60 protein-coding genes, 1 tRNA gene and 2 pseudogenes (1 of these 63 cut by a window edge) are annotated in these 54,967 nt (G+C 67.0%); 28 read left to right on the plus strand and 35 right to left on the minus strand.

All coding sequences use genetic code 11. From position 1 onward, the window contains the following. The first annotated feature begins 190 nt into the window (after positions 1–190). Both CXY82_RS04680 and CXY82_RS04685 read left to right on the plus strand, forming a co-directional pair. On the plus strand, positions 191–376 hold the full coding sequence (locus tag CXY82_RS04680; protein ID WP_158252125.1) for a DUF308 domain-containing protein: 186 nt from the start codon (positions 191–193) through the stop codon (positions 374–376). Beyond that, complete coding sequence (locus CXY82_RS04685) at positions 373–714, plus strand: DUF308 domain-containing protein (protein ID WP_158252126.1); 342 nt, start codon at positions 373–375, stop codon at positions 712–714. The genes CXY82_RS04680 and CXY82_RS04685 overlap by 4 nt, the downstream gene beginning before the upstream one ends. Positions 715–772: 58 nt before the next feature. Here CXY82_RS04685 and CXY82_RS04690 read toward each other — a convergent pair whose 3' ends face one another. Next, the gene (locus CXY82_RS04690) at positions 773–1,564 is read right to left on the minus strand and encodes an SDR family oxidoreductase (RefSeq protein ID WP_233199204.1); all 792 of its coding nucleotides are present in this window, start codon (positions 1,562–1,564) and stop codon (positions 773–775) included. A 116-nt stretch (positions 1,565–1,680) separates the two neighbouring features. Between CXY82_RS04690 and CXY82_RS04695 the strand changes: the two genes are divergently transcribed. The 4 genes and pseudogenes from CXY82_RS04695 to CXY82_RS04710 all read left to right on the plus strand — a co-directional run bounded on the left by CXY82_RS04695 (position 1,681) and on the right by CXY82_RS04710 (position 4,435). Beyond that, the gene (locus CXY82_RS04695; protein ID WP_199180882.1) at positions 1,681–2,151 is read left to right on the plus strand and encodes an NfeD family protein; all 471 of its coding nucleotides are present in this window, start codon (positions 1,681–1,683) and stop codon (positions 2,149–2,151) included. Positions 2,152–2,171: 20 nt separating this feature from the next. Further along, positions 2,172–3,167, plus strand: coding sequence for an SPFH domain-containing protein (locus CXY82_RS04700; RefSeq protein ID WP_370443682.1), 996 nt, complete (start codon positions 2,172–2,174; stop codon positions 3,165–3,167). Positions 3,168–3,283: 116 nt separating this feature from the next. Further along, a pseudogene (locus CXY82_RS18515) lies at positions 3,284–3,979 on the plus strand (glycerophosphodiester phosphodiesterase family protein); the annotation flags it as partial. A gap of 90 nt (positions 3,980–4,069) precedes the next feature. Continuing rightward, a complete protein-coding gene (locus CXY82_RS04710) occupies positions 4,070–4,435 on the plus strand; it encodes an RNA polymerase-binding protein RbpA (protein WP_104169902.1) in 366 nt (121 codons plus the stop codon). A gap of 34 nt (positions 4,436–4,469) precedes the next feature. Here the strand turns inward: CXY82_RS04710 and lnt are convergent, their stop codons facing one another. The 10 genes from lnt to CXY82_RS04760 form a co-directional block, all read right to left on the minus strand. Next, a complete protein-coding gene (gene lnt / locus CXY82_RS04715; RefSeq protein ID WP_104169903.1) occupies positions 4,470–6,014 on the minus strand; it encodes an apolipoprotein N-acyltransferase in 1,545 nt (514 codons plus the stop codon). A gap of 9 nt (positions 6,015–6,023) precedes the next feature. Then, on the minus strand, positions 6,024–8,477 hold the full coding sequence (locus CXY82_RS04720; RefSeq protein ID WP_104169904.1) for an RNA helicase: 2,454 nt from the start codon (positions 8,475–8,477) through the stop codon (positions 6,024–6,026). Positions 8,478–8,486: 9 nt separating this feature from the next. Continuing rightward, positions 8,487–9,239, minus strand: a complete 753-nt coding sequence (gene tatC, locus CXY82_RS04725) for a twin-arginine translocase subunit TatC (protein ID WP_104169905.1) — start codon at positions 9,237–9,239, stop codon at positions 8,487–8,489. Positions 9,240–9,286: 47 nt separating this feature from the next. Next, entirely contained in the window at positions 9,287–9,508 is a 222-nt protein-coding gene (gene tatA, locus CXY82_RS04730; protein WP_104102079.1) for a twin-arginine translocase TatA/TatE family subunit, read from the minus strand. Continuing rightward, entirely contained in the window at positions 9,501–9,845 is a 345-nt protein-coding gene (locus tag CXY82_RS04735) for a hypothetical protein (protein WP_104169906.1), read from the minus strand. Before CXY82_RS04735 ends, tatA begins: the two co-directional genes overlap by 8 nt. 3 nt (positions 9,846–9,848) lie before the next feature. Then, the gene (locus CXY82_RS04740; RefSeq protein ID WP_104169907.1) at positions 9,849–10,844 is read right to left on the minus strand and encodes a YafY family protein; all 996 of its coding nucleotides are present in this window, start codon (positions 10,842–10,844) and stop codon (positions 9,849–9,851) included. After that, on the minus strand, positions 10,841–11,902 hold the full coding sequence (locus CXY82_RS04745; protein ID WP_233199205.1) for a YafY family protein: 1,062 nt from the start codon (positions 11,900–11,902) through the stop codon (positions 10,841–10,843). The genes CXY82_RS04740 and CXY82_RS04745 overlap by 4 nt, the downstream gene beginning before the upstream one ends. A 34-nt stretch (positions 11,903–11,936) precedes the next feature. Then, positions 11,937–12,905, minus strand: a complete 969-nt coding sequence (locus CXY82_RS04750) for an FKBP-type peptidyl-prolyl cis-trans isomerase (RefSeq protein ID WP_104169908.1) — start codon at positions 12,903–12,905, stop codon at positions 11,937–11,939. A gap of 79 nt (positions 12,906–12,984) precedes the next feature. Then, positions 12,985–14,016 (minus strand): tRNA (adenine-N1)-methyltransferase, encoded by a 1,032-nt coding sequence (locus CXY82_RS04755; RefSeq protein WP_104169909.1) that lies wholly within the window; start codon positions 14,014–14,016, stop codon positions 12,985–12,987. 26 nt (positions 14,017–14,042) lie between these two features. Further along, positions 14,043–14,747, minus strand: a complete 705-nt coding sequence (locus tag CXY82_RS04760) for an HAD family phosphatase (RefSeq protein WP_255408572.1) — start codon at positions 14,745–14,747, stop codon at positions 14,043–14,045. Positions 14,748–14,844: 97 nt separating this feature from the next. Between CXY82_RS04760 and CXY82_RS04765 the strand changes: the two genes are divergently transcribed. Beyond that, entirely contained in the window at positions 14,845–15,789 is a 945-nt protein-coding gene (locus tag CXY82_RS04765; protein WP_233199206.1) for a proteasome assembly chaperone family protein, read from the plus strand. On the opposite strand, the gene mshC is transcribed toward CXY82_RS04765, so the two are convergent. Genes mshC through CXY82_RS04780 form a run of 3 tightly spaced genes read right to left on the minus strand, consistent with a single transcriptional unit; the run spans position 15,786 to position 19,278 of the window. Continuing rightward, positions 15,786–17,066 (minus strand): cysteine--1-D-myo-inosityl 2-amino-2-deoxy-alpha-D-glucopyranoside ligase, encoded by a 1,281-nt coding sequence (gene mshC / locus CXY82_RS04770; RefSeq protein ID WP_104169911.1) that lies wholly within the window; start codon positions 17,064–17,066, stop codon positions 15,786–15,788. The two genes, CXY82_RS04765 and mshC, sit on opposite strands and share 4 nt — an antisense overlap. Positions 17,067–17,079: 13 nt before the next feature. Then, positions 17,080–17,934: an undecaprenyl-diphosphate phosphatase gene (locus CXY82_RS04775; protein ID WP_104169912.1), complete on the minus strand. Its 855-nt coding sequence runs from the start codon at positions 17,932–17,934 to the stop codon at positions 17,080–17,082. 18 nt (positions 17,935–17,952) lie between these two features. Next, the gene (locus tag CXY82_RS04780) at positions 17,953–19,278 is read right to left on the minus strand and encodes a M20/M25/M40 family metallo-hydrolase (protein ID WP_104169913.1); all 1,326 of its coding nucleotides are present in this window, start codon (positions 19,276–19,278) and stop codon (positions 17,953–17,955) included. Between the two features lie 116 nt (positions 19,279–19,394). Between CXY82_RS04780 and CXY82_RS04785 the strand changes: the two genes are divergently transcribed. Further along, positions 19,395–19,477, plus strand: a tRNA-Leu gene (locus tag CXY82_RS04785). 263 nt (positions 19,478–19,740) lie between these two features. Then, positions 19,741–19,896 (plus strand): hypothetical protein, encoded by a 156-nt coding sequence (locus CXY82_RS17530; protein ID WP_199180883.1) that lies wholly within the window; start codon positions 19,741–19,743, stop codon positions 19,894–19,896. Between the two features lie 86 nt (positions 19,897–19,982). Here CXY82_RS17530 and CXY82_RS04795 read toward each other — a convergent pair whose 3' ends face one another. The 4 genes from CXY82_RS04795 to CXY82_RS04810 all read right to left on the minus strand — a co-directional run bounded on the left by CXY82_RS04795 (position 19,983) and on the right by CXY82_RS04810 (position 23,337). Further along, positions 19,983–20,291 carry a hypothetical protein gene (locus CXY82_RS04795; protein WP_104102102.1) on the minus strand — a complete coding sequence of 103 codons (309 nt, stop codon included), beginning with the start codon at positions 20,289–20,291 and terminating at the stop codon, positions 19,983–19,985. A 397-nt stretch (positions 20,292–20,688) separates the two neighbouring features. Beyond that, positions 20,689–21,189, minus strand: a complete 501-nt coding sequence (locus CXY82_RS04800; RefSeq protein ID WP_104102105.1) for a CarD family transcriptional regulator — start codon at positions 21,187–21,189, stop codon at positions 20,689–20,691. A 133-nt stretch (positions 21,190–21,322) separates the two neighbouring features. Further along, the gene (locus CXY82_RS04805; RefSeq protein ID WP_104169914.1) at positions 21,323–22,348 is read right to left on the minus strand and encodes an agmatine/peptidylarginine deiminase; all 1,026 of its coding nucleotides are present in this window, start codon (positions 22,346–22,348) and stop codon (positions 21,323–21,325) included. Beyond that, positions 22,345–23,337 carry a nitrilase-related carbon-nitrogen hydrolase gene (locus tag CXY82_RS04810; RefSeq protein WP_104169915.1) on the minus strand — a complete coding sequence of 331 codons (993 nt, stop codon included), beginning with the start codon at positions 23,335–23,337 and terminating at the stop codon, positions 22,345–22,347. The genes CXY82_RS04805 and CXY82_RS04810 overlap by 4 nt, the downstream gene beginning before the upstream one ends. A 74-nt stretch (positions 23,338–23,411) precedes the next feature. On the opposite strand from CXY82_RS04810, the gene CXY82_RS04815 reads away from it, so the two are divergent. From CXY82_RS04815 to CXY82_RS04835, 5 genes and pseudogenes are all read left to right on the plus strand, one after another. Then, the gene (locus CXY82_RS04815) at positions 23,412–24,098 is read left to right on the plus strand and encodes a TetR/AcrR family transcriptional regulator (RefSeq protein WP_104169916.1); all 687 of its coding nucleotides are present in this window, start codon (positions 23,412–23,414) and stop codon (positions 24,096–24,098) included. Between the two features lie 305 nt (positions 24,099–24,403). Continuing rightward, positions 24,404–24,514: pseudogene (locus CXY82_RS17875) on the plus strand (FAD binding domain-containing protein); the annotation flags it as partial. Between the two features lie 49 nt (positions 24,515–24,563). Then, positions 24,564–25,367 carry a VWA domain-containing protein gene (locus CXY82_RS04825; RefSeq protein ID WP_233199207.1) on the plus strand — a complete coding sequence of 268 codons (804 nt, stop codon included), beginning with the start codon at positions 24,564–24,566 and terminating at the stop codon, positions 25,365–25,367. Beyond that, entirely contained in the window at positions 25,367–26,038 is a 672-nt protein-coding gene (locus CXY82_RS04830) for an SRPBCC family protein (protein ID WP_104169917.1), read from the plus strand. Before CXY82_RS04825 ends, CXY82_RS04830 begins: the two co-directional genes overlap by 1 nt. Positions 26,039–26,072: 34 nt before the next feature. Then, the gene (locus CXY82_RS04835; RefSeq protein ID WP_104169918.1) at positions 26,073–27,215 is read left to right on the plus strand and encodes an XdhC family protein; all 1,143 of its coding nucleotides are present in this window, start codon (positions 26,073–26,075) and stop codon (positions 27,213–27,215) included. Between the two features lie 8 nt (positions 27,216–27,223). Here CXY82_RS04835 and CXY82_RS04840 read toward each other — a convergent pair whose 3' ends face one another. Together CXY82_RS04840 and CXY82_RS04845 are read right to left on the minus strand one after the other, a co-directional pair. Further along, entirely contained in the window at positions 27,224–29,452 is a 2,229-nt protein-coding gene (locus CXY82_RS04840; RefSeq protein ID WP_104169919.1) for an MMPL family transporter, read from the minus strand. A 348-nt stretch (positions 29,453–29,800) separates the two neighbouring features. Further along, positions 29,801–30,163: a hypothetical protein gene (locus CXY82_RS04845; protein WP_104169945.1), complete on the minus strand. Its 363-nt coding sequence runs from the start codon at positions 30,161–30,163 to the stop codon at positions 29,801–29,803. Positions 30,164–30,459: 296 nt separating this feature from the next. On the opposite strand from CXY82_RS04845, the gene CXY82_RS04850 reads away from it, so the two are divergent. Then, positions 30,460–31,368: a hypothetical protein gene (locus tag CXY82_RS04850; RefSeq protein ID WP_370443681.1), complete on the plus strand. Its 909-nt coding sequence runs from the start codon at positions 30,460–30,462 to the stop codon at positions 31,366–31,368. Here the strand turns inward: CXY82_RS04850 and CXY82_RS04855 are convergent. After that, a complete protein-coding gene (locus CXY82_RS04855) occupies positions 31,355–32,290 on the minus strand; it encodes a DnaJ domain-containing protein (protein ID WP_104169921.1) in 936 nt (311 codons plus the stop codon). The two genes, CXY82_RS04850 and CXY82_RS04855, sit on opposite strands and share 14 nt — an antisense overlap. Before the next feature lie 145 nt (positions 32,291–32,435). On the opposite strand from CXY82_RS04855, the gene CXY82_RS04860 reads away from it, so the two are divergent. Next, positions 32,436–33,083 carry a DUF1345 domain-containing protein gene (locus tag CXY82_RS04860; protein ID WP_233193972.1) on the plus strand — a complete coding sequence of 216 codons (648 nt, stop codon included), beginning with the start codon at positions 32,436–32,438 and terminating at the stop codon, positions 33,081–33,083. A 9-nt stretch (positions 33,084–33,092) separates the two neighbouring features. Here the strand turns inward: CXY82_RS04860 and CXY82_RS17535 are convergent, their stop codons facing one another. From CXY82_RS17535 to CXY82_RS04865, 3 genes are all read right to left on the minus strand, one after another. Then, on the minus strand, positions 33,093–33,293 hold the full coding sequence (locus CXY82_RS17535; RefSeq protein WP_198411978.1) for an SMP-30/gluconolactonase/LRE family protein: 201 nt from the start codon (positions 33,291–33,293) through the stop codon (positions 33,093–33,095). A gap of 113 nt (positions 33,294–33,406) precedes the next feature. Continuing rightward, positions 33,407–33,571, minus strand: a complete 165-nt coding sequence (locus CXY82_RS17540) for a hypothetical protein (RefSeq protein WP_158250294.1) — start codon at positions 33,569–33,571, stop codon at positions 33,407–33,409. A 69-nt stretch (positions 33,572–33,640) separates the two neighbouring features. Beyond that, entirely contained in the window at positions 33,641–34,354 is a 714-nt protein-coding gene (locus CXY82_RS04865; protein WP_104169923.1) for an SOS response-associated peptidase, read from the minus strand. A 129-nt stretch (positions 34,355–34,483) separates the two neighbouring features. Here CXY82_RS04865 and CXY82_RS04870 point away from each other — a divergent pair, with 129 nt between their 5' ends. Together CXY82_RS04870 and CXY82_RS04875 are read left to right on the plus strand one after the other, a co-directional pair. Next, positions 34,484–35,320 (plus strand): DUF3097 domain-containing protein, encoded by an 837-nt coding sequence (locus CXY82_RS04870; RefSeq protein ID WP_104102232.1) that lies wholly within the window; start codon positions 34,484–34,486, stop codon positions 35,318–35,320. A 246-nt stretch (positions 35,321–35,566) separates the two neighbouring features. Then, positions 35,567–35,770: a cold-shock protein gene (locus CXY82_RS04875; protein WP_035840308.1), complete on the plus strand. Its 204-nt coding sequence runs from the start codon at positions 35,567–35,569 to the stop codon at positions 35,768–35,770. 103 nt (positions 35,771–35,873) lie between these two features. Here the strand turns inward: CXY82_RS04875 and CXY82_RS04880 are convergent, their stop codons facing one another. Beyond that, on the minus strand, positions 35,874–36,353 hold the full coding sequence (locus tag CXY82_RS04880; protein ID WP_104102139.1) for an Lrp/AsnC family transcriptional regulator: 480 nt from the start codon (positions 36,351–36,353) through the stop codon (positions 35,874–35,876). A gap of 106 nt (positions 36,354–36,459) precedes the next feature. Here CXY82_RS04880 and CXY82_RS04885 point away from each other — a divergent pair, with 106 nt between their 5' ends. Next, positions 36,460–37,758: a PLP-dependent aspartate aminotransferase family protein gene (locus CXY82_RS04885; protein WP_104169924.1), complete on the plus strand. Its 1,299-nt coding sequence runs from the start codon at positions 36,460–36,462 to the stop codon at positions 37,756–37,758. Positions 37,759–37,847: 89 nt separating this feature from the next. Here CXY82_RS04885 and CXY82_RS04890 read toward each other — a convergent pair whose 3' ends face one another. Continuing rightward, entirely contained in the window at positions 37,848–39,662 is a 1,815-nt protein-coding gene (locus tag CXY82_RS04890) for a DEAD/DEAH box helicase (RefSeq protein WP_104169925.1), read from the minus strand. A gap of 56 nt (positions 39,663–39,718) precedes the next feature. Here CXY82_RS04890 and CXY82_RS04895 point away from each other — a divergent pair, with 56 nt between their 5' ends. Next, positions 39,719–40,507, plus strand: a complete 789-nt coding sequence (locus CXY82_RS04895; RefSeq protein WP_104169926.1) for an SGNH/GDSL hydrolase family protein — start codon at positions 39,719–39,721, stop codon at positions 40,505–40,507. Positions 40,508–40,915: 408 nt separating this feature from the next. On the opposite strand, the gene CXY82_RS04900 is transcribed toward CXY82_RS04895, so the two are convergent. Further along, positions 40,916–42,148 carry a D-alanyl-D-alanine carboxypeptidase family protein gene (locus tag CXY82_RS04900; protein ID WP_104169927.1) on the minus strand — a complete coding sequence of 411 codons (1,233 nt, stop codon included), beginning with the start codon at positions 42,146–42,148 and terminating at the stop codon, positions 40,916–40,918. 26 nt (positions 42,149–42,174) lie between these two features. Then, on the minus strand, positions 42,175–42,978 hold the full coding sequence (locus tag CXY82_RS04905; protein WP_104102152.1) for an RNA methyltransferase: 804 nt from the start codon (positions 42,976–42,978) through the stop codon (positions 42,175–42,177). 101 nt (positions 42,979–43,079) lie between these two features. On the opposite strand from CXY82_RS04905, the gene CXY82_RS04910 reads away from it, so the two are divergent. Both CXY82_RS04910 and CXY82_RS04915 read left to right on the plus strand, forming a co-directional pair. After that, on the plus strand, positions 43,080–43,940 hold the full coding sequence (locus CXY82_RS04910) for a Sir2 family NAD-dependent protein deacetylase (protein WP_104169928.1): 861 nt from the start codon (positions 43,080–43,082) through the stop codon (positions 43,938–43,940). Between the two features lie 52 nt (positions 43,941–43,992). Then, positions 43,993–44,592: a histidine phosphatase family protein gene (locus CXY82_RS04915; RefSeq protein ID WP_104169929.1), complete on the plus strand. Its 600-nt coding sequence runs from the start codon at positions 43,993–43,995 to the stop codon at positions 44,590–44,592. On the opposite strand, the gene CXY82_RS04920 is transcribed toward CXY82_RS04915, so the two are convergent. Both CXY82_RS04920 and CXY82_RS04925 read right to left on the minus strand, forming a co-directional pair. Further along, on the minus strand, positions 44,580–45,716 hold the full coding sequence (locus CXY82_RS04920) for a glycosyltransferase family 1 protein (RefSeq protein ID WP_104169930.1): 1,137 nt from the start codon (positions 45,714–45,716) through the stop codon (positions 44,580–44,582). The genes CXY82_RS04915 and CXY82_RS04920 overlap by 13 nt on opposite strands. Continuing rightward, positions 45,713–46,612 (minus strand): alpha/beta fold hydrolase, encoded by a 900-nt coding sequence (locus CXY82_RS04925; RefSeq protein ID WP_104169931.1) that lies wholly within the window; start codon positions 46,610–46,612, stop codon positions 45,713–45,715. Before CXY82_RS04925 ends, CXY82_RS04920 begins: the two co-directional genes overlap by 4 nt. A gap of 405 nt (positions 46,613–47,017) precedes the next feature. On the opposite strand from CXY82_RS04925, the gene CXY82_RS04930 reads away from it, so the two are divergent. After that, the gene (locus tag CXY82_RS04930; protein ID WP_104169932.1) at positions 47,018–47,704 is read left to right on the plus strand and encodes a 3'-5' exonuclease; all 687 of its coding nucleotides are present in this window, start codon (positions 47,018–47,020) and stop codon (positions 47,702–47,704) included. A gap of 114 nt (positions 47,705–47,818) precedes the next feature. Here the strand turns inward: CXY82_RS04930 and CXY82_RS04935 are convergent, their stop codons facing one another. The 3 genes from CXY82_RS04935 to glgA all read right to left on the minus strand — a co-directional run bounded on the left by CXY82_RS04935 (position 47,819) and on the right by glgA (position 50,280). Then, positions 47,819–48,070 carry a type B 50S ribosomal protein L31 gene (locus tag CXY82_RS04935; protein ID WP_104169933.1) on the minus strand — a complete coding sequence of 84 codons (252 nt, stop codon included), beginning with the start codon at positions 48,068–48,070 and terminating at the stop codon, positions 47,819–47,821. A gap of 149 nt (positions 48,071–48,219) precedes the next feature. Then, positions 48,220–49,002 carry an ABC transporter ATP-binding protein gene (locus CXY82_RS04940; protein WP_104102172.1) on the minus strand — a complete coding sequence of 261 codons (783 nt, stop codon included), beginning with the start codon at positions 49,000–49,002 and terminating at the stop codon, positions 48,220–48,222. Positions 49,003–49,098: 96 nt separating this feature from the next. Next, a complete protein-coding gene (glgA, locus tag CXY82_RS04945; RefSeq protein ID WP_104169934.1) occupies positions 49,099–50,280 on the minus strand; it encodes a glycogen synthase in 1,182 nt (393 codons plus the stop codon). Positions 50,281–50,360: 80 nt separating this feature from the next. Between glgA and glgC the strand changes: the two genes are divergently transcribed. Both glgC and serB read left to right on the plus strand, forming a co-directional pair. Beyond that, positions 50,361–51,605 (plus strand): glucose-1-phosphate adenylyltransferase, encoded by a 1,245-nt coding sequence (gene glgC, locus CXY82_RS04950; RefSeq protein ID WP_104102176.1) that lies wholly within the window; start codon positions 50,361–50,363, stop codon positions 51,603–51,605. Next, complete coding sequence (gene serB, locus CXY82_RS04955; RefSeq protein ID WP_104169935.1) at positions 51,602–52,249, plus strand: phosphoserine phosphatase SerB; 648 nt, start codon at positions 51,602–51,604, stop codon at positions 52,247–52,249. Before glgC ends, serB begins: the two co-directional genes overlap by 4 nt. Here serB and fabG read toward each other — a convergent pair. Further along, positions 52,246–52,956: a 3-oxoacyl-ACP reductase FabG gene (gene fabG / locus CXY82_RS04960; RefSeq protein ID WP_104169936.1), complete on the minus strand. Its 711-nt coding sequence runs from the start codon at positions 52,954–52,956 to the stop codon at positions 52,246–52,248. The genes serB and fabG overlap by 4 nt on opposite strands. A gap of 138 nt (positions 52,957–53,094) precedes the next feature. On the opposite strand from fabG, the gene CXY82_RS04965 reads away from it, so the two are divergent. From CXY82_RS04965 to CXY82_RS04975, 3 genes are read left to right on the plus strand one after another with little or no spacing between them, the layout of a single operon-like run. After that, complete coding sequence (locus CXY82_RS04965) at positions 53,095–53,391, plus strand: DUF3099 domain-containing protein (RefSeq protein WP_104169946.1); 297 nt, start codon at positions 53,095–53,097, stop codon at positions 53,389–53,391. Next, entirely contained in the window at positions 53,388–53,636 is a 249-nt protein-coding gene (locus CXY82_RS04970) for a hypothetical protein (protein ID WP_104169937.1), read from the plus strand. The genes CXY82_RS04965 and CXY82_RS04970 overlap by 4 nt, the downstream gene beginning before the upstream one ends. Beyond that, the gene (locus tag CXY82_RS04975; protein WP_104169938.1) at positions 53,633–54,472 is read left to right on the plus strand and encodes an SURF1 family protein; all 840 of its coding nucleotides are present in this window, start codon (positions 53,633–53,635) and stop codon (positions 54,470–54,472) included. The genes CXY82_RS04970 and CXY82_RS04975 overlap by 4 nt, the downstream gene beginning before the upstream one ends. 79 nt (positions 54,473–54,551) lie before the next feature. On the opposite strand, the gene CXY82_RS04980 is transcribed toward CXY82_RS04975, so the two are convergent. Next, on the minus strand, positions 54,552–54,967 hold the 3' portion of the coding sequence (locus CXY82_RS04980; RefSeq protein WP_104102190.1) for an ABC-F family ATP-binding cassette domain-containing protein. The gene runs 1,183 nt beyond the window's last position; only the last 416 of its 1,599 coding nucleotides appear in the window; the start codon falls outside the window, past its right edge; it ends in the stop codon at positions 54,552–54,554.

Below are 54,967 nucleotides of genomic sequence, written 5' to 3' on the forward strand. Positions count from 1 at the left end.
GAAGTTCCTGACGCGGCCGGCGCTCCGGCGGAAAAATACCAGGGGAGTCCTATTCTGCAATTCCTGCAATAGATGCATTACGTGCTGACATAATGTGCATTATCGGTCAACCAGTGGAGAGGTCTGGACGTGTTGGCCGGACGATCTGTCGTTGGATTAGAGAGCGCTCAGCACGTCAGAAATCACCGGTGTGCGCCCGGCCATCGCTGGCACCGGCCTGCTGGCCCTGGTCGTCGGCATCCTGATCCTGTCTTGGCCGGACGCCACCGTCGCCTCCCTCGGGATCCTGTTCGGCCTGTACTACTTGATCCGCGGCATCGTTCACGTAGGCGAGGATTATTCACACAGGGCACGTCCGGCGATAGCCGGGTTGTGAACATCCTGCTCGACGTGCTGCTGATCGTCGGCGGTATCGTGGCAATCAGAAACCCTCTGGACACCCTGGCAGTGCTCGGGATGCTTATCGGGATCTCCTGGATCGTGGAAGGTGTGGCCGGATTGGTCGACACGGCTCCGGACTCCAGCAGGTGGTTCGGCACGGTCTTCGGCGCCATCGCCGTCGTGACCGGCGTCGTGGTGCCCTTCTCCCCCGTCGACTCGGTCACCATTCTGGCCACGATCGGCGGAGTGTTCCTCGTTCTGTCCGGGATCATCCAACTGGCGCAGGCCTTCATGTTCGGCCGGGGTCGGCCGGCGACACTCGATACGGCGTAGCCGCACGGAGCGGCCGCACAGCATTCGCCAGGCCGCACTGCACGTGCTGCCCGCGACGTCAGTTTCGACTGGCGGCTTCGCCGACGTAGTCCGCGATGTCCCCGACGTACCTGGTGTTGTTCTCCGGCACGGCCTCGACGGCCGCCAACGCAACCTCGGCGCCGAATTCGCTGACGTTGTACAGCCGGCCGGCGGCAACCTTACGCGCGGTCATGGTGCCCGGGCTGGCTCGCTCGAGCAGGACGGCGGTGACCGTGCCCTCGATGATGTCGCCGGAAACAACGACGAAACCGATGCCGGCCTCGGCGAACTCGGGGATGAGGGCGCGCAGTGCGTCCTCGCCGGCGCGCTTGCTCCGGGCGACCGGCTCGTATTCGGCCATGGTGGTCGTGGTCTCGACGAAGTGGGCCTGGTGGCTGGTGACGAACACCACGCGGGCACCCGGAGCCAACAAGGGCCGTGCCGCGTGCAGCAGGTTGACCTGGGCGTCCCGATTCAGCTGCATGGCGTAATCCTCGGCCATGCCGCTTTCCATGCCACCGGAGGCGTTCATGACGAGGATGTCGAGGCCGCCGAACTCCGCGCGGATGGTTTCGAACATGGACTCGACGGATGCAGCATCCGTCAGATCTGCGCCGACCGTGATTGCCGTGCCACCTGCGGCGCGGATCGCATCGGCGACCTTGATCGCCCGTGCCTCTTTGTTGCGGAAGTTGATCGCGACGCTGGCGCCCGCCTCGGCGAGGAGGCCGACGGTGGCCGCTCCGACACCACGGGACGACCCCGTGACCAGAGCGCGTTTGCCGGTGAGAGAGCCGGTGTCGAGGGGATTTTTGGGTGCAGTAGTCACAACGTCCAACCCTACCAACATGAGCGGCGGGACTCAGCCTCGGCCAGTCTCGACTCCGGCCAACGAGCAGGTGATAGCTTCGACAGGGAAACGTCACGTGAGAGGCTCCAAAATTGATGGCTGACCTGACCGACTACTTGTGGATCGTGTGGCTCGTCTTCATCCTCGTCTGTGTGATCATCGAGCTGCTGTCTCTCGAGTTCACCTTTCTGATGATTGCTGTCGGCAGCCTGGCCGGCCTGGGGGCGAACCTGCTGGGAGCCGTGTGGTGGCTCCAGATCGTCACGGCCGCCGTGGTATCCGTGCTCCTCATTCTGCTCATACGCCCGGTTCTCCTGCGGCTGATGAGGAAGGGTGCCGATCACACACCGAGCAATGTCGCCGCACTGCTCGGCATGACTGCACAAGTACTGTCCACCGTTCGCCCCTCGGGTGGAATGGTCAAACTGGCCAACGGCGAAACCTGGACAGCCCGCCTCTCCCCCGACACTGACACGCAATCCGCCGAACCCGGTGAGATTGTTCGCGTGACCGCGATCGAAGGCTCCACCGCCGTCGTTCTACCCTCGGAAAGGAACATCACATAGTGCTCTCCACCGGTGAATTCATTGGGCAAATCTTCGTTGCCGCCCTCCTCTTGGTACTCGGGGTGTTCGTCGTCGTCGTTCTGGTCCGGGCCATCAAGATCATCCCGCAGGCCAACGCCGGCGTCGTCGAGCGTCTGGGCAAGTATCACAAGACGCTCGAGCCGGGCCTGAACATCCTGGTTCCCTTCATCGACCGGGTGCGACCCTTGCTGGACATGCGCGAACAGGTCGTTTCCTTCCCCCCGCAGCCGGTGATCACGGAGGACAATCTCGTGGTGTCTATTGACACCGTGGTCTATTTTCAGGTCACGGATGCACGTGCCGCCACCTACGAAATCGCGAATTACCTGGGCGCGGTCGAGCAGCTCACGACGACGACCCTGCGCAATGTGGTCGGTGGCCTCAACCTTGAAGAGGCGCTGACCAGCCGCGACAATATCAACGGGCAGCTGCGGATCGTGCTGGACGAGGCGACCGGCAAGTGGGGTATCCGAGTCGGACGGGTGGAGCTGAAGGCGATCGACCCGCCCCTGTCCATCCAGGATTCGATGGAGAAGCAGATGCGCGCCGAGCGTGACCGCCGCGCGGTCATCCTGACCGCCGAGGGCACGAAGCAGTCGGCGATTCTGACGGCCGAGGGAGCTCGGCAGGCAGCCATCCTGTCGGCGGAGGGTGACGCGAAGGCAGCCGTTCTGCGCGCCCAGGGTGAGGCGGAGGCCATCACCACGGTATTCAGGGCGATCCACGACGGTGACCCGGATCCGAAGCTCCTGGCCTATCAGTACCTTCTGACCCTCCCCAAGCTCGCGGAGGGCAGTGCGAACAAGTTGTGGATCGTGCCCAGCGAACTCACCGCCGCGATGAACGGCATCGGGGCGGCGTTCGGCCATGCCGTCGGCGGCTCGGCCGCCCCCGCGCCGACCGGGCAGGCCGCGCAGACCGGGCAGGCCGGGCAGGCCGCGCAGACCGGGCAGGCCGGGCCGGCCGGCCGGTCCCCCGCCGTCCCGGAGGCGTAGGCGGCGATGTACCTCGAGGGGGTCGGGCCGCGCGTTTTCGCCCATCGCGGCCTCTCCCTTGATGCACCGGAGAACACCCTGCTGGCGTTCCGGCACGCGCTNCCCATCGCGGCCTCTCCCTTGATGCACCGGAGAACACCCTGCTGGCGTTCCGGCACGCGCTCGCGGCCGGCGCGACCCACATCGAGACGGATGTCCACGCCACGGACGACGGAATCGCCGTGCTCAGCCACGACGCTGAACACGATGTGGCCGGAACCCGCATCCGCCTCGACCAGCTCACCATGGGCGAGCTGCGCCGGGTCGGACTCGGTCAGGGGCAATCCTTCGCTTCGCTTCGCGAGGGACTTGACGTCTTCCCGGAGGCCCGGTTCAACATCGACGTCAAATCATTGGCCGCCGTCGAGGCCACGGCCGCGGCGGTCCGGGACGCCGGCGCCATCGACCGGGTGCTGATCACCTCTTTCTCCGAGAACCGCCGTCGCCGCACGGCTGCGCTGCTCCCCGGGGTGGCCACATCGGCATCCGCGTCGGTCTTGATGCGCGCCGTTTTGTCCGCCGAACTGGGCCTTGCCGCTCCGGTGCGGCACTCCCTGAGGAGCTTTGCCGCCGTGCAGGTGCCGGAGTCGGTTCGTTTCCTTCGCATCCTCACTCCCCGCTTCATTCGCGGCATGCACGCTGCCGAGGTGGAGGTGCATGTCTGGACCATCAACGATGCGGAGTCCATGATCCGGCTCCTGGACCTCGGTGTCGACGGGATCGTCACCGACCGGTGCGACCTGGCCGTGGCGATCATCGCGGCGCGAGCCTGAGAGTTCGCTCCGAGAAGTCACATAACGGAAAGATAACGTCCAGCTTGATGGTTTATACCTAGAAGTCGTATCGCGAGAGGAGACCACACGATGGCGGATCGCAGTTTGCGTGGCATGAGGTTAGGCGCACAAAGCCTGCAAAGCGAAGAGGGCGTAACCTTTTCACCACGAGTTAGTCACACGTATCTGTGTGCGACGTGCGCACGGGAGACGGTCATGATCTTCTCGGCAGAGGCGGAAGCCCCTGACGAATGGGAATGTCGCTTCTGTTCACAGACAGCAACCCGGCTGGTTGACTCCAAACCGGTGATAGTGGACCATTCCGACGAGAAAGTACCGCGTACGCATTGGGACATGCTCCTGGAGCGACGCACCCGCGCCGAGCTCGAGGAACTCCTTGAGGAACGGCTGACGTTCCTGCGGGAGCGTCGCGGACAGCAGAAGGTTGGCGCCTGATCGGCCCTTCTCTCGCCGCCTGAACTGATCAGGATTACATGCCACGCGCCCGATTCCGTCGGGCGCGTAGCGCGTTAATGGAGCACAGTACAAACCCGGCGAGGCCGAGGCCGCACACCAGCCACTCGATTACCCGTCCCGCACCCATCGCCGGGGTGACCGTGTCGCTCAGGGGAACTGACTGCACCATCGCTCCGGGCAGCCAGGTCGGCAGACTGTCGAGCGTGGCACCACCCGGCGTGATGATGGCGCTGGTGCCTACGGTGGAGATATTCACGACCGTGCGCCCGGCCTCGATGGCTCGGAGTCGCGCGATGGCCAACTGCTGCACGCTCTCGTCGGTGCGGCCGAAGTCGGCGTTGTTCGTCTGGGCAAGGATGATCTCGGCTTTGTCGTCGACCATTTCCTGAACGAGCTGGTCGTCGGCGATATCGAAGCAGATGGCGAGTCCCGCCACGATCCCGTTGATGTCGAAAACGTTGTCCCGGGTGCCGATGGAGTAGTCGCGCGCGACCAGGTCGATCAGCTCGGGAGCAAATGGCCGCCAGAACGCACGGTCCGGCATGTACTCCGCGAAGGGTACCGGATGCACCTTGTCGTAGATGTCGACGGCGCCCTCCCCCTCCTGCCACAGCAAAGAACTGTTGTAGATCTTGTTGTTCCGCTGCGTTATCGCTCCCGCGATGATCGGGACGCCCATCCGGCGGCTGAGGAAGTCCAGGTTCTTGGCGGCATCCGCTGAACGAAGGGGGTCGATGTCGCTGGCGTTCTCCGGCCACACGACGAAGTCGACCTCCTCGTCGATGACGGCCAAGGTCGCCGAAGTGTGGTCCGCCAGGATCTGCCCCGGTGAGTAGCGCGCGAACAGACCGGCATCCGATGCACCCTGGATGGCAGCCAGACGCACCTCCCCCGTCTGTACCGTCGGCCAGGCCGGTACGACCAATACGACCGCGATCGCCCCTGCGGCTATGCCTGAGCGCACGGTGAGTCGCGCCGGGGTTTCGCGGAGCAACTGCAGAGCCAGGGCGCAGAGCCAGACCAGGACGAAGCTGAGCCCCGACATGCCGACCCAGGCCACCAGTGAATTGAACGGGCTCTCGGACTGGGAGATGGCCACCCTGCCCCAAGCGAATCCGCCATACGGCCATACCGAGGCGAGTGCTTCCCGCACCGTCCACAGCCCAGCCACGACCACCGGCACCACGCCGAGGCGGCCCAGGCTGGTCGGCCACACCCGCGGCCCCGTTTCGAGCACGACACCGATCAGCGCCAGGCTGATGCAAAAGAATATGGTTTGCAAGCCGGCCAGTGCTAGCCAGGGCACAGGTCCGAGATAGAGCGTCAGCCAGCTGATGTGGATCAACCAGAACGCTGATCCGGCCACCAACCCGATGAGCAGGCCGGACCAGAAACCACGCCCCAGTAGGGCAAAGAGCATCAGGAAGACTCCGACCAGGGCCAGAATCCACCACGACCGATCGGGAAACCCGGCGTCCAGGATCGCGCCGGCCGCCGCGGCGAGCAGAATAGCGGCCGGCAACGGGAGGGCCAATGGCCGAAGGGTCCCCGAGATCACGTCATCAGCCTAGGCGACTGACGAGTAGGCCACGATCCCACGGCGGATCGCATCCATGGCCTTGCGAGCGGTGCGGCCGACGGGGTCGTCGGCCACGACCGAGAGCTGATCCAGAAGGTCGATGGTCTGCTTCGTCCAGCGCACGAAGTCGCCCGCCGCCATCTCGGCCTCATCCAGGACGTCGATGAGCGAACCGGCTCGCGCCCACTTCCATATCGCCAGGCTGAGTCCCACCGCGAGGGGGTTGCTGCCGGGAAGCTTGTGATCGCGTTCGAGATCATCGAGGCGGCTCCACAACTCCTGGGTCTCGTGCAGGGCCTCGCGGAAGGCGCCCTTGGGCAGGTAGCGTTCGTCGATCAAACCCTCCTCGCGGCGGGGTTCGAAAACGAGAGCGCAGGCCATGGCGGCGAGACCCGCTGGGTCGAGGTCGTTCCACAGGCCCCGGCGCAGCGATTCCGCCACCAGGAGGTCACGGTCCGCGTAGATGCGCCGCAGGATCAGGCCGCTCGGGCTGAGCGTGACCGTGGCGTCGGGGTTCTCGAGGAGATAGCCGTAGCCCACGAGAACTTCGGTCACCCGGTCGAAGACGCGTGCGACGGCGCCGGTGCGTGTCGTAATCTGCTGGGTGAGGGTATCCGTGTCTCGCCTCAGCGTCCACCAGCGCTGTGCCCACCGTGCGTGCTGCTCGCGCTCAGGGCAGCTGTGGCACGGATGCTCGCGCATGCGCTTACGCAGGCTGCCGAGTTCGCGCTGGCGGCGCTCGCGCGCCGCACGGGCGCCGGTCTCCCCGGCCGCATTTTGGCGCTCGACGTCGGTGAGATTGCGACGGATGGAGGAGTATTCGGTGAAGTCGCCCAGGTGGCAGACCATGGACTGTGCGAACCCGGTCAGTGACTCCTCCTGTTGGCGCACTTTGCGTGCCAGGTCGACGACCGCCCGATCGGCCTGGAACTGGGCAAACGAGGACTCGAGGACCTCACGCGTGCGTTCCCGACCGAACTGGTCGATCAGGTTGACGGCCATGTTGTAGGTCGGTTTAAAGCTGGAATTGAGCGGGTAGGTGCGTCGAGACGCGAGTGACGCCACCGTCTGAGGGTCGAGTCCGGAAGCCCACTGGATCACCGAGTGGCCCACGATGTCGATGCCGCGCCGCCCGGCCCGACCGGTCAGCTGGGTGTACTCCCCCGGGGTGACCGGCACTCTCGCCTCGCCGTTGAACTTCTCGAGCTTGTCGAGCACCACCGTACGGGCCGGCATGTTGATGCCGAGCGCCAGGGTTTCCGTGGCGAAGACGGCCTTCAGGAGCTTCTTCTGGAACAGCTCCTCAACGACCTCCTTGAACGCCGGAAGCAGCCCGGCGTGGTGGGCGGCGACACCCCGCTCGAGGCCGTCGAGCCACTCGAAGTAGCCGAGCACGCCGAGGTCTTCGTCGAGCAGCGTACGGCAGCGCTCGTCGACGATCTGCCGGATCTCCTCGCGCTCCTGAGCGTCGGTCAAGCGCACGCCGGCCCGCAGTACCTGGCGGACCGCCTGGTCGCAGCCGACTCGGCTGAAGATGAAGAAGATCGCCGGGAGCAGGTGTTTGCCCTCGAGCAGCCGCACGATCTCGGAGCGGTCCATCCGCCCCGGTTCGAAACCGCCACGCGGCTGGGTCCCCCGGCCGCGGTCGCGGTCGCCGCCCCGGCGTCCGTTCGCCGAGCGGACGCCGGGTGCGCGCCCGCCCGACTGGGCCAGCCGCACCAGCTCCGGGTTCACCCGGTGGGTCCCGGCCAGGCCGGCCACGTCAAAGAGGTCGAGCATTTTGCTCTTGACCAGCACATGTTGTTCGAGCGGAACCGGTCGCTCTTCGGAGACGATGACATCCGTTTCGCCGCGGACGGCCTGCAGCCAGTCGCCGAATTCTTCGGCGTTTGAGACCGTGGCGCTGAGCGAGACCAGACGTACGTCCTGGGGCAGATGGATGATGACCTCTTCCCAGACGGCACCGCGGAACCGGTCGGCCAGGAAGTGGACCTCGTCCAACACGACGAAGGCAAGGTTTGTGAGGAGGTCCGAATCGGCATAGAGCATGTTGCGCAGCACTTCGGTCGTCATGACCACGATGCGGGCCTGGGGGTTCACGTTCGTGTCGCCGGTGAGCAGGCCCACGGCATCCGCCCCGTATTCCGCGACGAGTTCCTGAAACTTTTGATTGCTCAGCGCCTTCATCGGGGCGGTGTAGAAGACCTTCTTCCGAGAGCTCTGCATTGCTAGATAGATCGCGAATTCGGCGATCAGGGTTTTGCCGGCACCCGTGGGCGCGGCGACGAGCACGCTGTTACCGTCCTCGAGAGACGCGCAAGCGGCCAGCTGGAAGGGATCCAGTCCGAAGCGGAGCCCGGCGCGGAATGACTCCAGGCGGGGCCGGCCGGCGCGGGCTCGGGAGGCGGCATAGCGTTCCGCGGGCGATTCAAGGTTGGTCATCGGATGCGCTCAGAGCGCTAACTCCTGTTCGAGGGAACGGGCGCGGCGGGCGGCACGTCGATCGTGGAGGAACGCGATTCCATAGGCGGCGAAGTAAAGCACGACCATAGGGATGGCAAGAAGGAACATCGAGATCACGTCGGCAGCGGGGGTGGCGATCGCGGTAAACAGCGTGATCAGCAGCACGGCGATCCGCCAGGATTTGATGATCGACTGAGCACTGATCACTCCGGCCAGGTTGAGCAGAACGATGAAGACGGGGAGCACGAAAGCCACACCGATCGCGATCATGAGCTTCAACACGAAGTCGAGGTAACTTTGCGCGACGATGAGAGCGGCGTCTTCCTTGGGTGCGAAACTCGTCATCAGTCCGACGATGTTCGGCAGAACGAACCATCCCGCGGCGCAGCCCGCCAGGAACAGCGGAATGGCGGTGAAGAGGAAGCCGAAGGTGTACTGCTTTTCGATGCGGGTGAGGCCGGGAACCAGGAACGCGAAGATCTGGAAGAGCCAGACCGGGCTGGACACGACGAGCCCCACGTAGAAGGCGATCTTCAACTTCAGGTCAAAGGCACTAGTGATGTCTGGGTAGTTCAGCTGAGCCGTGCGGTCCTGCGCCTCGATGATGGCGTAGATCGGCTCGCGCAGGGCGTCCCACACGAAATCGGACAGGAACCAGCCGACGATCGCACCAACCAGGATTCCTGCCGCAGCGAGGAAGAGACGCTTGCGCAGCTCGAGCAGATGTTGCCCCAGCGACATTTTTCCATCAGTGGCCGTGCGCCGAGGGATTCGCCCCGCCACGGGACTTACGATTTCGTCGTCGGGTCGGCTGTGCCGGCGGCCTTCGAAGAGTCGTCAGCGCTGCCGGTGGTTTCGGCGTCTTCTTTATCGCTCTTGATCTCGTTCTTGAAAATCTTCATGGACTGCCCGAGGCTGCGGGCGAGGCCGGGAAGCTTGGGCGCACCGAACAGAAGCAGAACGATGACGAGGATGATCAGGAAGTGCCATCCGGTCAGGTTGTTAAGCATCAGTATCTGTCCTTTGGGTCAATGGTCGAGTTATAAATAGTTTACCTCTGGCGATCAAGGAATCCCGCCGCCGCTGTCGACGTTGCGCCCGGTCACGCTGAACCAGTTCGAGAGCGCGGTAGAGGTCGGCGGGCTTTGTGAAGACGGCCGGTTGGAACCGGACCTGCGGCGGCATCTCCTGCCTCCGGGTGACGTCAGCGACAAGATCGCCGAGTTCTTGAAGGGCCTCCAGTGTGGCCATGACCTTCTTGAACAGGGCGAACCCGAACCAGGCCAGCATCGCGAGCAGGCCGAGCACCAGGCCGATCCAGATCAGTGCCCACGACCACCACGGCATCGTCTACTCCCCCACGTCTGTCGGTTCGGACTCGTCGTAGCGGGCCACGCCGGCGGCCGCCCACTCGCGCACGACCGCGCGCGCCTCGGCCGGGTCAACCACTTCCACGACTCCGGCGAGGCCGGTGACGAGGCGTTTGAGGCCGTGATAGTGAGCCACTTTGAGTGTCCTCCGCACGCGGTCCCCGTGTGCGCCGGGGGCGCCGTATGGTGCGTAGTCTGCGAGCAGCGGAACGGCAGACGTCGGGAGTTCAACCGTCACATCCTGGTCGGACGCGGAGCCCTCGAAGAGGGTCTCGGTCGGCACAGCATCGGCGGACCGGGGGTTGGTCGGCACGTCGGTCACGTGCAGATCGCTCATTCGGTCGAGGCGAAAGGTGCGGGCCGCTTCGCGGAGGTGGCACCAGCCGCGCAGGTACCAGTCCCGGTCCACAGACTGGATGCGCCACGGGTCGACCCGGCGCAGTTCATTCTCGCCGCGGGCATTCAGGTAGTCGAACTCGATCTGTACTCCGCCGCGGACCGCGGCTTGCACGACCGCGATGCTGCTGCGGGCATCCGTGCCGGAGACGGCAACTTGGCTGGGAGCCGCTGAGGCGCTGCGGGTGAGTTTCGCCATCAGCGACGCGATCGCGTCGACGTCGGCATTCTCCGGTAGCGACGACAGGTATTGCAGGCCGGCGATCAGCGCGGCGGCTTCTCGGGCGGAGAAGCGCGGCGAGTCGTCGATGGCCACGAGGTGGGTGAGCACGATGAGGTCGTTCATTTCGAACTCGTCCCAATGGATATCGAACAGGTCGCCGTGCAGGTACTGGCGGGTTTCCCCGGGGATGCCGGAAACCGCGATGAGGTTGACCGCGTCGCGCACCCGGTCAGGCGACACCCCGAAGTGCTCGGCGACGTCGGTCACGCTGATGCGGTCATGGTCCATCAGGAAGGGAACCAGCGCCAGGAGGAAGGTCAGCTTGTCGGATGCTCCGAGTGCCGGACCGCTGTTCATTCGTCTGCCGCCGTCGTGGTGTCCGGGTGCGCATTCAGATCGAAATCGGTGTGGGCATCCCGCACGGTGATCAGGCGGGACCGGACCGCCGTGCGCAGGGCCGCGGGCGAGTGCACCAGAACCTCCGGGCCGTAGCCGGCGAGCTCGTCGGCGAACACGTTGAGATCGGTGAAGTTCAGGTGGAGAGCGGATGCGTCCGCGTTCGTTCGAATCTCTCCCGGGGCGTCTCGCTTCGACAGTCTCACCGCGGCATCGCTGCCCGGCCGGGCGGCGATCACGGCGATGTTGGCGGTCCACAGCGCCTCGAGCTCGCTGAGCGCTTCCTGCCCCTGACCGTCACCGTGCGCCACGAACGAGGCTCCGGGGACCGTCACCACCGGGCCCACGATCCGGGAGAGCAGGTACGTGCGGGTTGCCACAGCATCCTGGTCGGTACCGAACAGGTGCCATCGTCCGTCGTGCAATACCACGGCGCGGGGCTCGACCTGACGGCGGCGCGCCGCCGCCTCGCCGGGCTTCAGATAGAGGAATGCGACAACCTGACCGCGATCCATTGCCTTGCTGAGCGGTTCGAAGGACGCCTCCCGCACGCGCAGGGACGGCGAGTAACCGAGCACGGGATCGCTCGAGTCGATGCCCAGCGCATGCAGTTTCGTCATCGCACGCCTGGACTCCGAAGACAGGGAGCCCTCCCGCCAGACCGTCGCTGCAAGCTTGAGCAGCATGAGCTCGTCCGGGCTGAAAGTCACGTCCACCGGAAGCTCGTAGAGTCCCTTGGGGATGCGGTAGCGCAAATGGTGGTTGCTCCCGGGATCGTCCGGCGGCTCAACCACCTCGAGCGGAATGCCCAGTTCGCGGATGTCGTCTTTGTCTCGCTCGAACTGCCGCTCCAGGCTCGCGTTGTCGCCGCCGGGGAGGTAGCGCTGGCGGTACCCCTGCACGGTGGACAGAATATCGGCCTTGGTCAACCCGACTTCCGTTGCGATGAGCGCAAGTACCAGGCTGAACAGGCGTTCTTCTACCGAAACACGGCTGTTCTTTTCAATGGTGGACGGCACCCTGCGAGTCTATCCGCCGCTTGCAGGCCGAGACTTAGTTCACGCCGAGGACATCGACGACGAACACGAGCGTTGAGCCTGCGGGGATCTTCTGCGAGGCCTCATCACCGTAAGCCTGATCCGCCGGGATGACTGCGATGACCTGCGAACCGACGGTCTGCCCGATGATGGCCTGGGCGAACCCGGGGATCAGCCCGCCCTCGGTCTTGGAACCGTCCACGATCAGGAACTCGGCCGGTTTCCCGGTCTGCCAGCTGGAATCGAAGACCGTGTTCTCGTTCCAGAGCACGCCCGTGTAGTGCAGGGTCGCGGTGTCGCCTTCCGCGACCTGCTCGCCATCGCCTTTCTTGAGGACGCCGATCTGCAGCTCGGTCGGCGGCTCACTCGACGGAATGGTCAGGCCGGGGGTTCCATCAGTCGCAAGGACAACGGACGGAAGCCCGCTCGCGACCGGCTGGTTGGCGCCGTTGGCCCGGAGCAGGTTGGCGCGCACGACGTCGATCACGAAGACCAGCGAGTCGTCGGCGCCGATGCCACTGTTGGGGTCTCCGCCGGCCGGGCCGAGCCCGTCGTCCGGGGAGACGATGAGAGCCAGCCGGGATCCGACCTGGGCGCACTCAAGGCCCGTCGCCAGGCCCGGGAGCGATTGCTCGTCGTCCAGGACGATGCTGGCCTGATTGACCCCGTCGTACTCGCCCGCGCTGATCAACGCACCCGTCGTACCGTTGTAGAGGCTGAGGTCGAGCTTGACCAGCTGATCCGGGACGAGACCGTCACCCGTGCCGGCGATGATCTCACTGGCCTGGGTGGTGTCCGTCTTCAGCGGGGTCGGGAAGTCCACCGTCGGCGCGGAGCCGAATTCGCCCGACACCGACACGAGCTTCGACGCTGCCCCCTTCGTGGCCGGCGCCTGGCAGTCTGCGGCGTCGACGGGGGTGCTGCAGCCGGTGAGGACCGCGACCAGCAGGCCAGCGGAAGCGATGAGTGCAGGAGCTCTACGCACGGGATCTCATTTCAGTGTGGGGCAGGTGATTGTGCGGGACAGGGGCAAATTCGGGGCCGGATGGCAGGCCGACCCAATTCTAACGGGCGTTGGGTGCGAGGTCGTCGGGTTCGCCCGCGTCGAGCCCGCGAGCCTTAGAGATGGCCGCGCCTGTCTCGGCCATCCGCACGCGCTTGCGCATGACCTTCGAGCTGACACTGCGTTCGCCGAGAGCGCCCGGCGTCCAGGCCTCCACATCGGCATCGGAGAAGTCGGTCTTCGACGGACGGCGCTTCAATTCGGGAAGAATCGTGTCCGGGGCGAGACGGCGGGCCGTGATCAGGAAACCCGTGTGCCCGATCATCCGGTGATCGGGCCGCACGGCGAGACCCTCGACGTGCCACCCGCGAACCATGGTCTCGTTCGAGTCCGGGTTCGTGTAGAAACCGGTCGCACGGATGGCCTCGGCCACTCGCGAGAGCTGGGTCACCGTGGCCACGTAGCAGAGCAGCACTCCGCCTGGCTTGAGCGCGTCCGAAACAGAGCCCAGGCACTCCCAGGGCGCGAGCATGTCGAGCACGACACGGTCCACGCTCTGGGCCGGCATCGTGTCGGGCAGGGTATCGGCGAGGTCGCCGAGCGTGATGCTCCAGTTGGCGGGATCAGACCCGAGAAAGGTCGCGATATTGTCACGGGCTACATCCGCGAACTCGCTGCGGCGTTCGAATGAGGCCAGCCTCCCGGCGGGGCCGATGGCGCGCAGTAGCCAGAGCGACAGGGCGCCGGAACCGACGCCGGCCTCCACCACAGTCGCCCCCGGGAAGATATCGGCCTGCGCGATGATCTGGGCGGCGTCCTTGGGATAGATGATGGCAGCACCGCGCGGCATCGACATCACGAAGTCGTTCAGCAACGGCCGCAAGGCGAGGTGCTCCACGCCGACGTTGTTCGTGACGACCGAGCCGTCCGGGACACCGATGACGTCATCGTGCGCCAGGATTCCCCGGTGGGTGTGGAAGACCTTGCCTGGTTCCAGGGTGATCGTGTTCAGTTTGTTCTTGGGTCCGGTTAGCTGTACCCGGTCGCCGATCCGGAAGGGTCCGCTGTTTTGGATGACCTGGTTGTCGCTCATGCGTGGGTTACGTCCTTGCTCTCGGGTCAGTGTGGGTCGGTCGGGGCCGGCTTGCGGCCGAGGGATCCGCGACGGGCGGTGTACAGCGAGGTGAAACCGTGCAGAGTGCGACCGGCGAGGGTCGGCCAGAGCTCGTAGTGCGCGCTCTCAGGCAGGGAGACCATGTGCGGGACGCCGACGACGACGGCCCCGGATGCCACGGCGGCCGCGATGCCCGGAATGGAATCCTCGACCGCGATGCAGTGCTCGGGGTCGACGCCGAGCAGCCCGGCGGCCGTCAGGTACGCCTCTGGATGCGGCTTGCTGTTCGTGACCATGTCGCCGGCGATAATGGTGTCGAAGGCGGTGAATCCGACAAGTTCGGCGATCTGTCGTGCCATCCGCTGCTGTGACATGGTGACCAGCGCCATGGGGACGCCGGCGGTCTTGAGATCGGCGAGCAGTTCGAGCGCGCCAGGCCGCCACGGGGCACCGCAGGTTCTCAGGAGTTCCTGGACACGGCTGGTGAGCCGGTGCACGATGGCGTCGCCGTCCAGGTCGACGCCCCGATCCTGCAGGATGACCGCGGAACCCTCGAGGCCGGAGCCGACCAGCAGCATGGCGTCGCTGTGGGACCAGACGCCGCCGAAGGACTCGACCAGTTCCGTCTCGGCCCGCATCCAGTACGGCTCGGAGTCCACGATGGTGCCGTCCATGTCCCAGAGCACGGCCGCAGGCAGGGAGGAATTGATTCGGATCGCGTTCACGGAGTTCAAGTGTAGGGGGCACCGCCTATCCTTGATGGATGGTGCGCCGTGCGGGGCACCCCGTCGAAAGAGGTTTCGGACAGTGACAGAGGCTAATGGGTTCCTCAACGGTCGCCTCCTGGTGGTGGCGTTCGAGGGTTGGAACGACGCCGGCGAGGCGGCGACCGGCGCCGTGGGCACCCTGAAGGATCTGCTGGATGTCTCCCCGGTCGCGGAGATCGACCCAGAGATCTACTTCGACTATCAGTTCAACCGGCCCACCATTTCGGCCGGCGGCGAAGACGGCCGGCGCAAACTGGAGTGGCCGGGTGCGGTACTCTACGGACCGACGACCCCCGCCGAGGCCGGGGCTCCCCTGGCCGACGACGCGCAGCTGCGCGTCAGCGGCACGAACGCCGGAAACATCTATCTGCTCCTTGGAACGGAACCGTCCCGCAGCTGGAAGGGATTCGCCGCAGAGATCCTCGACGCCGCCCTCGCCGCGGATGTCGGCGGCATCGTCTTCCTCGGGGCGATGCTGGCCGATGTTCCCCACACCCGGCCTATCTCCATCTTCGTCTCCAGCGACAACCCGCAGGTACGGGCCGAACTTCAGGTTGAGCGCAGCACCTACGAAGGCCCCGTCGGCATCCTGAGCGTGCTCGCGATCGCCGCGGAGGAGGTCGGCATTCCGACCCTGTCGATCTGGGCGTCCGTCCCCCACTACGTGCACAATGCACCGTCGCCGAAGGCGATGCTGGCACTGATCGACAAGCTTGAGGAGATCATCGATGTCGTCATCCCGCGCGGCGACCTGGTGAGCGAGGCCGATGAATGGCAGAGCGGCATCGACACGCTGGCGGCCGAGGACGACGAGATGGCGGCCTATATCGGGCAGCTCGAACAGGCTCGCGACACGGTCGATTCCCCGGAGGCCAGCGGCGAAGCGATCGCCCAGGAATTCGAGAAATATCTGCGCAAGCGCGGCGATGGCCGGGACGGTCCCGGCGAGGGGCGCCCGCCGCTCGACTCGCCCCGCCAGCCCTAAAGAGCCACGCCGAGCAGCGCGTCGACCGCGCGGGCCAGCAGTGCCGGCTCGTCGACTCTGTCGGAGTCGGCTGCGGCGGCGTCCACGACCGCCAGCGCGCCAGGGGTGTCGAGGTCGGCGGCGAGGGCGGCCCGCAGCCGTTCGATGACCGCGTGCGTGTCGAGGGTTCCGGCCGTGCCCGCTGTCCCGAAGGCCGCGGTCCAGGCCGTGAGGCGGGCCTCCGCCGCCCGAAGGTGCGCGTTCGTCCACTCCCAATCGGCGCGGTAGTGCTGGTCGAGCAGGGCCAGACGGATTGCTCGCGGGTCGGTTCCCGCGGTGCGCAGTTTGGACACGAGCACCAGATTTCCGAGCGACTTGCTCATCTTCTCGCCCTGATAGGCCACCATGCCGGTGTGGCTGTAGACGCCGGCCAGCGGATGCCCGGATAGGGCTGCCGCGTGCCCCGCACTCATATCGTGGTGCGGGAAGATCAGATCGCTGCCGCCGCCCTGCACCGTGAAGTCCGTGCCGAGTTCCTTCAGTGCGATGACCGAACACTCAATGTGCCAGCCCGGACGGCCGGCGCCGACGCGCGACGCCCAGGACGGTTCCCCGGGGCGGGCCGAGCGCCAGAGCAGCGGGTCGAGGACGTCCCGTTTGCCGGGACGGGCCGGGTCTCCCCCGCGTTCGGAGAACAGGGTGAGCATGGCCTCGGAGTCGAGATTGCTCTCGTCGCCGAGCGTCCACGAGGTCGCGCGCTGCGCGGCCTCAATGTCGAAGTAGATGTCGGAACCGGCGGCCTCCGTCGGCTCGGGCGCGCCTGCGGCGGCCGCGTCCATGGGGACCGGGTACGCGAGGCCGGCATCCCAGAGCTGGGCCACGGCATCCGCAATCTCGTCGATGACCTCGGTGACGGCGACATAGTCGTTCGGCGGGATGATCCCCAGTGCCTCCATGTCGGTGCGGAAGAGGTTCACCTGCGACTCGGCGAGAACCTCCCAGTCGACGCCGGTGGCGGCCGCTCGCTCGAGGAGCGGGTCGTCGACATCCGTCACGTTCTGGGCGTAGTGCACCCGGTAGCCGCCGTCCAGCCAGACCCGCTGCAGAGTGTCGAAGGCCAGGTAGGTGGCCGCATGGCCGAGGTGCGTGGCGTCGTAGGGAGTGATCCCACACACGTACAGCCGGGCGACGTCATTGGGTTTGGCCTCGATCAGGGACGCGGTGGCGGTATCGTGCAGCCAGGGTGCGCCGGACTGACCGGGGAGTTGCGGAATTTCGGGTCGTCGCCAGGCACGCATTTTCCCAGCCTAACTAGGCGGAGATGGTGTTCGTCACCAGCAGGCCGCTCAGCACGAGGCCGAGCACGATGCGGTAGATCACGAACGGCAGGAAGCTACGTCTGGAGATGTAGCTCATGAAGAACTTGATCACGAACAGGGCGACGACGAAGCCGATGACCGTGGCCGCCAGGGTGTCCCACGGGCCGAAAATCTCCGGGGTGCAGTTTGTCGCACCCTCCAGGCAAGGCTTGACGATCGATTTGTACACCTGGAACAGCCCGCTGCCGAGAACGGCCGGGATGGCGAGCAGGAAAGCGTAGCGGGCGGCGGCGGCGCGCTCGTACCCCATGAACAGGCCGGCGGTGATCGTGCCTCCCGAGCGGGATACGCCGGGGATCAACGCGAGGGCTTGGGCGAAGCCGTAGACGATGCCATGGGGCACGGTGAGGTCGCCCAGCCGGCGGCGCTTGGCCCCGACGTAATCGGCGATTCCGAGCAGGACGCCGAAGCCGATCAGCACGCTGGCGGTAATCCACAGGTTGCGGAGCGAGGACTCGATCTGGTCCTGGAAGAGCAGGCCGAGCGCCACGATGGGCAGCGATCCGAGGATGATCAGCCAGCCCATCCGCGCGTCCGGGTCGGCGCGCGGAACCTTGCCGACGAGGGACTTGGACCACTGCCCGATGATGCGCACGATATCGCGCCAGAAGTAGATCGCCACGGCAGCCTCGGTACCGATCTGGATGATCGCGGTGAAGCGGGCTCCCGGGTCACCTCCGGTTCCCAGGAATTCCCCGACGATACGGATGTGGGCGCTGGAGGAGACCGGGAGGAATTCGGTCAGTCCCTGCACGAGTCCCAGGATGAGTGCGTCGATGAAGTTCACGAAATGCCCTTTTGCTGTTCAGTAGTTCGAGAGCAGGTCGGTCAGGACCTGCTTGCCAAACACTAACGCGTCGAGAGGCACCCGTTCGTCGACCCCGTGGAACATCGCCGGGAAATCGAGGTCGGCGGGGAGCTTGAGCGGGGCAAAACCGTAACCCTTGATCCCGAGGGTGCTGAGGGCCTTGTTGTCCGTGCCGGCGGAGAGCAGGTAGGGCAGCACCGGAGCGCCCGGATCGTGTCGGCCGAGGGTCTCGATGACCGCATCGACGAGGGGCCCGCCGAATTCTGTTTCGAGACCGATGTCGCGGTGCATGATCACGATCTCGATGTCGGGGCCGACCAGCGCGGCCACTTCGGCGAGTACGGAATCCTCGTCGCCGGGCAGGGTGCGGATGTCGATGAGCGCCTCGGCCCGGTCCGGGATGACGTTGTGCTTGTACCCGGCGTGCAGAACGGTGGGATTGGTCGTGGTGCGCAGACTCGCTTGGATGAAGCCCGAAGCCGTGCCAGTGGCGAGGGCCAGCTCGTCGGGACCGACACGTTGGGGGTCGACGTCGAGCACCCGTGCCAGCTCCGCCAACAGCTGGGTGGTGGTCTCGGTCAGACGGATCGGCCACTCACGCCGGCCGACCTTGGCGACAGCCTCGGCGAGCCGGGTCACGGCGTTGCTACGGATCAGCCGGGACCCGTGGGCCGCCTCGCCCCGCGCCACAAGCTTGATCCAGATCAGCGCCTTCTCGCCCGTCTGGAGCAGGTAGGCACGCTGACCGCCGAGCGTGATCGAGTAGCCCCCGACCTCGCTGATTGCCTCGGTGGCGCCCTGGAAGAGCTCCGGACGGGTGTCGACGAGGTAGTGCGAGCCGAGCACTCCCCCGGCCTCCTCGTCGGCGAAGAACGCCACGATCAGTTCACGGGCCGGTTCCTGGCCGGAGCCGAGGATGTTTTGGAGCGACGCGAGCATCATGGCGTCCATGTTCTTCATGTCAACGGCTCCGCGGCCCCACAGGAGGCGGTCCTTGATCACGCCGGCGAACGGGTCCACCGACCAGGCCTCCGGGTCAGCGGGAACGACGTCGAGGTGGCCGTGGACCACCAGCGCCCCGCGGCTGCTGTCGCGACCCGGAACGCGCACGACGACACTCGTGCGGCCCGGTTCTGAATCGAACAGCTGCGGGGCGAGGCCGAGAGACCGCAGGTTCGCCTCGACGTACTCGGCGGCATCCGTTTCGCCGTTCGAACGGCCCTCGCCATAGTTGGTCGTGTCGAAACGGATGAGGTCGCGAGCGATCGTGGCCGTGAGGTCCAGTGCAGCGTCGGCCGGTGTGTTGTCAGCAGAGGAAAGCATGCGTGTCACGCTACCGGGCCTCGCCGCCGGCCGGCGACGGTGGGCGCGGCTGGAGGGCCTCGAAATCCGTGCTAGATTATCTATTCGGCGGCCGGGAACGGCCGCTGAAACACTCGGCCCGGGTGGCGGAATGGCAGACGCGCTAGCTTGAGGTGCTAGTGCCCTTATGGGCGTGGGGGTTCAAGTCCCCCCTCGGGCACAGAAATTAGATTCGGATCATTCCGAGTCCATGTGGAAATAGGTCGCGACAATCGATACCGGTTGCGCGGCCTATTTTTTTTTCCATGGTCGAACGTGCCTCCGGCTGGAACGCAGTCTCCTCGCCATCACCCCGTATCGGAGGTCCGCCGGCGGCAGCTTCACCGCCGACATGCTCGGCGCCGCCCACTTTTCCCGCAGGCAGTCGCCAATGAAGAACTGATTCATGCCACCATCTGTCAACCGTTCATCGGCCCCTCTCCCGTGCGCGCCTACATCGCACACCTCATGCCGGCGATCCTCGACGGGACCGTCAATCCCGGTAGAATCTTCGACCGCTCGGTGAACCTCGACGCAGTCCCCGTCGCCAAGCGTGACAGGGGCAACCGCGAAGCCCTCACGATCATGATCGCCCTCTGACCGGCCGCGTCGCGGCCAGAGGTCAGCGACCGAGGGAAGATCGTAGGGGCTGTGCTCGCAGTTGCCCGAGGTCGCGGCTTGGCAGCCTATTCCTCAAACGTCACGTTGCCGCGGCAGGCTTCGCCCGGGCTGGGCACCAGATCCTTGAAGCCGTGGCTGACGAACCGCCCGTAGCTCTGCACGCGCCCGTCCGTGACGAAGTCGTCGTTGAATTGGGGCGGCTGGTTTTCCTCAGCATCGGGGAGGTCCCGGCCCGAATAGGCGCACGCCGAACTCGCGTTCGTTGCGCCCGGGACCGGACTGCCATTGCCACTGGTCTCGCCAGCCTGGGCCGAAGTGGCGCCGACGAAAACAAGTCCGAGTGCGACAACGCACCCCAGTACCATGCGTTTCATGAGTAATCCTCTCAACAAGGGACGACCCGCCTGGCATCGGGTGAGCCAGCGTCCCGCCCCACCTTCGCGGACGATACTCCTCGGTGGCTATCTGGACAACGGGCGGAAGACACATTCGGAGAGCCATCCATGACCGCGCGAACCGCTCGTTCCCCCCAGGCAGGCCAAGAGCCGCATCCGCATCCGCATCCGACTTCGAGGAGTCGGTCGCCGGGCTTCGGCCGCAATTTCTCGACCACGAGCGGTATTTGTTCTCCTACACCTCGTCAGGGATGTACCGGAACGCGGAAAGCACGGGCGGAGGTAGATCATCGACGGCCCGAGCACCAACTCGTGGAAGGCATCCGCCACGTCGTCGTGGCGGTGGATCGCTTGGGCGTCGAACCGCCGCGCGGGGCTAGACCGCTTCGGTGAGGGCCCCGGAGAGAACCTCGTCCAAAGCCAGGACGGTGTCTTCCGGCGATGTGCCGAGCGCCAGCGCCAGCTCAGACTCCAGGAGTTGACGGGACTTGGCGAGCATCCGCTTCTCACCGGCGGACACGCCGCCGTCCTGTTCGCGGCGCCACAGGTCCCGGACGACTTCGGCGACGCGCGTCACGCTGTCACTCGCCATCTTCTCTTGATTCGCTTTGAATCGGCGGCTCCAGTTCGTTGCTTCCTCCGTGAACGGCTCGCGCAGAACCTTGTAGACCTCTTCCAGCCCAGCGGCATCGATGACGTCACGCACTCCAACAAGCCCCGCATTCGCGATGGGAAGTTGGATTGTGAGCTGCGACGAATGCACGCGCAGCGTCATCGCCGGCTGGGCGACGCCCTTCAGCGTTATGGTGGAGAGCTCAGTAAGGGTGACCGCACCGTGGTGCGGATAGACGAGGGTTTCCCCAACGATGAACTTCAAACTGACTCGATTCAGATCGTGCTGCATGCGGCGTCCCGGTGGCGCCGACTAGCCGAATTCCCGGTGGCCAACCTGTCAATCGTGCCACAGTCCCCTGAACGTTCACCTTGCGGCAGCAAGCGTGGCGCGGCGACTACCCGGCCGATGGCTGCTGCTGGGTGATGCAGTGGATGCCGCCGCCGCGCGCGAACAACGGCCGCGCCTCGACCGACACGACCGTTCGGCCCGGATACGCCGCGGCCAGGATCTCCCGGGCGACCTGGTCGGCCCGTTCCTCGCCGAAGCCGCAGGCGATCACGCCGCCGTTGACGACGAGGTGGTTGACGTAGTTGTAGTCCACGAAGCCGTCCTCGTCCGTGAGTGCGGCCGGTGCCGGCAGGTCGACGATGGTGAACGGCCGGCCCGCCGCATCCGTCTCCTCGGCGAGAACGGCGCGGAGCTGCCTGGTCACGGCATAGTCCGGGTGGGCCGGGTCGTTCTGCGCGTGCATCAACACCGTTCCGGGCGACGGGAGGGCGGCCACCATATCGACGTGGCCGCGGGTTCCGTAGCGCTGCTGGTCCCGGCTCAGGCCGCGCGGCAGCCAGACCAGGCGGGTGGCGCCGAGGGTACGGGCGAACTCGGCCTCGATCCTCGCCCGGTCGACGTAGGGGTTCCGGCCCGGATCCAGTTGAACGGTCTGCGTGGCCAGCACCGTTCCCGCGCCGTCGACGTGAATGCCGCCGCCCTCGTTCACGAGCACCGAGGAGATCACACTCGCGCCAGAGGCGGCGGTGACGAGCCTGCCTACCTCCATGTCTTTGCCCCAGCGCGCCCAATCCTGGGCACCCCAACCGTTGAATGCCCAGTCCACCGCCCCCAGCTGCCCGTCATCACCCAGCACGAAGGACGGGCCGATGTCGCGCATCCAGGCGTCGTCAAGTGGTGCCTCGATGATTTCGATCTCCGCGGAGAGGTACCGCCGAGCGGTCGCCACCTCGGCCGGGTCGACGACCATGGTGACGGGTTCGAATTCGAGGACCGCGTGGGCAACCGCGGTCCAGGTGCCGCGCGCCTCGTCGGCGGAATACGCATCCGTGCCGAGCGTGTAGCCGTCCACCGGGAATGCCATCCAGACCCGGTCCTGCGGCGCGGTCTCCGCCGGCATCAGCCAGGTCACGACTCCCCCGACGTCACCATCGCACCGAACGGAAGAGCCGGGTCGACCGGCGTGGTCAGCCCCGCATAGCTGTCCGGCCGTCGGGTGGCCAGGAAGGGAAACAGTGTGAGCCACTCCTCCCGTTGTGCCAGGTCGAGGTCGGCAACCAGCACCGCGGACTCATCACGGGGAGCCTGCACGAGCACACGACCGTAGGGGTCAGAGATGAAAGAGGAGCCGTAAAAGGTCAGGTCGCCCTCGTCGCCGTGACGATTGGGCACCACCATGAAGAGGCCGCTGGTGATCCCGTTGGCCACGATCACCTGCCGCCAGAGCGGTTGGGTGTCGAACGTCGGGAAGCCGGGCTCCGAGCCGATCGCCGTGGGGTAGACCAGCAGCTGGGCGCCGCCGAGGCCGTACAGCCGCGACACCTCGGGGAACCATTCGTCCCAGCAGGTGGGCAGCCCGATCCGGGCACCGCCCAGTTCCTCCGGCGCATAGACGGGATACGCGTCCTCGGCTGGGCCCGGTCGGAACCAGGTGTCCTCGTAGTAGCCCTCGGTGACCGGGATGTGCAGTTTGCGCGTGCGACCGAGTAGCCGACCGGTCGGCGAGACCAGGATGGCCGTGTTGTAACCGCGCGGGTCCTCCGGTGCATCCTCTGCGTCCGGTTTCTCGTAGAGGGAGGCGTGCACGACGATGCCGTGCAATTTGGCCTGCTCAGCCGCGAAGGCGAAGGTCGGTCCAGTCAGCAGGTCCTCGGCCGTCAGCTTCGGCACACCCTGTGCCCGTGCGTTGCCGGGGTATTTGCGCAGCGTCAGCTCGGGCAGGAAGGCTACGCGGGCACCCTGGTCGGAGGCCAGACGGATGCCCTCGGCCAGCTCCGCGCGCAGCGCGTTTTCGTCGACGTGCCAGCGGTGCTGCACAAGCCCGACCCGGAGCGGCGGCCGGGCCTCGCTCGACGTTCGGGTCAGCGGTTCGGCGATGCCGGGCGCGTTGATCACGAGCATGACGAGACCTCCCTGCGGAATAATTGATCACTTGATCAATAACCGTTGGCTAAAGATATATAGACTCAGGTTTCATGTCAACCGATCCGAGCGCATCGCGGCGCAAAGCACCGATCGAGCGGGCGGCGGAAATCGCCCGCGCCGCCCGGGAGATCGCCCTTGACGAGGGCTTGTCGGCCCTCACACTGCGTGCGGTCGCCTCCCGGATCGGGGTGACCCCGGCCCTGGTCAGTCACTACCAGCCGAGCATGGACTCCCTGGTGGCTTACACTTTCGGGGCGATCGTGGCCGCCGAGATCGGCGAGGTGGCGGAGGAGCTGGCGCCCTGCGAAACAGCCGTGGCGGCCCTGCAAACGCTGATCGACACTCTGCTCGGACCCGAACGCAGCACCGTGACCGCGGTCTGGCTCGACGCCTGGAGCCTCGGCCGACGCCACCCTGCGCTCGCCGTGGAGGTGGGCGTTCAGATGGACGCCTGGCAGGCGTTCCTGGCCGTCCTGCTCAACACCGGCTGCGCGCGCGGCGAATTCCGGGCGATCGACCCGGACGCCGTCGCCTGGCAGCTTTTGGCGATCATCGACGGGCTGAACGCGCACGCCATCGTGCGCTACGGCCATGCACAGCGGCTGCGCGGTCTCGTGCGCACCGTCGCCGAACACGAGCTGGGGCTGCGCTCCGGGGCCCTCGGGCCCGGGGACGACTCCGGCCGCCGACCCGAACCTGACCATCCCCCGGCACCGATTACCGTGCCTGTATGCTAGGTGCATACTTCCGGTCATGGTTCTGCTGTGAACGGACGAGCGCTGGTTGAGACAGTGCATGAGGCCCCGGCGATTCGTCGCCGGGGCCTTTCCCGTTGCGGAGCCGTCACTGAGCCCTCGACGTACTCCGCTGCGGGACGGTCGCTCCCAGCGGCCGACTCCCCGGCGGCCCGGAGCCGTCCCGATTCGCGTTGCCAATCCGGCGGCCCCGGAGCACTATGTGACACGATTCCGTGCCTGTCGCTGCCGCCGGGCACCTTTTCGAGGTGGAGGCCCCTGTGCAGATTCCAGCTTCCCTCGACTATGTGCGCGCCAGCACGGTCGACGATGCGATCACCCTACTCGAGCGCCACGGTCCGGAGTCCCGGGTCATCGCGGGCGGGCACAGTCTTCTGCCGATGATGAAGCTCCGGCTGGCCAGACCCGAGTGGCTGATCGACATCAACGAGCTCTTCGAACTGGACTTTGTGCTGCGCGATCGCGGCGGACCAGGCGCCGCTGCCCCAGCCGCCGGTCCTGGCTCCGGACGAGGTCGCCCAGATGCGTCGCCTGGTGCGCCGGATCGCCCTCGCCACGCCGGAACGCGTCAGCAGCCGCAGCCGGAAGAGCTCCCGGAGCGCCCCGAGGCTAGACCTGCGCCGCACGGTTAGGGCGGCGCAGCACAGCGGCGGGGAACCGGTGCGCCTGGTCTACCGGCGCCGGCGCACGCGACTGCGCCGTTTGATCCTGCTGTGCGATGTGTCCGGGTCGATGGAGCCGTACACGCGTGTTTCCCTGTCGCTCCTGCAGGGCGCGGTCGCGGGGGCCGAGGCCGAAGCCTTCATCTTCTCGACCGGATCAACCCGGCTGACCCGTCAGCTCGCGGTGCGCGACCCGGACCAGGCTCTGGCACGGGCTGCCGCCAGCACCCAGGACCGGGCAGACGGCACCAGGCTGGCAGAAAGCGTCCGCCATTTCACGGATGCCTGGGGTCGACGTGGCCTCGCCCGCGGGGCCGTCGTCGTGATCATCTCGGATGGGTGGGCGCTGGACGACCCGGAATCGGTGCACACCCAGATGGCCCGCCTGCGGCGCCTGGCCTACCGCATCATCTGGGTCAACCCCAGGAAGATCGCTTTGGACTACCAGCCGGTGGTGGGCGGCATGGCGGCCGCGTTGCCCTTTGTCGACGCGTTCGTCAGCGGGCACAGCTATGGGGCCCTGGCAGAAGTGGCGGCGGCGATTCGCGCCGACCGTTCGGACCCACACGAGAATACGAGGACCCGTTGATGGACATCAACAGCACGTTCTCCGTCGTCGCACCGATCGACGAGGTGTGGAAGACTCTGATGGACTTCGAACGTGTCGCCGGCTGCGTTCCGGGGGCACAGGTGCTAAACAAGTCTTCGGATGACGCCTATCAGGTCGGAATGAAAGTGAAACTGGGTCCGGTGACCATTCAGTACAGAGGTCAGATGACCGTTCTCGAACGCGATGCGACCGCGCACCGCGCCGTGTTCGAGGGGCGCGCTCAGGAGGCCCGCGGTCAGGGCACGGCGCAGGGTACGGCCACCCTCACCCTCGTCGAGGCGGAGGGCGAGACCCAGGGCACGGTCAGTGCCGAGGTGGCGCTTTCCGGCAAGGTGGCCGCGATGGGGTGCAGCATCATCGGCAGCGTCACGGACCAGATGATGGCCCTCTTCGCCGAGAACCTGCAGGCCATGGTCACGGGTCCGGCTCCGGAACCGGCGGTGCCTGCTGCCGGGGCCACGACCGGGCAGACCGCCGAGACGGTCAGTGGGACGGGAACCGCGACGGCTCCGCCCGCCGCGCCGACGGCCCGGCCCCTGGCCAAGGGCATCGTGATGGATCAGCTCAGCAGCCTGCCCAGGCTACTCGGCGTGATCGCAGCGGTGGCGTTTGTCGCCTATTGGATCGGCCGCCGCGCCGGCGGTCGGTAGACCCGGATGAGCGAAACCGGAAGGGTCACCACCTGTGCGTGAGGTTCTGAACCCGCTGCTGACGGGATGGCAGGCCGGCGGCATTGCCGGCCTGGCCACCGTCGTGCGCACCTTCCAGTCCGCCCCCCGGCCGGCCGGCGCGTCGATGCTGGTCACCGCCGACGGGGAGGTGGTCGGCTCGGTCTCCGGCGGCTGTGTCGAAAGTGCCGTCTACGACCTCGCGACCCAGGTGATCGAGGATGGGCGGCCGGTGCTGGTGCGCTACGGCATCAGCGACGACGACGCCTTCTCCGTTGGTCTGACTTGCGGCGGCATCCTCGACGTCTTCGTCGAGCCAGTCAGCCAGGTGAGCTTCCCGGAGCTGGCCGCTGTGGAGCAGGACATCACCGGATCGGCTCCGGTAGGGGTCGCGACCGTGATCGCGCACCCCGATCCCAGCCGTCTGGGCCGACACCTGATCATCCGGCCGCACGGCTTCGACGGCGATCTGGGCTCCGAACGGGCGAACCGGGCCATCGGCGACGATGCTCGCGGGCTGCTGGCCGCCGGACGCAACAGCACCCTCACCTACGGTCCCGACGGTGAACGACGCGGTGAGGGCATGCGGGTCTTCGTCAACAGCTACGCCCCGCGCCCACGGATGCTGGTGTTCGGCGCCATCGATTTCGCGGCCGCCCTGGCCCGGCTGGCTTCCTTCCTCGGCTACCGTGTCACCGTCTGCGATGCCCGCGAGGTCTTCGCCACGCCGGCCCGGTTCCCGGAGGCCGACGAGGTCATCGTCGGCTGGCCGCACCGCTACCTGGCCGAGCAGGTCGCGGCCGGGCTCGTGGATGAGCGCACCGTCGTCTGCGTGCTCACCCACGACCCGAAATTCGACGTGCCGCTCCTCAAGGTGGCCCTGACCCGCGGCCCATTCGCCTACATCGGTGCGATGGGGTCTCGGCGCACTCACGAGGACCGACTGACCCGGCTCCGCGAGGCAGGTGTGGGCGAGGCGGAGCTGGCAAGGTTGCACAGCCCCATCGGGCTGGATCTCGGCTCCCGAACCCCGGAAGAGACAGCCGTGTCCATCGCCGCGGAGATCATCGCCGAGCAGTGGGGCGGCACCGGAGAGCCGCTGGGCAGCCTGGCCGACCGGATCCACCACGACGACCTGGACGAGCCGACCTCGGTGTAGCCGCCGCCCTACTCCCGCATCCCGAAGCGGGCGTAGATCGGATGCAACCACCTCGGCGCCCACCAGAGGCCCTTCTCGAGCGAGGTCATCACAGCGGGAACCACGATGGTGCGCACGAGGGTCGCGTCCAGCAGCACGGCCACGGCGAGAGCGACGCCGATCTGTTTCATCTGCAGCAGATTGCCGGTCGCGAACCCGGCGAACACGATCACGATGATCAGGGCCGCGGAGGAGATGATCCGGCCCGAGCTCTGCAGACCCGTCTCGATAGCGAGCCGCGTGGCCTCACCCGCCTCGTAGTGCTCCTTGATCCGGGCGAGCAGGAACATCTCGTAGTCCATGGCCAGGCCGAAGCCGAAGGTGAGCACGAGGGTCAGGACCAGAGGGTCCACCCCGGCGATCTTATCGGCATCGAAATCGAGCAGGCCTGCGAGATTTCCCTCCTGGAAACCCCAGACCAGGATGCCCACGGAGGCGCCGAGCGAGATGACGCTGATCACGAGGGCGGTGAGCGGGATGACCACGGAACCGGTCATCAGGAAGAGCAGCAGGAACGTGGCCCCGGCGATGATCAGGGCAGCCCAGGGCGCGCCGGCGACCAATGAGTCGACATAGTCGACCGACGCGGCATCCGTGCCGCCGACCCAGTGGTCGAAGTCGGGCCGGTCGTCCCGGATCTCCCGCACAACGGCCGGGCCCGCGTTCTGGTCGACGCCGACGCGCGACACCCAATGCCCGTTCACCAGGGCCGGTGGTGTCGTGCCGGTGACGTTCGGCAGCGTCACCACCTCCTCGGCCCAGGCCGCGGCGGACGCCTCATCGGTGTCCGAGACGAGCTGCACCAGCGGGGCCGTGGCGAGGGGGAAGTGGTCGTTCAGCGCCGTGACAAACCCGTACTGGGTCGAGGCCTTCGGGATGGCGTCGGCGCCGCCGCTGGACACATTGATGTTTAGCGCGGGGCTGCCGAGCAGGAGGAGCACGGCGATGCCCCCGAGCGCCACGAGCACGGGCGCCCGTTGCACGCGGCGAGTCAGCCGGGAGAAGACGCCCTCCCGGGGGGCGACGTCGCCGAAACGGGTCAGGAGGGGACCGAGGCCGGGGGTGCGGGTCAGCAGGCCCGGCTTCAGCAGCCGTTCGCCGAAGTACCCGAGCAGAGCCGGCACAAGAACGAGCGCCGTCAGGATGGCGATCAGCACCACGGAGACCGCGCCGATGGCGATGGCACGGATGATCGTCGGTTCGAAGACCAGCAGGCCCACCGTGGCGATGGCGAAGGTCAGACCGGAGTAGAGCACCGTGCGGCCGGCCGTGTCCGCCGTGATGCCCACCGCCTGCAGCATCAGCTCGTGACGTTCCGTACGCGTCTCGCTGTCGCCGGCCCGCTCCACGAGTGCCCGGAACTCCTCGCGGAACCGGCTGACGATCAGGAGCCCGTAGTCGATGGAGAGCCCCAGCCCGATCACGGTGATGACGTTGAGCACCGTGGTGTCGATCTCCATCAGGTAGCTGAAGCCGAAGAGTGCCCCGAGAGCGCCGGCGATCGACGCCAGCGCCCCGATCAGCGGGATGCCGGCCGCCAGGAATCCGCCGAAGATGATCAGCATCACAAGGAGGGCGATCGGCAACGCGATCAGCTCGCCCTTCTGCAGGTCGGCCTCGGCGACCGCCACCAGGGATTCCACCAGGAGCGGGGTTCCGCCGACTTCCACGGTGGCGTCCGGCTCAAGCTGCCGGACCTCGTCGGCCGCCACGCCGAGCCGTTCTTCCACCTCGCCCAGCAGGTCATCACTGAGGTCACCGTCTGGTGCCACCATCTGGGCGTTCAGCAACAGTCCGGTGCCGTCGGGCACCAGGAGAGGCATCGCAGCCGGGTTCGGCGAGCCGTCAGGGAGCGGTGGGATGACGAGCGGGTTGATGACCTCGGTTACCCCGTCGACTTCCAACAGGTCGGTCGTGGCCGCGGTGAGGATCAGGCCCAGGTCCGGGGAGGACAGGTCGACGTCGTGGATCAGCAGAGAGAGAGATTCCATGTCTGCGCCCTCGGTGCCCTGCAGCAGATTGGCGGCCTGGCTGGCCTCGCCTTCAACGGTGGGTCCGGCGCTGGAGAGCCGCTGGAAGAGGTTCTCCCCCGTCACCCCGATCAGTGCCGTCGCCACGCACGCGGCGATCGTGAGCGCCCAGACCAGCAGTGAGGTGAACCGGTGACGGGCGATGAAAACGCCCAGTGTGCGCAGCATGGCAGAAGTCCTCCGGTCTCAGGCGGCTACCGCCAAATTACTCCACCCGGCGCCGACGGACCGACACCTGTCGGGTGCCGGGGCACACCGCGCGAGGTGTACGCTCGGAGTCATGCCCCGTATACCCATGGGGGTATACTCCGGGTTGGCCTGTTCGCTGCCACTTGGGACGAACGTGCGCCGCAAGATCCTTGTCGGTCGAGTCCGGGGCTCTGCGACAACTTCATCCCGAACGAATTCGACGGAGATTCTGCTCTAAACAGCGCCTGTGGGCTAAAAAATGGCAGTTTGACCCAAAATCTCCGTCGAATTGGTTCGAGACCGGAGACGACTAGGACTCACACTCACCTAGGGTGCCTCGTCGACGATGCCGATGAATGCGTTGCCGATGCCGTCGACCTCGGTGCGACTGAGGCCGGCGGCGGCATCTGGGAGTTCCTCGGATCCGTGGTAGTCACAGGTCAGATAGGTGAAGGCGGGCCACCACTTCTTGGGACGCGCGGCTTCGGAGAACCCGCAGACATCACAACGTAGTTCCACCCAGACCGGCTTCTTGCCGGTGCGGTTGGCCCGAGACTGCACGAGCCACGCCGGCGGGTTGCGCTCGATCTCGGCCAGTTCAGCCTCCGACATCCGGGAGGGCAGTTCGTGGCGCTGCGCCATTTCGATCGGGATATCCAGGCGCAGGGCGGCGATTCGTCGGGTAATCATCTTGATCAAGGATAGGCGTTTGCGGGCCGGGTAGCCTCGTCGGCGACGGCACTCCCTGCGTCAAACTCGACTTTCTCGACCCGCCGACGTCGGCCGAGGCCCGGAGCACCAACGGTGCGATCACGGTGCGGCTGCCACCGGACGGGGTGACCTTCCGGGTGGACGCCCGCACGACCAACCGCGAGAGTGACAGCGGGTCGGTCCCGAGCGACCCCTCCCCCGCCGTTTCATCACCGCGGCGATCACCAACGGGAAGGTGACGGTGGAAGCCCGCTGACCGTTCAAGGGGCACGCCCGTGAAACACTGGGGTATGCGCGATACCCTCTCCCCCCTCGGCCTGCTGCTCGACGTGGACGGGCCGATCGCCAGTCCGGTGTCCCGGACCATCGCCACACCGAGCATCATCACGGATCTGATCAGCCTGGCCGGAGCCAACGTTCCGATCGCATTCATCACCGGGCGGTCGTCGACATTCATCCGCGAGAAGGTTGTCGCGCCCCTCCGCGCAGCCGGACTGCCCGAGTCGATGCGCATGTACGGAGTCTGCGAGAAGGGAGCCGTCTGGTTCCCGATCACGGCCGCGGGGATGGGCGAAATCGTCGTCGATGACAGCGTGGCCCTGCCGGCCGCCGCCGTAGATATGCTGCGCAACCTCGTCGCCGACGGGTTCAGCGACACGATGTTCTTCGACGAGACCAAGCAGGTCATGGTCTCGGTCGAGCAGCGCACGGATGCCGACCACGGCCGGTACCAGGCCGCCGCGGTGGAGTTCAACGAGGCCGCATTCGGGGTGATGGTTGAACTCGGGCTGGGCATCCGTTTCGGTGATCGAGTCGTTCCGGACCAGGCCGGCACCGTGGGATTCCGGATCGACCCGACGATCATCTCGACCGACATCGAGTCGGTCACCCTGGACAAGGACCGCGGCGCGGAGCGGGCGCTGGCCTTTTTCTCCGAATCGGGAACACTCCCCCGGGTCTGGCGCTCGGTCGGCGACTCGCGCAGCGACTACCTGATGGCCGACCACCTGCATGCCGCCGGCTATGACGTCTCGCATGTGGATGTGCGGCCGTCCGACGGCATCCTCGAGCGCCCCTACCCCGTGATCGTAGAGGGGTCCCTGATCCACGACGCGGCCGGCGCAGAATTCCTCCGGTACTGGGTCGACAAGCTGGGCCTGCGCAAAGCGGCTACTCCGAACTGAAGCGGATGCCGTCCTGCAGGCGGCTCCGCAACTCGAACACCTTCTCGAAGCTGCCGCGGTCCATTCCGGGCAGCCCGCTGCGCAGCACCCCGATCAGCCGTGACCTCGGCAGCGTGATCACGGTCGGGCGCCGGCCACGTCCGGGGACCGTCAGAGGGTCAGTCAGGGCCTCGTCGGGAAGCACGACCAGCACAGCGGTGAACCTCACCCGCAGCGACTTCGCCAGAGCCCGCACGACACCCTCGACGTCTTCGATCGGACGAACATCGGGGCCGAGGGCGTCACCGACGAGCTCCCCACGCCGAAGCTGCACCGGCCCGCCCCAGTCCTCGGACAGGACCGCGAACAGTCCCGCCGGGCCGAGCACGACGTGATCGACCTTGCCGCCCCGCGTGCCGGCAGCCACATCATGCCAGGCCGTGAAGCCGATCCCGAGGGCGGAGACGAGTTGCGCCGTTGATTCCTCGGCCAGAGCCTTCGCCAGCCAATGCCGGATCTCCCGCGGCGCCGAACGGATCAGCGTCGGGGCATACGGGTCATCGATAGAGGTTCCGCGCCCGGCCCATTCCCGGAGCAGTTCGAGGTAACGCTGGCGCGCCTCGCCACCCGGATGGCCGTACATGCGCGCGCGCGGCCCAGCCTGCGTGGCCTGCCCACGGCCGGCTCCGGAGGCGTAGGCGGGGCGCTCCGGCTCGGGGAACGCGTCCGGGTATCGGCGGCGGTCATAGTCGGCGCGCCCCTCCGGGGTTCCCACCCGCTCCCACGCGATCTGAACGAGGTGGAAGGCGGCGGCGTCTCCGCCGACGTCCGGATGCGTGTGGCGCAGCAGGCGACGGTAGGCACGACGAAGTTCGTCGTCACTTGCCGACGGGCTGACGCCAAGTACCTCGTAGGGCGACGCCGCGGCCGGGCTATCTGACATCCAGCGTTCTCTTTCAGCGTTAGTGCGGCCGGCAATGGAACAGCCAGCCAATCGTTCCCTCACACTACCGACCCTGGCTGGCATAACACCGGATGCGCCCCGGGCCTCGGCCCGCAGAGACCCGATTTCATGGCACGATCAGCATATGACGACGCACGGCCAACGCCTCCACCGCTCGAGTACCCGACTTATCGGCATGTTCGCGGTGGGTGTCGTCGTCGCTGTTCTGGCCGGGGTGTGCGGGAGCTGGACCCTGGCTCCGATCGCGGGCTGGGCGGCCGCCTGCGTGACGTATGTCACCTGGGTGTGGATCACCATCGGCCCCATGGACATCCAGAACACGGCCAGCCATGCCACCCGGGAGGATTCGTCCCGAGGTGCCGCCGACATCCTGATTCTTTTCAGCAGCCTCGGCAGCCTCGGCGCTCTGGTGTTCCTGCTGGTGGGGACCGACACCAGCTCGGTCACCGCACGGGGAATCCTGGCGGCGGCGGCGGTGCTCAGCGTCGGACTCTCCTGGATTCTGGTGCACACCCTGTTCACGCTCCGCTATGCCTCGCTCTACTACTCCGGGCCCGACGGCGGGGTGGATTTCAACCAGGCGGTGCCACCGAGTTACGGGGATTTCGCCTACCTGGCCTTCACGATCGGGATGACTTTCCAAGTGTCAGACACCAGTCTGCAAACGCACGCAATTCGGATGACGGCGCTGCGTCACAGTCTGCTCTCGTACCTGTTCGGCTCGTTCATCTTGGCTACCCTGATCAACCTGGTGGCCGGCCTGTTGCGCTGACGAGGCCCGTCAGCCGGCGAACTCCCGGACCGGGCGCACGGCGCTCCCGCCGTAGACGGCCACCCACACGCCACCGTCGCTGTCCACGGTCAGCCCGTCGGGGTAGCCGGCCGCGGCCGGAAAGCCGGCAAAGGGAAATAGGCCAGGGAACCGGCCATCCGAGTCGCAACCGCCCTCGTTCATCCCCAGGCCGGGAACATTCCAGAGCACGTCCAGCTTGGTGACCGTTCCCGCGGCGTCCTCGAGCGCGAGGACGGCTCCGCCGACACTTCGGGGCCGGAGGGCCGCCGCGATCGAGCCGACATGGTGCCGGGGGCTGCTACCTAGTCGCGGAGGATCTGCACCGGGATGGCCACGGCCAGGGAAACGCAGAGGATGCCGCTGAGGAAGATCGGCAACTGCCAGGCCGTCACCTCGAACGCGAACCCGAACAGCCAGAGACCGAAGACGAAGATGGCCATTGCGACGGTGAAGGCGACGGCGTTCATGGTGCGATCCTTTCGAGCGATGCCCGCACTGAACGCCGGGCCGATGAGTCGAGCGTACCCGGTCGAGCGTCAGACCGGCGACGGCGCCCCGACGGGCTCGATGAGTTCCGGACCGTCACCGCGCACCGGGGCGACCTCGTGATAGCTCAGGCTCTCGACGGTCTCCCGGGAGGCGGCCACCGCGGCGTCGACCAGCGCCTGGTCACCCGGAGTATGGGGGTCGAGCCACTGGTCCCACCATTCTTCCGCCAGGATCACGGGCATCCGGTCGTGGAGGGCGGCCAGGGGACCCTCGGCGTCCTGGGTGAGAATCGTCGCGGACAGTACCCACCGGGCCGGGTCGTCGTCGGCCAGGGCCGGATTGCGCCACCAGGAGTAGAGGCCGGCGAAGGCCAGTGGAAGACCGTCGTCTGAGTGGATGAAGTACGGAGTCTTCACGGTGCCGTCCGTGTGCCACTCGTAGTAGCCCGTGGCCGGGACCAGCGCGCGCCGAGAGGCGACCGAACTCTTGAAGGTGGGCTTCTCCGCCGCCGTTTCGGCACGGGCGTTGAAGGTGGCGAAGGACGACTGCAGCTCGGTCGCGAATGAGGGGACCAGGGACCAACGCGCGCCCTCGAGCCGGCGCACGACCGGCCCGGCCTTGGCTGACTCGAGCACGATCGGGATCTTTTCGGTGGGTTTGATGTTCCACGACGGTTCCGGCAGGTTCTCGCCCTCGTGCTCGACATCGAACATCGCGGCGAGATCGGACGCCGTGTCCGTGATGATGAATCGACCGCACATGGGGACAGGTTACTACCGGACGCCGACACCCCGGCCTAAGAGCGCAGACCGTGCGGGCCATCCGCTAGCGTCGATTCCGGCGTCGGCGAGGCGCAGGAGCGAGGAAGACCGTCAATGGACGAGCGGAACATGCAGGATCGGTACAGTGCGGATGTACTTTCCCCCGGCTGGCGGGACGCTGGCCGGAAGGTCATTCCGACGCAGGAAGCCATGCCCGACCTGGTCGTCGAAGAGGTCGCGACCGGTTTTTGCGGTGCCGTGGTGCGGATCGAGAAGAAGATCGTCACCCTGGAGGACCGCCACGGTCAACTGCGCCTGTTTCCGCTCGGCGGCGGATTCTTGATTGACGGCGAGCCGGTGGTGCTCGTCGTCCCGGTCAGGGCGGCGCCGCAGGGCCGCGCCCGCACCGCCTCGGGATCGATGGCCGTGCGAGATGCCCCGGCACGGGTGGCCCGAGCCAGCCGCATCTTCGTCGAGGGCCGGCACGACGCCGAGCTTGTGGAAAAGGTCTGGGGAGCCGATCTACGGATCGAGGGGGTCGTCGTAGAGTACATCGAGGGCGTCGACAACCTCGAGGAGCTCCTGCAGGAGTTCCGCCCGGGACCCACCCGGCGGGTCGGGGTGCTGGTCGACCACCTGGTGCCCGGATCGAAGGAAAGCCGGATCGCCGACGCCGTGGCGCGCGGACCGCACGGCCGGAATGTGCTCGTGGTCGGGCATCCATATATCGACGTATGGCAGTCCGTGAAGCCGAACCGCCTGGGAATCACGACGTGGCCCGCGATTCCGCGCAGCATCGAATGGAAGCACGGGATCTGCGAGGCCCTCGGCTGGCCCCACGAGGACCAGGCCGATATCGCCCGGGCCTGGCAGCGGATCCTGGGTCGGGTGCGCACATTCGCCGATCTGGAGCCGCAACTGCTGGGCCGGGTGGAGCAGCTGATCGACTTCGTCACCACCGAGTAGTGCAGGGTGCGCCCTGATCGGGTCATAACCTGCAATCAACGTAACGCTTTGGAACCGAATTGGCACGGAATCTGGATGCACCGCGGCGATGTGGGCTAGGGTTATCTCAGTAGTTGTAGTGCTTGCACGTCTTAAAACGCGGTGACCCCGGTCGCCGCGGCGTATTCCTTTCGGAAGCGGACGACGAATACCGCGACGAACGGCCTCGAAAGTCGGGGCCTTTCTAACACTCCTGGAGGAGTCATAATGGCAACAGGTACCGTGAAATGGTTCAACGCTGAAAAGGGCTTCGGCTTCATCGCTCCCGACGACGGAAGCGCCGACGTGTTCGCGCACTACTCCGCGATCGCATCGAACGGCTACAAGTCGCTCGACGAGAACCAGAAGGTCGAGTTCGAGGTAACCCAGGGCCCGAAGGGTCCTCAGGCCGAGAATATCCGCGCCCTCTAAAGTGCGCAACTGCTCAACTAGCGAGGCGGCTTTCCGAGTCGCATAGCTCACGAGCTTCGACAACGCCCCTGCTTCGGCAGGGGCGTTGTCTGCGTTAAGCGAACTATTTGACGAGGTCCTGCCAGCCGTCACCGTCGACGTACTCGAAGATAAGGTTGGTCTCGGTGTGCGCAACCGCCGGATGCTCCGCCAGATGCTGCAGGACGAAGTCACGCAGGTCCGACGCGTCCGCCGCGGCCACGTGCAGCAGATAGTCGTCGGCGCCGGCGGTGTGGAACAGGCCGATCACCCCGGGCCAGTGCGGCGCCGCCGCCCGGAACGCGTCGATCTGCACGCGGGCGTGCTTGACCAGACGAACCGAGATCAACGCCTGTAGGGACGCGCCCAGCGCGGCCAGATCGATATTCGCGCGGTAGCCTCGGATGTGGCCCAGCTGCTGCAGCCGGCGCAGGCGCAGCGACACGGTCGACTCGGCGACGCCGATCTCCGCGGCCAGCGCCGCACCGGAGGCACGGGCGTTGACGGACAGCGCACGCAGGAGCGCCCGGTCGACCCGGTCGATTTCGGCTTTCTTCGGTTCCATCGGCCTACTCTTTCTTCCGTGAGCAGTTTATGCGAAAGCTTCCGCTGATTCGCAAGAGTCTGCAAGGATGATTGCGCCGTGCGGCAGAATCTGTTTGTGTCTGTGCATGACGCCAACGCTTCCGCTGCCGCCCCTGCCTCCCCGCGGACCTGCCCTGCGGCCATCGGCCCCGCACCCGGACACGGTTGCCGTGCACGGCGGGATGGCCGGGCTGACAGCGGCCGGTTCGCATGTGCCCGTGATCGACCTCTCCACGACCAATCCGCTGGCGGGAGTCGAGTGCGGCGGGGACTCCTACGAGAACCTCGCCACCGGAGGTACGATCCGCGAGGGCGATTCCGCGGTGTACCAGCGACTCTGGCAGCCCGGAGTCGCCCGGTTCGAAACGGCGCTGTCGGCCCTGGAGGGCACCGAGGGCACCGTCGCCTTCGCGAGCGGAATGGCCGCGCTGGTGGCCGTGCTGACCGCATCCGTGGCCGGCGGCACGCCCCACGTGGTGGCCCTCCGGCCGATCTACGGCGGTACCGACCATGTACTCGCCACCGGGCTGCTCGGTACGACTGTGTCGTGGGTCGATCCCGACGGGGTTGCCCAGGCAATCCGGCCGGACACCGGGCTGGTCATCCTGGAGTCCCCAGCGAACCCGACGCTGGCGCTGACCGACATCCGTGCCGTGGTCGCGGCGGCCGGCAGCGTGCCGGTGCTGGTCGACAACACGTTCGCCACCCCGGTGCTCCAGCGCCCGGTCGATTCGGGCGCCACGCTGGTGCTGCACAGTGCGACCAAATTCCTGGGCGGCCACGGAGACGTGATGGGCGGCACGGTCTCCGGCCCCGAGCACTGGATGGTGCGCCTGCGCCAGGTGCGGGCCCTGACCGGCGGTGTGCTGCATCCGTTCGCCGCGTATCTGCTGCACCGGGGGCTGCGCACGCTGCCGGTGCGTGTGCGCGCCCAGCAAGCAACCGCCGGCGCCGTCGCGGAGCGCCTCGCGGGTCACCCCGCACTGGCCCGGGTACTGTACCCAGGGCTGCCCGGGCAGGACCCGCTGGGGCTTTTGGGCCGTCAGGCGAACGGGGCCGGGTCTATCATCGCCCTCGACCTCGCGGGCGGCTTCGATGCGGCCGTGCGCTTCACCGAGGCTTGCACGCTGATCACGCACGCGGTCTCCCTCGGCGGCGTGGACTCGCTCGTGCAGCATCCGGCCTCCCTGACCCACCGCCCGGTCGAGGCCGGCGCCCGGCCCGGTGCCGGGATCGTGCGCCTTTCTATCGGCCTCGAGCACGTCGACGACCTGCTCGCCGACATCCTCACCGCCTTGGACGTGGTGATGGACGTCACTCCCGACGTGGCGAAGGTCGTGGTGCCGAACTCCGCGGCCGCCGAACCCCAGGACGCCGTCGCCTGAGAGGCCGTTTCGGTCGAGAGTAGCCGTTCAGCGGGTCGCTCCCGCCCGGAACGGGCACCCGCGACGCTCAGATGCGGTTCCGCCGCGGGTCAGCTGCGGCCAAGGCGGCGGCGGAGCAGGTCGATCCGTTTTTGCAACTGGGTGACGCTGGCCTGTGCGACGGCGGGCCCGCCGCACTCGCGCCGGATTTCGGCGTGCACCATGCCGTGGGGTTCACCGGCGAGCTTCGACCACATGCCCACCAGGCTCGCCAGCAGCGTGCGCTGCTCCTTGAGCGTGCGATAGAGCGGTGGCGGGTCCACCGGGGCGACCTCGCCGGTGACGGGATCCTTGCGTCGGTCGGTGGAGCGCTTGGCTTGCCGGTGCTGGCGCTGGCGCAGCAGCTCGGAGACCTGCTCAGGCTCGAGCAGACCGGGGATGCCGATGAAGTCGAACTCCTCGTCGGTGCCCGGTTCCGCCAGCTCGCCGAACTCGTCGCCGTTGAACATCACCATGTCGAAGGTGGCCTGGGAATCGATGGCCTGCCAGGTGAATTCCTCGCCGAGGTCGTCGGAGGCCTTCTCCGACTTGTTGGCGTCGGCGACCATGGCGTCTTCGGGGTTGTACATGCCGTCGTCGCCGTCGTCGCGGTTGCTGCGGTCGAGGGCGTGGTCGCGCTCCAGCTCGAGCGCGTTGGCTAGGCTGAGCAGGCTGGGCACATTGGGCAGGAAGATGGACGCCGTCTCACCGCGGCGCCGGGCCCGCACGAACCGGCCGATGGCCTGCGCGAAGAAAAGCGGTGTGGAGGCGCTGGTCGCGTAGACGCCCACGGCCAGGCGCGGCACGTCGACCCCCTCCGACACCATCCGCACGGCCACCATCCAGCGCGAGGTGTTGTGCGCGAACTCGTCGATCCGGTCGCTCGACTCCTTCTCATCGGAGAGTACGACGGTCACCGACTCCCCCGAGATCTCCTGCAGGATGGCCGCGTACGCGCGCGCCATGGTCTGGTCGGTGGCGATGACGAGGCCACCGGCATCCGGGATGCCGTGGCGCACCTGGGTGAGGCGCAAATCGGCGGCGCGCAGCACTGCGGGGATCCACTGCCCGGTGGGTTCCAGGGCGGTGCGCCAGGCCTGGGAGGTGATGTCCTTGGTGTTACCCTCGCCGAGTTTGGCTTCCATCTCGTCGCCGGCGCGGGTGCGCCACTTCATATGCCCGGCGTAGACCATGAACATGACCGGGCGCACGACGCCATCTTCGAGGGCCCGGCCATACCCGTAGTTGTAGTCGCTCTGGGACAGACGGATGCCGTGCTCGTCGGGCAGGTAACTCACGAACGGGATCGGCGAGGTGTCCGATCGGAACGGGGTGCCGGTGAGCGAGAGGCGGCGGGTGGCCGGCTCGAACGCCTCCCGGATTGCGTCACCCCAGCTCAGCGCGTCCCCGCCGTGGTGCACCTCGTCCAGGATTACAAGGGTGCGGTTGGACTGGGTCAGCTGCCGGTGCAGGGCCGCCCGGCTGGCCACCTGGGCGTAGGTGACGGCAATGCCGTGGTAGTGGTTGCCGTAGCGACCGTTGGCGTTCTTGAAGTTGGGGTCGAGCCGGATGCCCGCCCGCGCCGCGGCATCCGCCCACTGGCGCTTGAGGTGCTCGGTGGGCGCGACCACCGTGATGCTGTCGATCAGTCGGCGGGCCTTCAGCTCGGCGGCGAGCCGCAGGGCGAAGGTGGTCTTGCCGGCGCCCGGCGTCGCCGCGGCGAGGAAATCACGTGGCTGGTGCACGAAATACGCTTCCAGCGCTTCCGCCTGCCAGGCCCGCAATTTGCCGGCCGTGCCCCACGCGGCACGCTCCGGGAACGAAGGCGAGAGATGCTCGGCTGCACTCGTCCCCTGGGCAGGACCGAAAGGGGGTGGAGTATTCACGTCATACGAACTTACCCGGTGAACGGACCGCCGTGATGCGGGGGGAGAATGGAGCAATGACGACGCCGATGCATCCGTGGTCCCGCTATGTCGCCCTCGGCGACTCCTTCACCGAGGGGGTGGGTGATCCCGAGCCGACGAGTCCGGGTGGGAACCGGGGCTGGTCGGACCGGGTCGCCGAGGTGCTCAGCCAGGGCACACCGGACTTCGCCTACGCGAACCTCGCCGTGCGGGGCAAGCTGATCCGCCAGATCAGCGTGGAACAGGTGGAGACGGCGCTTGCGCTGCATCCGGATCTGATCACCTTCTCCGGGGGCGGCAACGACGTACTCCGGCCGGGATCCGACCCCGACCTCATCGCCGCCCGGGTCGAGGAGCAGGTGCGCCGGCTTAGTCGCGATAACGCCACCATCGTGCTGTTCACGGGCGCCGATGTGGGCTTCTCCCCCGTTTTCCGTGGTATTCGGGGCAAGATCGCGATCTATAACGAGAACCTGCGCGCGGTCGCGACGAAGTATGACTGTGTCGTCGCCGACCTCTGGTCGCTGACCGAGATTCAAGATGCCGGCATGTGGTCTGCGGACCGGCTGCACCTGAACGCCCTCGGCCACCATACCGTCGCCCGGATGGTGCTTTCCGATCTCAACGTGCCCAATGCCCTCGAACCCCTGAAGCCCGAGCCAATGCCAGGGCGCACCTTCCGGGAGGCCCGCACGGAGGACATGCAGTGGGCGCGGGAGTACCTGTTGCCGTGGGTTCTGCGCCGTATCCGGCACCAGTCCTCCGGCGACCACGTGCTGCCCAAGCGCCCAGATGCCCGGCCGTTCAGCCAGCCCCGGCACTAGACCGGCTCGGCGGCGGCGAGCCCGCGCCGCCCGGCGTCCGGCGTCCGGCGTCCGGCGTCCGGCCGACGGTGTCCGGCCGACGGTGTCCGGTCACCAGCGTCCGGTGTCGAACCATTTCGACGGAGATTCTGGGTAAAATGCGGGTTTCCGGTTGACTACGGCCGGGTTTGGGAAAAAACTCCGTCGAATTCGTTCGGGCGGCGGGGCTACGGCGGAGCGCGAGAGGTGGGCCCGAACCCGACAGGCGCTGCTTCGGATCCGGCCGGAGTTGTGGCTAACTCAGGAGATCCGACCGGCTGGGGCGGGCATCCTTACCGGTTCGGCACTGGTCCGCAGTGGCCGGTGAGTGCGGGCGACGGATGTCCTGAGTTGGCCACACGCGCGGGCTCGGCCCGGCCTCACGTGCGACTAGCCCGCGGCCAGCTCGGCCGGGTGGGTGAAGCGCCAGGCGGCACCCGGGTCGGTCAGCTCGCGCTCGAGCACCAGCGGCACGCTCACCGTGGTCTCCCCCACCTGGAAGTCGATCACACCGGCCGAGTCGCCGACCTCCCCGAGGGTGACCGTGCGCGCCGCCGGAACGGCCGTGATGGGCGTGTCCGACCAGACCACGGCGGATGCCGCCTCCGCGGCGACCGCCCGACTCTTCTGCCCCCACTGGGTGGCGTAAGTCGCGTAGGCGGCACCCTTGTCGGCCAGGCTTACCGCGCGGAAACCGGGTTCGACGCTGTCGAGCAGGTCCACGATCGACGCATTCAGCTCGGGATGAGTGTCGCCGCCGAGCATGACGCCGACCAGGGTGATGGTCTCGCCGCCGACCGTGAAGTCGGCCGAGTACAGGAGGCAGGCGCCTGCCTCGTCCGTGGTTCCGGTCTTCATCCCGGTGACACCGTTGGAGCCGAGGAGCTTGTTGGTGTTGGTGACCGTGCCGATGGTCGGCAGGTCGGACGTTTCCATGGACACGATCTCGGCCAGGACGGAGTCGGCCAAAACAAGCTTGCCGATCTTGACCAGGTCGCCCGGGCTGCTCACGCTGGCCGGCGACAGCCCACTGGTGTCGGCCACCGCGGTGTCGGTCAGACCGTTCGCGGCCAGCCAGGTTTCGGCCTCTGCCAGGTAGGCATCCACGGAACCGAATGCCCAGATCGCCAGTGAAATGCTGTAGTTGTTCGCGGAGGGCAGGAGCATGGCCTCGAAGGCCTCACGCTGGCTGAGCACCATGCCGGCGGACACGGGCGCGACCGAGCCGTCCTCGGCCAGCACGTCGTAATAGATGTCGACGTCGTCGTCGGCGAACCGGATGTCCGGGCCGGGCTCGTTCAGGCTCAGGGGTTTCTCCTCGAGCAGCACGAGTGCGGTGACCATCTTCGTGATGCTCGCGATCGGCATCGACTCCTGGTCGCCGGTGGAACCGAGCAGCCCAGGGTAGCCGACGGCACCGATGGCGCCCGCACCGGCATCCGGCCAGATCAGCTCGGCGGCCGGCTGGGTGAGCGCGGCCGGTTCGATCAGTTCGACGGCCACGGCCGGAACCGGGGCCAGCCCCGTGCCGGCCAGGTAGCCGACCCCGCCCAGGGTGAGAACCAGGGCCGCCGCAAAGGCAACCCGACGGCGAAGGAACGTTTGTCGTCGGGTCAGTGGCATCCGTCGACTCTACCAAGCGCCCGCGTTCAGACGCGCAGAGCGTACAGCGCGACGGCGCTGGCCGAGGCCACATTGAGCGAGTCGACGCCGTGGAGCATGGGGATCGTCACGACGGTGTCGGCGGCCGAGAGAGCCTGGGTGCTGAGCCCATCGCCCTCGGCGCCGAGAATCAGGGCCAGCCGTTCCGGCGCGTTCCCGGCGAACTGCGGGAGGCTGACGGCGTCGTCGGACAGTGCCAGGGCCGCGAGGTGAAAACCGGCCCCGTGCAGCATCGGGGCGGCCTCGCTCCATTCCGGCAGTCGGGTCCACGGCACCTGAAGCACCGTGCCCATGCTCACCCGCACACTGCGCCGGTAGAGCGGGTCTGCGCAGCGCGGCGTGATCAGGACGGCGTCCGCGCCGAGACCGGCGACCGAGCGGAAAATGGCGCCCACGTTGGTGTGGTCCACGATGTCCTCGAGGATCACAATGCGCCGCGCGTCCCGGATCACCTCGTGCACCGGCGCTAGATCCGGACGGTGCATCGCCGCCAGCGCACCGCGGTGCAGGTTGTAGCCGGTGAGCCGTTCGAGAACGGATGCCGCGCCGACGTACACGGGCACGTCCGGCCAGTCCGCGAGCAGCGGCAGCACGTCGGGCAGCCACTGCTGCTGCAGTAGCACGGACCGCGGGCGGTGGCCGGCCGCGAGGGCGCGGGTGATGACTTTGCTGGACTCGGCGATGTACAGCCCGCCGGCCGGTTCGGAGACACGGCGGAGCGCGACATCTGTCAAGCGCGAGTAGTCGGCGAGACCGGGCAGGTCAAGGTTTTCGATGGGGACGATCTGCACAGCGGGACGCCTTTCACGGGGATGATCCGTCCAGCCTGCCAGTTCCCTCCCCCAGTCGAAAACCGGCGAGTTTAGACTCGGTGTACACAGGATGGAGCTCCATGACCACCGAAACGCTTCCGGTCGCCGTCGGCGCCGCTGCCGCCGCTCTGGATGCCGTGGCCGAGGTGCTCCGCGGTCGCCACATCGCGGTGCTGACCGGAGCCGGTCTGAGCACCGATTCCGGCATTCCCGATTACCGTGGGAAGGGTGCCCCCGTGCGCACCCCGATGAACTTTCAGACCTTCATCGGCGACGAGCGGGCGCGCAAGCGTTATTGGGCCGGCAGCCACCTCGGCTGGCACCGGTTCCGCTCTGCGGAGCCCAACCTCGGGCACCGGTCCCTCGCCCGGCTGGAGCAGAGCGGACTGATCAGCGGGGTCATCACGCAGAACGTGGACGGCCTGCACACCCGCGCCGGGTCGCGGCACGTCGTGGACCTGCACGGGTCGTTGGACCTCGTCGTCTGCCTGGACTGCGGTCAGGCATTCGGCCGCGACAGTGTGGCCGCGCGCCTCGAAGCGGCCAACCCGACACTGATGACACCGGGCGACGTGCGCACAGCCCCCGACGGCGATGCGGAGGTGTCCGACATCGACGGTTTCACCATTCCCGACTGCACGGTCTGCGGCGGTATGCTCAAGCCCAACGTCGTCTTCTTCGGCGAGCTGGTGCCGACGGTGAAGTTCACCGAGGCCACGGCGCTCGTCACCGGTGCGGAGGCCCTGGTCATCGCCGGCTCGTCCCTGTTTGTGAACTCGGGCATCCGTCTGCTGGAACAGGCCCGGCGCCGCAAGCTGCCGATCGTCGTGATCAACCGCGGCGAGACCAAGGGCGACGGCCGGGCACTGCTCAAGCTGGAGGCGGGCACGTCGGAGTCGCTTGCGGGGCTGGCCGACCGCCTCGCCGGCGCACCGGCGTGAAACAGGCCCGGTCCACCACCACCCCCACCCCCGCGACAACGGAAACGGCAGGATGACCAGACTTGCGATCGTGCGGCACGGACAGACCGAGTGGAACCTGCACACGCGGATCCAGGGCAGCACAGACATCCCCCTCAACTCGACCGGCCGGGCGCAGGCCGCCGAGGCAGGCCTGAGGTTGCGATCCCGGCGCTGGGACACCATCGTGACGAGCCCGCTGGACCGTGCCCACGAGACGGCCCGGATCATCGCCGGCGAGCTCGGCTTGCCGAGCCCGGAGGTCATCCCGGAGCTCACCGAGCGCCATCACGGCCAGATCGAGGGACTCACGTTCGCCGAACGACAGCGTCGCTTTCCCGACGGCGTGCCCGTTCCCGGCCTCGAGACGCGCCAGGAGGTGCTCGACCGGGTGCTGCCGGCCTTCGGGCTGCTGGCCGCCGCGCGCCCCGGACAGTCTGTGCTTGTCGTCTGTCACGGCGGGGTGATCGGAACCCTGCTGCGCCATAGCACGGCCGGGGAACGGCCGCGCCAGAACGAGATCATCGCCAACGGCTCGGTGCACGACTTCGTCTGGCGGGACGGTCGGCTGGGGCTGACGCATTTCGACGCCACCCTGCGCGGCCGAGCCGAGAACACGCACTACACAGGCTGAACCGGCTGCTCCGCGTCGATGCCGGGGCCCGTAGCCGTCTCGGTCCGCGTACCGGAGTCATCCGCGGTGTCGGTGCCGGTGAGCAGTTCCAGGAGCCGCCGGGCCGAATCGCGCCAGGTGAAGCGTTCCGCCTCGATGACGGAGGCTGTGGAGCGGGCCGCCCACTCCCCCGCGCCCAGCCGCCGCACGGCCAGGGCGAGCGCGTCGGTGCTGGTCGGGTCGAAGTAGAGCGCAGCGTCGCCGCCGATCTCGCGAAAGATCGGGATGTCGCTCACCACGACGGGGATGCCGAGGCTCATCGCCTCGACGAGCGGGATGCCGAAGCCCTCGTCCAGAGACGCCGTGACCAGCGCGGTCGCGGAGCCCAGCACCCGCAGGTACTCCTCGTCGGTGACGCCGTTGTGGAACACCAGCGTCGCCTGCGGCGCCAGGGCGGTCAGGCGTTCCCGTTCCTGGTCGCTCACCTGGCTCATCAGGTGGAGCTCATGGCCCGGTAGTTCCGCGGCTGCGCGCACCAGGGTGTCCACGTTCTTGTACGGCATGAACGAGCCCATGTAGACCAGGCGACCCGTTTCCGCAGCGGCACGTCCGGCGGGCGGCGTCGACCGCGTGTCGGCGGCGTTGTGGATGACCGTGACCGGCCGCCGCGTCAGACGGTTGTCCCGGATCAGGTCCCGGGTAGTCTCGGAGACGGTGACGACGCCGTCGGCCCGGTTCAGGAGCATCCGCTGCGGCCACCACGATAGGTGATACAGCCGCCAGATCAGGCGCAGCAAACCGGGCAGGTCCCGCGGCGGGGTGCGATTGCGGTAGTAGATCAGGTCGTGCACGGTGAGGAGCAGCCGGTACTTCCGGCCCCAGGAGCCCATCGTCTGCATCGGGGAGAACACGACGTCCGGCTTCAGCTGGTTGATCTGGAGGGCGATGAACGGCTCCCGGATGCTGGTCGGGGCACTCACGAGCTGCCAGGGCAGATCCGGAAGCAGGTCGAGCTGCCGGTGGTCATTGATCAGCATGGTGACCGGGTGGAGCTTGCCCAGTTCCGTGACCAGCCCGGCCGTGTACCGGCTGACACCGTCGTGCCGGTCGAATCGGGTGTAACGGCAATCGAAGACGATTCTCACTTCGTCTCCCTTTCGCCGAGGAAGCGGCGCAGGGCGTCCGCCGCCTGCGCCGGCACCTCGTAGTGGATCAGGTGGCCGACGTCTGGGATCACCTGCAGGGTGGCATCGGGAAACAACTTCTGCAGCCGGTACTGGGCTGCGACCGGCGTGATGTCGTCTTTCTCCGCCGCGATCAGCAGCGTGCGCTGCGGGATGCGACCGGCGAACTCGCTGACGTCGGAGCCGACCGATGCGGTGAAGGCTTCCAGCACAACCCGGCGATCCGCGAAGGCGGAGAAGTAGCGGTCGTGCTGGTTGTGGATCCAACGGCGCAGCCCGGGATCCCCCGTCTTCGCCATGGTCACGCTCATCACGCGGACGATGACGCGGTTGCGCAGCAGGGCAAAGCCGAGCCGTTCGGGCAGACGCGCGGCCACCCGGTAGTAGAACACCGCCAAGCGGGTGAGGATGCCGCGCGGCCCGGCCAGGGCAGGTGCGGCGATGGGGTTCACCAGAACCACGTCGTCGGCGTGCAGTCCCCCTGCGACGGATGCCGCGACGATGATCGACCCGAACGAGTGCCCGAGCACCACCCTGCGCCCGGTCAGACCCAGAGCTGCCACGAACTCGGCCAGCCACCGGCCGTAGCCCGCGATGTCGTGCCGGCACCCCTGGAGCACGCCGGACTCGCCGAAACCGGGGAGGTCCGGTGAGATCATGCGGAATCCAGGAAGCTGGGCGACCACGGGCTCCAAGCCGTGGTGGTCGCCGCGGAAGCCGTGCACCATCACGATGGTGGTGTGCGCGGTTGGATCGCCGTACTCCCAATACCGCGTTTCGCTGCCCAGCACCGGGACGTCCCGGACCCTGACAGGGATCCGGACGAGCTGTGAATCGTAGGGCGAAGGAACATTCATCGTCCCAAGTTTAGGGCGGCCGACGGCTGTCGCCGGACGCCCTCGGGCGGGAGGGAACGCAATGAGCTTCACCGCCCCGATCAAGCGTCACCCGGGACCCGCGCTGGTACCGCCGCGCCGTGTCCTCCGAGGTGATGGTACGCTCCTTCGGAGACCGCAACGGCGACGGGACCGGTGACTACGCCGGACGCATCTCCACAGAGACACGGAGAACTCGAACTGGGCCCTCGACTCCGTTCGGCGCCGGTTCTACGACCACCGCTTCTTCTTGAACCAGCCGGACCTCAACTGCTTTTCCCACAACCCGATCGCCTTTCGGATCGAAGACTCGGTGCTGGCCGGCCTGCCAGCGGGCCGACGCCCGAGGCGCCCGGGGATGACGGTGGTCGGCCCTAGGCTTTCCCCATGAGCAACTGGAGTGACACCCTCGCCGTTTTCGACCTTGAGACGACCGGCATCGACGTGGAGACGAGCCGCATTGTGTCGGCCACCGTCGCGATCATCGATGTGACCGGGGAGGTGCTCGAACGCGTGGACTGGCTCCTGGATCCCGGAATCGAGATCCCGGCCCAGGCCACCACCGTGCACGGCATCACGACCGAGCATGCCGTCGCGAACGGCCGGGTCGCCGCCGACGGGGTGGCCGAGATCGTCGCGACGATCCGGGAGCACCTCGCCCGGGGTCTTCCTCTGGTGGCGTACAACGCGCCCTACGACCTCACCCTGCTCAACCGCGAGTCGATTCGCTACGGGGTTGCCCCGCTGGTCTCACCGTCGCCGGTGGTCGACCCGCTCGTCATCGACAAGGCCCTCGACCGGTACCGCAAGGGCAAGCGCACCCTTGCAGTGACCAGTGCGTTCTACGGTGTGCCCCTCGATGACGCGCACGACTCCGGGGCGGATGCGATCGCGGCCGGCCGGGTAGCCCAGGCCATCGCCCGGGCGCATGTGAAGACCCTGCCGGTCACAGTCGGCGAGCTGCACCTGCTCCAGGCACAGTGGTCCGTGCAGCAGGCGGAAAGCTTCCAGGCCTACATGCGCCGCGAACGCGACCCCGCGTTCGTCGCGGCGGGCGGCTGGCCCGAACGCTGACCCGGCAGCACCCGAGCGACAGCGACACCAGACCCAGAGCAGCAACATCGAAAGGGCGGCCAGCCGAAGCTGGTCGCCCTTTCCATGTGCAGGATGCTGCGGTATGGCGCGGTTTTACTTGCCGAAGCCCTTGTAACGCGAGTTGAACTTCTCGACGCGACCGGCGGAGTCCATGATCCGCTGCTTGCCGGTGTAGAACGGGTGCGACTCCGACGAGATCTCAACGTCGATGACCGGGTACGTGGTTCCGTCGGTCCACTTGATGGTCTTGGAGCTGGAGACCGTCGAACGGGTAAGGAACGTCGCACCCGACGCGAGGTCGCGGAAAACCACGGGAGCGTACGTGGGGTGAATGTCAGACTTCATGAAGACTTCCTTATTGCTGTTCGATTGGTGAGTTGCGCTTCGATTAGCGAGTACAGACTCGCCAGGTGTGGCAGAAAAAACCGTGCGGCCCAAGGACCGACTGTCGAGTTTAGCAGAATCCACTGGCTGTGACCGCCATCCGGTGGCGGTCAGATCGCGCGGGCGCTAAAACGTCCGTCGGTCTCGTGCAACTCGATGGACAGACCGAACGCCTCGGTCAGTGACTCCGCGGTCAGCGCGTCGGCGATGGGCCCGGCGCTGACGATGCGGCCGTTGGACAGGAGCAGGACGTGCGTGAAGCCGAGGGGGATTTCCTCGACGTGGTGGGTGACCATGATGATCGCCGGCGACCCCGACTCGCTCGCGTAGCCGCCGAGGAGCTGCAGCAGTTCCTCGCGCGCGCCGAGGTCGAGGCTGGCGGCCGGCTCATCCAGAAGCAGAACCTCGGGGTCGGTCATGATGGACCGCGCGATCTGCACCCGCTTCTGCTCGCCGTCGCTCAGCGTGCCGAACTTACGGTCGGACAGAGTATCGAGCTTCCACTCGCCCAGCACCCGCTGGGCGCGGCGCTCATCGATGGCTTCGTACTCTTCGGTCCAGCGCCCGGTGACGGAGTACGCGGCCGTCATCACCACATCGAGGACCTTCTCGTTCGCGGGGACCCGGCGGGCCATCGCCGTCGAGGCGAACCCGATCCGCGGCCGCAGCTCGAAGAGGTCGGTGCGTCCGATCGGTTCGTCAAGAACCACGGCACTTCCGCTCGACGGGTGGATGAGGGCTGCGGCGATCTGCAGCAGCGTGGTCTTGCCGGCGCCGTTCGGGCCCAAGATCACCCAGCGCTGGTCGTCATCAACACTCCAGTTCACTGAGTCGAGGATGGGTGTGCCATCCCGGACGACGGAGACGTCGGTGAAGTGGAGAACGTTGACCATAAAGCCATGTTATCTGCCGCCGCCGATGCCCAGACACGCGAAACGGGTGCCGGGCATTCCTGCAGCACCCGTTTGGGCGGTTAGTCGGAGCCCGACTCAGAGTAGTGAGGCGTAGATCTCCCGGGTGCGGGTGGCGATTTGGGTCCAGCTGAACATCTGCTCGGCCCTGACCCGGCCGGCTCGGCCCATCGCGGCGGCGTTGGCCGGGTCGGCGAGGACCTCGATCAGGGTGCGCGACAGGTCTGAGACGAAAAGGTCGGCATCGATGGGAGTTCCGGTTCCGTCGGTGGCCTGGTCGATGGGCACGAGCCGGCCGGTCACGCCGTCGGCGACCACCTCGGGGATGCCCCCGGTGGCCGTCCCGACGACCGGCAGCCCGCAGGCCATAGCCTCCAGATTGACGATGCCGAGCGGTTCGTAGACCGACGGACAGACGAAGACGGTGCCGGCAGTGAGCACGGCGGCCAGGTCGTGCTGCGACAGGAGGCGATCGATCCAGACCACGCCGGAGCGTTCGCGCTGGAGGGCCTCGACCCCGGCCGTGACCTCGGCCAGGATGCCCGGGGTGTCGGGGGCGCCGGCGCAGAGCACCAGCTGCACCTCCGGTGGCAGCAGGGCTGCCGCGCGGAGCAGGTAGGGAAGCCCCTTCTGCCGGGTGATGCGGCCCACGAAGACCACGGCCGGTCGGTCCGGGTCAATGCCCAGTGCCCGCACGGTGTCCCGGTCGTCCGTGGGCTTCCACCGTTCGAGGTCGATGCCGTTGTAGACGACGTGCACCCGAGCAGCGTCAAGTGCTGGGTAGCTGCGCAGGATGTCGCGGCGCATCCCACCGCTGACGGCGATGACGGCATCCGCGGCTTCGAAGGCGGTGCGTTCGATCCAGCTGGAGACCCGGTAGCCTCCGCCGAGCTGCTCGGCCTTCCACGGGCGGAGCGGCTCGAGGCTGTGCGCGGTCACAACGTGCGGAATCTCGTGCAGGAGCTTCGCGAGGTGACCGGCGCCGTTGGCGTACCAGGTGTGGGAGTGCACGATGTCGGCGCCCTGCACGTCCTGCGCCATCTGGAGGTCGACGCCGAGCGTGGCCAGCGTCGCATTCACGTCGGCCAGTTCCGCCGGCACCTCATACGCGTGGGTGTCGACGGCGTCGCGGGGCGCGCCGAAACATCGCACAGAGACGTCGATGTCGGTGCGAAGGGCCTTCACAAGCTCCGCCACATGCACGCCTGCTCCGCCGTAAATCTCTGGGGGGTATTCCTTGGTCAACAGATCCACTCGCATGAGGCAAAGCTAGCGCAGGCTGGCCGGAGGCACACCCACTCGTGCTGGATCGACGTGACGAATGGCCCTACTGTAAAGACATGCAGTCAAAGAAGATCTTTGGAATCGTGCTCGCCGGCGGAGAAGGAAAACGGCTTATGCCGTTGACGGAGGACCGTGCGAAACCGGCCGTTCCTTTCGGGGGTCATTACCGGCTGATCGACTTCGCGCTGTCGAATTTGATCAATTCGGGCCTCACCCAGATCGTGGTTCTCACCCAGTACAAGTCCCACAGCCTTGACCGTCACGTCTCCCAGACCTGGCACGTTTCTGGTGGCCTGTTCAACTCTTATATCGCATCGGTGCCGGCGCAGCAGCGCCTCGGCAAGCGCTGGTTCAGCGGATCCGCGGACGCGATCCTGCAGAGCCTCAACCTGATCCATGACGAGAAGCCCGACATCGTCGTCGTCGTCGGAGCCGACCACGTCTACCGGATGGACTTCAGCCAGATGATCGAGGCTCACATCGCCTCCGGAGCCGCCGCAACCGTCGCGGCCATCCGTCAGCCGATCGGTCTGGCCGACCAGTTCGGCGTCATCGAGGTCGACGCGGCGACGCCGGACCGCATCCGTGATTTCCGCGAGAAGCCGAAGGATGCCGTCGGCCTCGCCGATGCCCCGCATGAGGTCTTCGCGTCCATGGGCAACTACGTTTTCAACACGGAGGCGCTGATCGAGGCCGTCCTGCGCGACGGCGAACGCGCCGACTCGAGCCACGACATGGGTGGCGACATCATTCCCGACTTCGTGTCCCGCGGTGAGGCCGGCGTCTACGACCTCAAGCTCAATGACGTCCCCGGATCCACCGACCGCGACTGCGACTACTGGCGCGACGTGGGTACCATCGACTCCTTCTTCGAGGCGCACCAGGACCTGATCAGCGCACTGCCCGTTTTCAACCTCTACAACCAGAAGTGGCCCATCTTCAGCCAGCAGCTCAACTCTCCGCCGGCGAAGTTCGTCCGGGACGGACGCGGCTTCCTCGGCACCATGATCGACTCGATCGTTTCCCTCGGCTGCGTCATTTCGGGAGCGCACATCGAGCGCAGCGTTCTCGGCCCCTGGGCCGCCATCGATTCCGGCGCCCAGGTGGTGGACTCGATCGTTTTCGACCGGGTGCAGATCAAACCGGGTGCGACCGTGCGTCGGGCGATTCTGGACAAGGACGTGGTGGTCGCCGCCGGAGCGGAAGTCGGCATTGATCGTGAGCGGGACCGCGCACGGGGCTTCAGCGTCACCGAGTCCGGCATCACCGTCGTCGGCAAGGGAGTCCACGTCCACCCGTGACCGAGTTCGTTCGTTTCCTCGTCGTCCTGGACGCCGATTCCACCCTGATCGAAGACGAGGTCATTGAGCTGCTCGCGGATGCGGCCGGCTCGCTGGCCCTCGTCGCCGAGGTGACCGAGCAGGCCATGCGCGGCGAGATCGATTTCGCGCAGAGTCTACGGCTCCGGGTCAAGACTCTGGCCGGACTGTCCACGGATGTTTTCACGGAGGTCGGGCGGCTCGTCCGCCCGACTCCCGGGGTGCAGGAACTCATCGACGGCCTGCACGCCCAGGGCAGCAGAATCGGGGTGGTTTCGGGCGGCTTCCACGAGGTGCTCGACCCGCTCGCTGCCGCCTTCGGCCTCGATCACTGGCGGGCGAACCGGCTGGAGGTGGCCGACGGTCGCCTCACCGGCGGCCTGGTCGGACCCGTCATCGACGCCGCCGCCAAGGCCGCGGCCCTGCGGGAGTGGGCCGCCCTCGAGGGCGTAGCCCTGCCCCAGACCGTCGCCGTCGGCGACGGAGCAAACGACCTCACGATGATGCGGGCAGCCGGTCTGGGCATCGCTTTCAACGCGCAACCGATCGTGAGGGCGCAGGCGGACCTGGCCCTGGATACCCGCGACCTGAGCCAGGTCCTGCCGATACTCGGTCTGCGCGGTTAGTGCCCCATCCCCAGTCCGCCGTCGACGGGGATGACCGCGCCGGAGATGTACCCGGCGTCGTCCCCGGCAAGCCAGGTGACAACCCGAGCCACCTCGACCGGAGTCGCGAATCGTCCCGCCGGGATGCTGCGCTTGTAGTCGGCCTGCTGCGACTCGGAGAGTTTTGCAGTCATATCGGTTTCGATGAAACCCGGTGCGACGACGTTGGCCGTGATGCCCCTCCCGCCCAGTTCACGGGTCACCGAACGGGCGAGGCCGATCAGACCGCTCTTCGAGGAGGAGTAGTTGACCTGTCCCGCGGAGCCGTACAGGCCGACCACGCTGGAAATCAGCACGATGCGGCCGAACCGGGCCTTGAGCATCCCCTTGGACGCACGCTTCACGACTCGGAAGGCGCCGCTCAGGTTGGTGTCGATGACCGAGGTGAAGTCGTCTTCGCTCATGCGCATCAGCAGCATGTCCCTGGTGATGCCCGCGTTGGCGACAACCACCTCGACGGGGCCGAGCGCCGCCTCGATCTCGGTGAACGCGGCGTCGATGGATGCGGCGTCCGTCACATCCGCGCGCACCGTCAGGCTGCCGCTGGGGCCGTCCCCGGAGCGGGCGGTGACCGCGACGCGGTGTCCCTGCCTGATGAACTCCTCCGCGATAGAGAATCCGATGCCGCGGTTTCCCCCGGTGACAAGGACAGTTCTGCCAGTCGTCATGCTGGGTCCAATCTCTTTTTCTCAGCGAACGAACAGCCGTACGCACGTATTTTCCAGTTTAGGGCGTCTACGTTTAAGTCCGACGAGACGTAGAATTTACAGGGAGAACTCCCCCGACTGACCGAATCGATGGCATCCATGAAGCAGCAGTCGATCACCTCGCTCCCCCCCTCACCCGAGGAACTGCGTCGTGCCCGGATGATCAAATACTCGATCGCCATGGGCATCCGGATGGTCTGCATCGTGCTGATGCTCTTCGTCCAGGGCTGGTGGCTGCTCGTCTGCGCCATCGGCGCGATCGCCCTTCCCTACTTCGCGGTCGTCTTTGCGAATGTTCAGGGCAGCGCCGTGGCGTCCACGGTCGTCCGACCGGGAGCCGTGCAGGTGTTCCGGGCGCCGCCTCGCGGACCGGACAATGACGAGAGCGGAACGTGATCGGCCTCGGCGCCGATCTCGAAACGACGAACTGCTCGCGCGCCGGCTGTCGTGAGAACGCCGACTGGCGGTTGGACTGGCGCAATCCCCGTATACACGCTCGAGACCGCGTGAAGACCTGGCTGGCCTGCGACCTGCACGTCGATTACCTCCGCGATTTCCTGGCCAGTCGAGACTTTCCATTAGCCGTCTCGCCTCTGCCGGTCTCCCTTGAGGCTGTAGAGCCGGAAGCCGGGCCGGCGTGATCGGCTGGAAGTTTGCGTTCACCCGGCGCTGGGCCGGATACCTCGCGCTGACCATCCTCTTTGCGGCCGTCTGCTCCGGGCTCGGCCTCTGGCAGCTCGCGCGCCGCTCCGACGCCCTCTCCGAAATGGACAAAGTGGAGACCAACTATGCGGCGGACCCGGTTCCCTTGGCCGAGGCTCTGCCTGGTCTGGACGCGTTCTCCGCGTCTCAGAAGTGGCTGCCCGTTGTCATGACCGGCACGTATTTGACGGACGACGAGCTGATCGTGCGCAACCGCCCGCTCAATATCAACCCGGGTTTCGAGGTTCTCACTCCCCTGCTACTCGCCGACGGCTCGGTCTTCATCGTGAACCGGGGCTGGTTACCGACCGGGCAGACCCCCGACGCCCCGGCATCCGTGCCAACCGCCCCCTCGGGGGTGGTCACCGTCATCGCCCGGCTCAAGGCCGGTGAGCCTTCGCTGGCCGGGCGGTCGGCCACGGGCGACCAGATCGCGACGATCAACCTCGACGAGGTGTCCACCCGGATGGACCTTCCGACGTACACCGGCGCGTACGGGCTGATGGCTTCCGAGGAACCGACGCCGGACGAACGTCCCGTGGCGATCACCCGCCCGGTCAAAGACGAGGGGCCTCACCTGTCCTACGCATTCCAATGGTTCGTGTTCGCCCTGATGGGCTTCGTCGGTCTGGGCTGGGCCATCCGGCAGGAGTACCGAGCCGTGAACTTCGACGACCCGGACGAGCGCGTTCGCGCCGCCGAGCGTGCCCGCCGTCAGGCTGCCAAACCGCGCAGCGACTCGGAGATCGAGGACGAGCTCATCGACGGCAGATGATCGGCAGGTCAGAGGGACACGGAGACACGAATGCCCGGGCCAGTAGGCCCGGGAAGTGTGCTGAGCGCAGGAAGGGTGATCAGGCGAGCATGATCAGATCAAGGTAGTCCTTGTTCCAGTGATCCTCAGTGCCATCGGGCATGATCAACACGCGCTCGGGGTTCAGCGCCTCGACAGCGCCCTCGTCGTGGCTCACGAGGACGACAGCCCCGGCATAGTGCGCCAGGGCGTCGAGGATTTCCTCGCGGCTGGCCGGGTCGAGGTTGTTAGTCGGTTCATCGAGCAGCAGAACATTCGCGCCCGACACCACGATCATGGCCAGGGCCAGCCGGGTCTTCTCGCCACCGGACAGAACCCCGGCCGGCTTGTGCGAGTCGTCGCCGGTGAAAAGGAACGAGCCCAGAACCCGGCGCGCCTCCATCTCAGTGATGTTGGGCGAGGAGGACACCATATTCTCTAGCACGCTGCGCTTGACGTCGATCGTCTCGTGCTCTT

The sequence above is a fragment of the Cryobacterium sp. M23 genome (genome assembly GCF_002929655.1).
GTDB classification, from domain to species: Bacteria; Actinomycetota; Actinomycetes; order Actinomycetales; family Microbacteriaceae; genus Cryobacterium; species Cryobacterium sandaracinum.

Bases quoted from the DNA above. Each gene is read 5' to 3' on its own strand.
- CXY82_RS04695 (WP_199180882.1), top strand. From the start codon at position 1,681: ATGGCTGACCTGACCGACTACTTGTGGATCGTGTGGCTCGTCTTCATC.
- CXY82_RS04710 (WP_104169902.1), top strand. From the start codon at position 4,070: ATGGCGGATCGCAGTTTGCGTGGCATGAGGTTAGGCGCACAAAGCCTG.
- CXY82_RS04720 (WP_104169904.1), bottom strand. From the start codon at position 8,477: ATGACCAACCTTGAATCGCCCGCGGAACGCTATGCCGCCTCCCGAGCC.
- tatC (WP_104169905.1), bottom strand. From the start codon at position 9,239: ATGTCGCTGGGGCAACATCTGCTCGAGCTGCGCAAGCGTCTCTTCCTC.
- tatA (WP_104102079.1), bottom strand. From the start codon at position 9,508: ATGCTTAACAACCTGACCGGATGGCACTTCCTGATCATCCTCGTCATC.
- CXY82_RS04735 (WP_104169906.1), bottom strand. From the start codon at position 9,845: ATGCCGTGGTGGTCGTGGGCACTGATCTGGATCGGCCTGGTGCTCGGC.
- CXY82_RS04740 (WP_104169907.1), bottom strand. From the start codon at position 10,844: ATGAACAGCGGTCCGGCACTCGGAGCATCCGACAAGCTGACCTTCCTC.
- CXY82_RS04755 (WP_104169909.1), bottom strand. From the start codon at position 14,016: ATGAGCGACAACCAGGTCATCCAAAACAGCGGACCCTTCCGGATCGGC.
- mshC (WP_104169911.1), bottom strand. From the start codon at position 17,066: ATGCGTGCCTGGCGACGACCCGAAATTCCGCAACTCCCCGGTCAGTCC.
- CXY82_RS04780 (WP_104169913.1), bottom strand. From the start codon at position 19,278: ATGCTTTCCTCTGCTGACAACACACCGGCCGACGCTGCACTGGACCTC.
- CXY82_RS04795 (WP_104102102.1), bottom strand. From the start codon at position 20,291: ATGAAACGCATGGTACTGGGGTGCGTTGTCGCACTCGGACTTGTTTTC.
- CXY82_RS04810 (WP_104169915.1), bottom strand. From the start codon at position 23,337: ATGCTCGTGATCAACGCGCCCGGCATCGCCGAACCGCTGACCCGAACG.
- CXY82_RS04815 (WP_104169916.1), top strand. From the start codon at position 23,412: ATGTCAACCGATCCGAGCGCATCGCGGCGCAAAGCACCGATCGAGCGG.
- CXY82_RS04830 (WP_104169917.1), top strand. From the start codon at position 25,367: ATGGACATCAACAGCACGTTCTCCGTCGTCGCACCGATCGACGAGGTG.
- CXY82_RS04840 (WP_104169919.1), bottom strand. From the start codon at position 29,452: ATGCTGCGCACACTGGGCGTTTTCATCGCCCGTCACCGGTTCACCTCA.
- CXY82_RS04845 (WP_104169945.1), bottom strand. From the start codon at position 30,163: ATGATTACCCGACGAATCGCCGCCCTGCGCCTGGATATCCCGATCGAA.
- CXY82_RS04855 (WP_104169921.1), bottom strand. From the start codon at position 32,290: ATGTCAGATAGCCCGGCCGCGGCGTCGCCCTACGAGGTACTTGGCGTC.
- CXY82_RS04860 (WP_233193972.1), top strand. From the start codon at position 32,436: ATGACGACGCACGGCCAACGCCTCCACCGCTCGAGTACCCGACTTATC.
- CXY82_RS17540 (WP_158250294.1), bottom strand. From the start codon at position 33,571: ATGAACGCCGTCGCCTTCACCGTCGCAATGGCCATCTTCGTCTTCGGT.
- CXY82_RS04865 (WP_104169923.1), bottom strand. From the start codon at position 34,354: ATGTGCGGTCGATTCATCATCACGGACACGGCGTCCGATCTCGCCGCG.
- CXY82_RS04870 (WP_104102232.1), top strand. From the start codon at position 34,484: ATGCAGGATCGGTACAGTGCGGATGTACTTTCCCCCGGCTGGCGGGAC.
- CXY82_RS04875 (WP_035840308.1), top strand. From the start codon at position 35,567: ATGGCAACAGGTACCGTGAAATGGTTCAACGCTGAAAAGGGCTTCGGC.
- CXY82_RS04880 (WP_104102139.1), bottom strand. From the start codon at position 36,353: ATGGAACCGAAGAAAGCCGAAATCGACCGGGTCGACCGGGCGCTCCTG.
- CXY82_RS04885 (WP_104169924.1), top strand. From the start codon at position 36,460: ATGACGCCAACGCTTCCGCTGCCGCCCCTGCCTCCCCGCGGACCTGCC.
- CXY82_RS04895 (WP_104169926.1), top strand. From the start codon at position 39,719: ATGACGACGCCGATGCATCCGTGGTCCCGCTATGTCGCCCTCGGCGAC.
- CXY82_RS04900 (WP_104169927.1), bottom strand. From the start codon at position 42,148: ATGCCACTGACCCGACGACAAACGTTCCTTCGCCGTCGGGTTGCCTTT.
- CXY82_RS04910 (WP_104169928.1), top strand. From the start codon at position 43,080: ATGACCACCGAAACGCTTCCGGTCGCCGTCGGCGCCGCTGCCGCCGCT.
- CXY82_RS04915 (WP_104169929.1), top strand. From the start codon at position 43,993: ATGACCAGACTTGCGATCGTGCGGCACGGACAGACCGAGTGGAACCTG.
- CXY82_RS04925 (WP_104169931.1), bottom strand. From the start codon at position 46,612: ATGAATGTTCCTTCGCCCTACGATTCACAGCTCGTCCGGATCCCTGTC.
- CXY82_RS04930 (WP_104169932.1), top strand. From the start codon at position 47,018: ATGAGCAACTGGAGTGACACCCTCGCCGTTTTCGACCTTGAGACGACC.
- CXY82_RS04935 (WP_104169933.1), bottom strand. From the start codon at position 48,070: ATGAAGTCTGACATTCACCCCACGTACGCTCCCGTGGTTTTCCGCGAC.
- CXY82_RS04940 (WP_104102172.1), bottom strand. From the start codon at position 49,002: ATGGTCAACGTTCTCCACTTCACCGACGTCTCCGTCGTCCGGGATGGC.
- glgA (WP_104169934.1), bottom strand. From the start codon at position 50,280: ATGCGAGTGGATCTGTTGACCAAGGAATACCCCCCAGAGATTTACGGC.
- glgC (WP_104102176.1), top strand. From the start codon at position 50,361: ATGCAGTCAAAGAAGATCTTTGGAATCGTGCTCGCCGGCGGAGAAGGA.
- fabG (WP_104169936.1), bottom strand. From the start codon at position 52,956: ATGACGACTGGCAGAACTGTCCTTGTCACCGGGGGAAACCGCGGCATC.
- CXY82_RS04965 (WP_104169946.1), top strand. From the start codon at position 53,095: ATGAAGCAGCAGTCGATCACCTCGCTCCCCCCCTCACCCGAGGAACTG.